Raw genomic sequence first — 57,671 nt, forward strand, 5'->3', positions numbered from 1 at the left:
CTTTTATATCTTCTTTTAATGTTTCTGTATTTGTATCTTTGTTTTCTTCAACTTCTATATCTTTTTTTAAAGTTTTTACATTTATACTTTCGTTTTCTTCAACTTCTATATCTTCTTCTAAAATTTCTACATTTCTACTTTCATCTTCTCTTAAAGTTTCTACATCTGTATTTTCATTTTCTTCAATCTGTATTTCGCTAACTTTATTATATTTTTGAGTAGCTCTTTCTTCTTTTTTCAATAAATTATCAGCTACTTCTTTATTTATCCTTGGTATTACATGAGTTGCTCTTAATACTCCAACTTTATTCGCAGCTACTTCTCCAGCTTCTATAGCTGATTTAACTGCTCCCACATCTCCAACTATCGTTAATGTAACTATTCCCGCTCCTACTTTGTCAATACTAAGTATATTTACACTAGCAGACTTTACACATGCATCACATGCCTCTATTGCAGCAACATATCCTATTACTTCTATTAAACCTACAGCATTCATTTATCTTTAAAACCTTGTTGGGTCATCAGCTACAGATTTAACAGCTTCAGCAAAAGCATCACAAGCTGCTTTACAAGCTGATTGAGAACCTGTAAGCAATGCTCCACCAAAGTTTGTTTCAGTTGGAGGTGCAAATAATTCACATAGACTTACATCTGCTGCTTTTAATGCTGCATCTAGTGCATACATAGCTTCTAAAGGTGGTGCTACTAAATAAGCTATGGCTTCTCCTTCTTTGATTCCTGCCACTTTAGAAAGATATGTTCCTGTTCTAGATACACAGTGAGCATAATATACTATTGAATCATCATCATTTGCACTTATAAAAGTTGCTCCGTATTCCATAAAATCAACTACTGCATTTAATCCACTTCTTACTTCAGCTGGGCTTGGTCCTGCTATTATACCTAATACCTCACCAGCAAGTTTTGTTGAAGCATTTGTAGCACCTGCATACATTGACTTTGCATATACAACATCAACTTCTGAAGCTTTAGTTGCTTCATCAAGGGCAGTATATGTCACATCATCACAATCAGCAGTTATAAACCCTAAACTTTTATGGTCAGAATTTAATTCTAGCTTTTGTGCCATTTCTGGACTTATGTTTGAAATCATTTTAATTCCCAGTATTTTAGGACGAATTACATCATTTTTCATAACTTGTACTCCTTTAAGTTATTATTTTAAATCAATTCCAGAAGCTTTCTTATCTAAAATTGTTTTTATAAGTTCAGCTATATGTGCACCTGCTTCAACAGCAGTAGTTCCACCTTTATGGATGTTTGATACCACTGTTCTCTTAGCTTCTGCTATACCAACTCTAGGCTTATATGTAAGATATGCTGACATAGATTCTGCAGTAACAAGACCTGGTCTTTCTCCAATTAACACACATACAACTTCACAGCCTAACTCTTCACCTAAATGGTCCATAGCCCCAACTCTACAATGTTTAACAAATACAACATCTCCCACTTCAATTCCATACATCTTTAAACCTTGCTTTATAGCCATAATACAGTCATTTGAGTTCGCTTCTATAGCAGCTGAACTTAGTCCATCACCTGCCATTATTAATACCTTTTGATTTATACCTATTTGTGTTTTTATAAAATCTATAGTTTCACTTGAAAATTTTCTTCCAAGGTCTGGTCTAGTTAAAAATTCATCTTTATCCTTACATAAAGTTTCTATTTTTATTAAGTTGCTATTTTCCACAAAATCCTCATCTACATAAGAGAAAACAGCATCTTGTGCAGCAGCATGGTCTGCTCTAAATCTTAAAACTGTTTCTGTTTTATATCTAGCTCCACATCTACCTATACCTATTCTTGCAGGAGTTTTAGATTTCATATCTAAATATGCTTCTGCATCCTTAGGATTTTTTACTAATAATTGCTTTTTCAAATCTATTTCCGTTATATCTTCTATACAAGCATCATCGTCTACTGTACTTTTATTTACTTTATCTACTGCATTTTCAACAACTTCATTTATAACACTAGAATCAACACTAGAATCTATTTGACCAGCCATTTGATTTACTAACTGCTCTACTAATGCTTTTAAATCTTTTTCATTCATACTTAAGACCTCCTACCCTAATAATATTGATGCATCTCCAGCTTTTTCTGTTAATTTACCACCTTTAGAGAAGCCCATTTGTTCCATCCAAGCATCAAATTCTTTTATTCCTGTAAGTCCAAACATTTCTCTAAGTGATGCTGTCTCGTGGTATCCTGTAGTTTGGTAGTTAAGCATTACATCATCTCCATGAGGTATTCCCATAAAATATGTACATCCAGCTGTAGTTAATAATATTGCTAAATTTTCCATATCATTTTGGTCTGCTTTCATATGGTTTGTATAGCAAACATCAACACCCATTGGTAATCCATGTAATTTACCCATAAAGTGGTCTTCTAGTCCTGCCCTCATTACTTCCTTTGCATCATATAGATATTCTGGTCCTATAAATCCAACTACTGTGTTTACTAAAAATGGCTCAAACTTTTTAGCAAATCCATAACATCTAGCCTCCATAGTAACTTGGTCTATTCCATGATGTGCTTCTGAAGAAAGTTCCGAACCTTGACCTGTTTCAAAATACATTACATTTGGACCAGTCGCTGTTCCATGCTTTAAAGCTAAATTTCTTGCTTCTTCAATAGTTGCTGAATTAAATCCAAAAGCTTCATTTCCTTTTTCAGAACCAGCTATTGATTGGAATATTAAATCTGTTGGAGCTCCATTTCTTATAGCTTCCATTTGTGTTGTAACATGAGCTAACACACAAGTTTGAGTAGGTATTTTATATTTTTGTTTTACTTCCTCAAATCTCTTTAATACTTTAGTTACACTTTCAACTGAATCATCAACTGGGTTTAATCCAAGTACTGCATCACCTATTCCAAAAGTTAATCCTTCCAGAAGTGATGCAAGTATCCCATCTGGGTCATCTGTCGGATGGTTTGGTTGAAGTCTAGCTGATAAAGTACCTTCTTCACCTATTGTTGTATTACAATGAGCTGTAACTTTAATTTTTTTGGCTGCATAAACTAAATCCATATTTGACATTAGCTTTGCAACTGCTGCTGTCATTTCTGAAGTTAATCCTCTTGATATTCTTTTTATATCTAAACTACTTGTTTCACTATCTAATAGCCACTCTCTAAGTTCTGAAACAGTCCAGTCTTTTATTTCACTATAAACTTTTTCATTTACTCCATCTTGAATTATTCTTGTGACTTCATCTTCATCATAAGGAACTGCGGGATTGTTTCTTATGTCCTCTAATTTTATATGAGATAAAACTACTTTTGCTGCAACTCTCTCTTCGGCACTTTGAGCTGCAAGACCAGCTAACTTATCACCAGACTTTTCTTCATTTGCTTTTGCCATTACATCATATAGCCCTTTGAACTGATAAGTACGCCCAAATAATTTTGTCTTTAAAATCATCTCCTTACCCCCTTTTTTAATTAAAAACTAGTGTCTTTATTACTACAGGCAACACTTTACCTTCAGCTATTGGCTTTCCAATATCTATGTAGTCTCCATTTTCAACCTTAATACTATCTATACAAATAATATCTTTCTTGTAGTCTAAAACTGCACAAATAGATTGTCCTAATACTTTTGCCATGTCATTTTCTATAATTACTACAAATGGCAAGTCATTTTCTATAATTTCTTTCATACCACTTACTAATCCACGTGCATACTCTTGTATTTCTAAAAAACTTGGATTTTTGCTTCCTTCTATAGCTATAACAATTTTTTGTAAGTCGTTTTCTAACTTAAACCAATTTAACTTATTTTTTATACTTTCACTTAATGCCTTTTCATTGCTAGTTTCTTCTTCTCTTGATAGTTTTAAAACAGGTAGATTTTTAAGTGGAAAATCTTCACTTGTATAAGTTATAGTACTTCCACTTACTTCAGTCGTATGAGAACCAGCACCCACTACTGTGGCTCTAATAGTTTCTAATGGAGTTATTACATTTATTTGTTTTAGTTCCTCACAATTTTTTATCGCTTGACCTAATAAAATACCCAAGTCTCCATATTTAAAATATTCATCTATTTTTTTATCATGGTAAATGTAATCAGCAACCCCACCAGAAAAAGATATATTCTCTATCTTTTCATTTAAATTTATAGATTTATTAGTTACTATAAACTCAAATAGACTTGTTTTCTTTTTTATTCCTATACTTTGTAATATTAAATCGACCATTATATCTATTATTGGCTTTGTATTTTCTATAGTTGCTATAGTTCCTATTTGAAGTCCTAAATTATAATCTTCTATAATTTTTTCTATTTTAGGTGATATATAAGTTATTTTTTTGCTATGCTTATCTATTTTTATAAGTCTACCACCTATATCTAGACAGCCAGTATCTAAGACTTCACCTCTTTTAAATAAAGCTAAATTACTAGTTCCGCCACCTATATCTAGATTTACAACATTAGTTGAATGATTTTTAGAATAAATATGAGCCCCTGCTCCTTTGCCAGATATGATACTTTCTAAATCTGGCCCTGCTGTTGCCACCACAAAATCTCCTGCAAATCCACTTAAATTATGAAGTACATAATTTGCATTTTCTTTTCTTGCAGTTTCTCCAGTTATAATAACTGCACCTGTATGTATGTCTTCTTTAGATATATTGGCTTTTTTATATTCACTATCAACTATGTTTTTTATTTCATTTCCATTTATCTCATTGTTGGAGATAAGAGGTGTAAAGTATATTTCACTCTTATATACGATTTCTTTGTCTATTATACTTATCCTAGGTACTGAAAAACTAGATGCAGTGTTTTCAACTATCAATTTAGAAAATATTAGTTGAGTAGTACTTGTCCCAATATCTATCCCAACACTTAATAACTCTTCTCTCATTTTCTCACCTCATAATTTAAAAGCATTTCTTAAACAAAGAAGTTAGATTGTTCTATAGACTATCAATATTTTTCTTCCAATGACCTTATCTCATTTAAATATTCGAATAATTCATCTATACCTACATCATCTATTGTGTCTACTTTAAATATTTTATTGACTCCTGCTAATGTTAATCTTTCTATTCCTAAATCTATTTGATTTTTATCTAATTTATTTATCTTAGTCATAATGCCTATAGTTTCTTTACAAAATATACTTGCAAAGCCTGGTGCCATATAATTTTCTTCTTGAGTTGCATCATAAACTATAGCCACTACTTTAGCATCTACAGCTGTAGTTATTAAAGCATTATACAATGCTCTATTTTCCATATATTCACCTGGGGTATCTATTGCATTTTTATAAATTTCTATTGACTGTGTTTTCTTATATTGAATCTCTAGCTCATCTAGTTTTTGGCAAAGAGTAGTCTTTCCACTACTTGTTTTTCCCATAAAAATTATATTTTTCATTTTATGTCCTCGTTATCTTAGTTGATGAAAAATTCAACATCTCACCTAACACTTCTAATACTTCATTTAATGCAGATTCTACAGAACTTACATCTCCAGATATTACTAAAGACCCACTAAATCTATCTATAAATCCAAGCGATATATCTGATGATTTAGTTGCCACATCTGCTGCTATTATTGAAGCTTCACTCGGCGTTATTGTAAGAATACCGATTGCATCTTTTCTATCTAGTATTAATCCTAACTTTTTGTATATATCCTCATTTGGATTAGCTATTATATGAGCAAGTGTTACTTGCTTTCCTGGAACATATTCTTGTATAATTCTTTGTTTAGTTTCTTCGCTCAATTTTGCCCCCTAATTTTTATCACATTTTTACTTAATTTTATTTAGTATTTCTATTATGTCTTCTTCTATGGGAACTTTAGGATTTGCACTAGTACATCCATCTTGAATAGCCAAAACTGCTATTTCACTCTGTAAATTACTTAGTTCTTCCAAATTTACATTGCATTCTCTCAATTTAATTGGCATGTTTAATTCTTTTTGTAGTTTTTTTATTTCATTAATTAAACTCTTCACACCACTTCTTGTATTTGAGCTACTAAGACCTATTAACTTTGATATTTGTGCATATTTTTTTGCTGATAATGAGTAGTCTGTATTTGAATATCCTGTGATATTAGCATTATATTCTATTACATGTGGCAATAATATTGCATTTGCTCTTCCATGTGGTATATGAAACTTTCCACCTAGAACATGTGCTATTGAGTGATTTATTCCTAATGATGCTTGATTAAATGCCATTCCAGCTATACAAGATGCATTATGCATTTTTTCTCTAGCCTCTAAATCATTTCCATCCTTATATGCTTTCAATAAATATTCAAATACTAGTTTTATTGCCTTTTCAGCAAGTGCATCAGAAAAATCATTAGCATTTACTGATACATATGCTTCTAATGCGTGTGTCAAAACATCCATCCCAGTATCTGCTGTTATAAAATCTGGCACTGTTTTAACCAACTCTGGGTCTAGTATTGCTATGTCTGGAATTAATTCATCTGACACTAGAGGATACTTTGCACCTTTTTGCTTATCTGTTATTACAGAAAATGATGTTACTTCTGAGCCAGTTCCACTTGTTGTTGGTATAGCAATAAATTCGATTTCATTAGTTTTTAAAATTTGCTTTGAAAAGTCCTTTATAGCTTTAGCTGCATCTATTGCAGAACCTCCACCTAAAGCTATTACTGTATCTGGCTTTATATTTTTTAATACTTCGATGCCTTGTACTATTGTATCTATAGGTGGGTCTGGTACTATATCACTAAACACTTCATATGTACTGTGTTTTAAATTTACTAAGATTCTATCTATGGTTTTTGATTTAACCATAAAAGGGTCTGTTATAATCAATACTTTTTTATCTTTTATCTCTTGTAAGTATTCTAAAGAACCTACTCCAAATTTTACTTTGGTTTTTATTTCAAAATTATTCAATCTAATCTCCTCTTTTATAAAAACTTATTTAAAATTAAATAGTTGTTAAGCAAAAGCTCCACAGAACAACCTATGGAGCTTTTATTAAGCTTTCAATATTTCGTTATGACATTACTTCAGTAAATATCGGATTTTAGTAAAGTCAAGAATCTTGTATATTAATACTTTATGTTATGCTTTTTCTTATAAGCTATATGAGATATAAATTCATACATTATACCTGCAGCTGTAAGTGAAGTAACATCTCCAGCATCATATTGTGGTGCAACTTCAACAAGGTCATAGCCTACTATATTTAACTCCTTTAATCCTCTTATGATTTCTAATGTTTGAGCAGATGAGAATCCACCTATAACAGGAGTTCCTGTTCCTGGTGCATATGCTGGGTCAACAAAATCTATATCAAATGTAAGGAATGCTTTTGAATCACCAACACGTTGTTTAATTTTTTCTATTATTTCTTCTGTAGTCATCTTATGACATTCAACAGCTTTTAAAACTTCATATCCTAAATCAGTTGAATGGTACTTATCTTCTTCACCATAATAACCTTCTCTTATTCCAACTTGAATTGATTTAGATGTATCAACAAGGTTTTCTTTAGCAGCATGGTAGAAAGGTGTTCCATGGCTATAAGGCTTTCCAAAATATTCTGCTATTGTATCATAATGAGAGTCAAAGTGTATTAAAGCAACTGGTCCATGAACCTTATGACAAGCTCTTAATTCTGGTAATGTTACACTATGGTCTCCTCCCATAGCTATTGGAACTACACCATTTTCAAAGATAGGTAACATCCCCTCTGTAATTACATCAAATGTATCTTCTACATATCCTGGCACAGAACCTAAATCACCATAGTCTACCCCAGAACAATAGTCAAATATACCAACATCAAGAACTGGATTATATGGTTTACAACCAAGAACTGACATTTCTCTTATTGATGATGGACCAAATCTAGAACCAACTCTAAATGTAGCACATGAATCAAATGGTATACCAACAACAGCAAAATCCACATCTTCTGTTGTAACTACATTTTGTAATCTCATGAATGTTTTAATTCCTGAAAATCTAGGTGATTTTAAAGAATTTATTGTTTTATATTTAATCATAACTACTCCCCCTAATTTTTATTGTTTTTTGTTATTTTTTTATCATTTTTGCACTAAGCTTCAACTACACCATCTTCTTTTTCCATCTTAAGAACGTATGGAACTGCAATTAACTTTGCAAATATTATACCTATTACTCCACCTACTATTTGACCAACAAGTATTGCAATAACCAAGTTTGGTTGGAAATTGACATTAAAAGCTATAAAATCTCCTAAAGAATATCCTGCACAAACTAAAAACGACATAGATATTACTTTGCTTGTTGGTTTCATATCTTTAACTAATCCAAAAATTGCGATACCATTTGCCATACATGCAACTAATCCAGCACTCCCTGCACTATCTAATCCAGCTACTGAACCAAGCTTTTCCAGAGGCTTTTTAAAATACTTACGTATAAGGTAAACCATTGGAAATGCTCCACAAAGCATCATTGCAATACTTCCTAGAAGCTCAATAGACCTAAACATCTCTTTCTCATCTGCAAACATCGGGTCAAATCCCCAACTTCCAAATACTTTAGTAAAAATACCTGTATAGTGTTCAACAATAGATGATACTACGACTATTATTAATATGCTTGTAAGACCTTTTCCAAAATACATGAATCCTTTTATCATTCCATTAGGGAACAACTTTAGACCTAATGCAAGCAACACACACACCACAACAATAGGAATTAGATTTTGGAAAATCATTAGCATACTTAAATTTAATGCATAATCAGAAGTTCCTACTGTAGAAAGTGTCGTACGTATTGTAGGATTTGTAAGTAGTGCAACCATATATGATGTGAATACTCCAAAAGGTACTGATAAAAATCCAGACATAGCTCCTAAAGCTAAGTACTTGTAATCTTTTTTATCTAAAATTGAAAGCCCTATTGGAATATTAAATGCCACTGTGGATGCACACATAAATCCAACTGCTAATACTATCACTAGTATTTCACTTGTTTTCCCAATTTCTATAGCTAAAGCATATGAGCCACAATCTGGTGGCATAATCATAGCAGCAGCTACCACTGGGTCCGCACCAAACATACTAAACAACTTTCCAAATATTTTCTCTACCCCGACTTTTAGATACGGAACAGATACCATAAGACCTACTATTGGTATAAACATCGTTGCCATAGTATGTAAGCCTTCATCAAAAGATTTAGCTAGTTCTGATTCTTCTTTGAAAATCTTTGCTAAACCTCCAGCTACACAACAAGCCATGATGATATACAGTACTGAGTCTCCTAATAATTCCATACAGTATACCCCCTATGTACTAAAAACATTAATCAGCTCTTTATTACTTAATTTTTATTTAATATTTCTTATACTAATAAATACGTCTTATGCTAGTGGTTCTACAGATTCTGTAAAGTTAGGGTCATTTATTATATCTAAGTAATGGTCAAAATTTTCATCCTTCATAAATTCTATACAATCAGCTGCACGAGTTCTTCCATATTCCCAATAGAAGTCATGGTCTTTACCATATGTTATTTGAACTAATGACCATAAAGACCAATGTGCATTAACTAAAAACTTACTTGTAAGTAATCTTGCTCTTTGCTCTTCTGTTGGTTCTCCACCAAAGTATGTTCTTACATAAAGTTCTTCTTTATCTTTTGGAAGAGGATTTTCTACGCACACACATGCCATATCGTAAAATCTATCATTTGTTCCACCGTATTCCCAGTCTATTACACGCATAACTTTTCCATCATACATAAAGTTTTCTGCTAGTGTATCATTGTGACAAGGAACTAATTTTTGTGGGTTATTTTGATAAGCAACTTCTATTACATCTACTTTTTCTGTTATGATATCCCATCCATCATATCTCTTATCAAAACCATTTTCTTTAAGTATTTGTATGTACTCTTTCATCTTAGCTATTGGGTTAAATACACTTTTAAACTCCATTCCACTATCGTGGTATTTTCTCATAATTTCTGCTGCTCTCATAACTACATCTGAATTATTTATAAAATCCTCTGCATGCATTGTATCTGATTTTATAAACTCACAAAGTTGTGAACCTGTTTTTGGGTCATAGTAATATATTTCTGGAGCTATTCCAAGGCATGACATTAAAGAAGCATTGTGCTTTTCTGCTGGACGATTTATATATCCTGCTGTTCCTACTCCTGCTACACGCATTGCTATTTGAGTGCCATCTTCAATCTCAAGCTTAAAGTTTTTATTTGTAAGTCCACCTGGCATTATTTCTATTTTGCTAAGTTCTTGGCTAAATGCTGTTTTTGTTAAATTAATTAGCCTAAGGAAATCTTGAATTTCATAAGGTTGTATTACCTCTCCAAATACTGACATATTTTCTCTTATACTTTCATTTTTCATAATAATTTCTCCTTTGTATGATTTGTTTTTAGTTAAAACTTTTTCTATTAAAAACCATTTTCCTTTGATTAGAATTCTATATCTTTGTGCAACACAAAGGTCAATACTATTTTTGTTTAATTTTTTGTTATAATGGATTTTTTTATATATTCTTTAGGTTTTTCCTCTATTTGTGGAAATAAAAAATGGGTTATCTAAATATTGATTTTGAAAGTTTTGCAAAAAATAATGATTTTGGAATTAGAATAGCAGAAGGGCTATGAACATCTAAATAAATAAAGGAAAATTCAAAATCTAAAATAAGAAAAGATATGTTAAAATATATTATAAAGTTTTGAATTTTCAGAGAAACAAATAGAATATAGAACAATAAATAGAATAATGTGACATACTTACGTCGCATTCTTTATGATAAAATTGAGCTATGTTAAGGGGGAATTTAATATGCCATTTACTGAAATATGTATTTATCAAGTCAAGCCACAAAAGGTGAACGAGTTTGAAACGCTTATGCTTGAAATTAAGAGTTTTTTAGAAAAGCAAGAGGGGTTACTTTTGCTTCGATTTACCAAAAGAGAGTATCATATAGACTTAGAACAAATTAAAGAGGGGCTTCCTCCTCCCAAACTTACTCGCATTGTAAAAAGCGTTAAGTACATGCTTTATTGGGAGTTTGATACGAAAGAAAATTATGGAATTGCACAAAAAAACCTTTACAATAGTTATTGGAAGTCTATCGAAAAGTGCTTAATAGTGCCACATGACAAATATTTAGGAGAGGTATTGTTTTGATAGAATTAGCATATTGTGATTTGAATTGTGGTGAATGTCTTATTTATCACAGTTCAATTTTTACTTATTAAACTTATTACACTAAAAAAGAAACCACATTCTGTTTCATATAGAATATAGTTTCTTGAATTTTAAATCATTAAAAGCAATCTTTTATTTTTTGAATTTTCCAATTTCATAGTAGACAACTTTATCAATTAACTCTTAAATTTTTATCTTCTCTACAAAACTTTCTTCTTATTAAGAAATATGCAGAGATTACAACAAGTTCTATCACTAAAAATACACCATAAGTAGCTATAGAATCTATACTGTCTATACCATTTCTAAAGAAAATTAATGCTACTCCTGCTGCTATAATTCCTATAGCATTTTTACCCACAGCATTCTGACCAAAACCATAAAAAGAAGGGAAATTTCCTTTTATCTCAACAACTGTCAAAATTAATCCAATTACTATAAATAATACTCCTACAACTTCCATAATCATACTAGCCATTTTACACCCTCCTCATTAGAGAATTAACCACTACTATAAAAATATCTTGCTTTTATAATTACATTATATATGCAATTGGACGTTTTTGGAAGCATTATTCAAAAATAATTTTACATTCTATTTAAATATATTTTTTATATTAAAATTATCCCAAATTTTATGTAAATATTAATCTAACCTTTATAATTTTATAAAAATCTATTCACAACCTCTTATATAATTAGAAAAAAATAACAACTAAGTAACCAATACTTTTTAGTTATTAATTTTGATTATAAATTTCTTCAACTTCACTCCTGCTCAAATCAACTAATTCACAAATTTCACTTAGATTATATCCTTTGTTTTTCAACTTTATGACAAAGTTACGATTTATTTGCAAAGTTGTTTCACTTTTTCCTATTTCTTTACCTATCTCTATTCCTCTCTCTTCCCCTATCTCTATTCCCTCTCTTAGAACTTCTTCTCTAAAACTTCTGCTTCTATCCATAATGTAAGCACCTCTTTTCAGATTTAATAAATATTCTTCATTACTACCTAATTCCTTTAACCTGTCTAATGCCTTCTTAACAATAGAATCATTCTTAGCTATAACCCTGACATCCAAGTTAGAAGGATTATTGATAAGTTTTCCCCATAATATAATTCTATTTACTATGTTATCATGTCTATTAATCTTAGGAAGTTCTACAAAATACAGCACTGTTTTCTTTAAATAAATCTCTGGATGACCATCCATAGTTAATCTCATACAATTTACATAATCGTCTATTTGCCTATATTTTACATGGTTTAATATATGTATTCCAATAGTTTTTCCAATATCTTTATATTTCCTGCCTTCTTCTAGTTTCTTTCCATGTACAAGATTTAAGTAATACTCAGCTCTTTCTTCATAGTCATCTTCAAAAGCTCTTTGCATTTCAATATTTATATGATTCTTTTCTTCATCCTCAGCTAAAATGTCTAATCTAGGTCTTTTCTCGCCAATATAATTAATGGTTGGGTCAGTTTCAACTCTGATTATCTTCTTGATTTGTGTAAATGGCTTAATGTTTTTATTTGCATTCGGAGCATATTTTATAATGTCATTTATAAAATTTGATAGTAAGTCATAGTCATTATGTAAGGTAAATAATGATTTAAATACTTCATCATATTCAGGTTTAGCATAACCATCTTTTGTTATTACTTGACCTACATTTTCATCTGTTAATATTTCTTTTGGAATTAGATTTCTAAGTTTGTCTAGCTCCTCATTAGAAAAAATATCTTTTTTTAATATATCATTTATTTTACTTGTCCATTCTCTATCTTTTTCGTCAACTATGGTTCTTCTATACTCTTTTGCAGTTTTTTTAATTTCTAAGCCATATTTCATCCCAACACCACTTTCTTTTATTATATCAATTATTTATTGATTAATCTTGATTTTCACATCCTTACCTCCTATTTTTTATATTATTTACAAATCTAATTTAAGGTTTTATTGGTTAAAATTAGCTTTATTTTTCTCTTATATTTATTATTGTGCATATTTATATTTTTTAAAATAAAATAGAGTATCTTACTCATGATTTTTAAGAATCACAAATAAGACACTCTATTAATAATATTTTATGTTAAAGCTTATTTACAACATATTATAATAAAATTATCTACAACATATTATAGTAAGATTATTTTATACATTCTTTCCTATATTCAGTAGGAGACATATCATAATATTTTTTAAACAGTCTACTAAAATAATTGATGCTATCAAATCCACATTTCATTGCTATTTCAGTCACATTTAGATTTGTTTGTTTTAAATAATAAATAGATTTATTAAGCCTAACTCCATTGATATAGTCAGTTGTTGTTTTTCCTGTTATTTGCTTAAATGTTCTACAAAAGTGATGTATACTCAAATTCACAGAATCTGCAAGTTCTTTTAAGTTAATCTTTTCAGTATATTTTTCTTCAATTATATTGAAAACACATTCAAATCTTTCTAAGGCAAATTTTCTTTCTTCAAATTCATTTTCCGATAATATTTTTTCCACATGACCTCTTAATAACGATACGATAAATTGATATATAGATGCTTTAATAGAAAGTTCATATCCTATTTCTTTATGAGAATATTCTTTAAGTATATTTTTAATACACTCTAAAGCAGGTGTATCATTTTGAATTATATTATCAAAAAAGATACGATTTAATGCTAATGGAGAAAAATATTTAGTCTGTAATAAATCAACTTGATTGCTAAAAAGAAATGTAGGTTCAACACGGATAGTATAGAATTTCAATTCATCTGATAGACTCTCTAAATAGTGAAGTTCATTACTATTAACTATTGCCAAATTTTTAGCTCCTACTTTAAATTTTTTTGAATCACACTCGAGATGTGCTTCTCCGTCTACAAAATAATATATTTGTAAATGCTCATGCCAGTGTCTTTTAAAATTTTCTCCGTTTTTTATGTCATTTTTAAAAAATATATCTATAAAACTTTCTTTGCCTTTTCTGTCAAAATACATATTCTTATCATTCATTATTATCCCTCTTATCAATATTATGCTAACTTCAAGCAATACCGTTATTGTTTATCTAAATGCATATAGCTATTATATAAAAGGTGATTAGTATTGTAAATAACAAAATACTATCAATCATTAAAGATAAGGAGGTACTTAAAATGGCAAAAAACTTTACAGAAAGTGAAGATAAAAAAAGAATGGTAGTTTTACTTGTTGTTGTTGCAATGACCTTTATGGCAACTTTAGATTCTAGCATTGTAAATGTCGCATTGCCTGTTCTATCCAGTAAATTAGATATATCTTTATCATCTGTTGAATGGGTAGTAGCAAGTTATTCGATTGTTATATGCTCAACATTACTCTTTTTTGGTAGACTTGGAGATATTATAGGAAAATCAAAAGTATTTCAAACAGGAACTATTATTTTTACAGTTGCATCCATGCTATGTGGAATTAGCAACTCTTTTACTTCACTTATTATTTACCGTTTCATTCAAGGTGTTGGTGCTTCAGCTTATATGGCAAACAATCATGGAATTATTACAGAATTATTTCCAAGGGAAAGTAGAGGTAAAGCACTAGGAATTTTAGTTACTGCTGTTGCTATAGGAAATATGCTTGGTCCATCTGTTGGTGGATTTATTCTATCAATATTTAATTGGAGTGCAATCTTTTTTATAAACATTCCCATAGGCATTATTGTTTTTCTTTTAGGAATTAAGTTCCTTCCAGAAAACAAAAAAAATCCAGAAAAAATGGACAAAACAGGAGCATTACTTCAGTTTTTAGGAACAACATTATTTTTTGGTTCTCTGATTACAGCACAACAAGTAGGATTATCAAATCCCTATATATTAACATCAATTTTATTATCATTTATTTTTATTGTATTATTCTTGGTATTAGAAAAGAAGCAAGCACAGCCACTACTCGACCTTGAAATTTTTAAAAATATGCAGTTTTCATTAAATTTAGTTTGTGCACTTACTTCGTTTGTTTGCATTGCAGCTTCAAGTATTTTAATTCCTTTTTATTTACAAAATACATTAAAACTTTCTCCAATTCAAGCAGGTATGTTTATGATGTTATCTCCCCTAATTTTAGCTGTTTGTTCTCCAATTTTCGGAGGTATTTCAGATAAAATCGAGTCAGAAAAAATTATTTTAGTTGGTCTGTTTACTATGAGTGTAGGATTCTTCCTAATGTCCAGACTTTCACAACATTCTATAATTATTTTCTTTGCTATGTTTATTTCAACTATAGCAGTAGGACAGGCATTATTCCAACCTGCTAATAATGCTTTAATTATGTCGACCTGTCCTAAAAGTAAGCTTGGAGTTGTAGGAAGCATTAATTCACTTGTACGAAATTTAGGACAAATTATAGGAATTACTATCTCAACTACATTGCTATATAGCTTTATGAGTTATAAGGCAGGGTATAGAGTTTATGATTATGTAAGCAATAATGATGAAATTTTTGTATATGGAATGAGAAATGTTTATCTTATCCTTGTAGTTATTTGTTTGCTTGGTGCAATATTGACAGCTTGTAGAATATTTAAACAAAAAAAGTAAAAAAGCAATTAACAAACTTTTATTAATCTAATTATTATAATTATAGCTATCAATAGAATTTAAATAAGATAGTTCCTACATTAGAATTTAAACAAGATGATTCCTATACCAGAGATGATTCCTACATCATACAGGAATCATCTTGTTAATTAATCATATCCTTTTTAACCTAATCTTTGATTTTTAACCTAATCTTTGAATAAATTCTGAAATAAACTCAGCAGTATGATTTATCAGCGTTAAATCAACAGTGTCTAATGTATCCTTTGGAGTATGTGTAAACTCAAGTGCTCCCGTAAAAAGATTAGAAGATGTAACAGCTATACAAGGAATGCCCCTAAATGCAAATGCACAGTGGTCACCAGCATACCACTCATCTCCCTTCACTACTCTATCGTATTTTATTATCATACTGTCAACATGAGATTCCATATTTTCACTTAGATTGTAGCATGATATAGCAGTCTGTGAATTGATATGACATGGTGAATCAATATTTATAACTAATTTAATTTTATCCTGCTGATTATCTATATAATCTAAATACTTAAGCTCTCCATCAACTCCAAAATATTCTTCACCATTAAAAGGAACAAAGTCTATATCAAACTCACCAGAGGCCTTTTTTAAAATATACATAACCTTCATTAAAACAGCAATTCCAGTAGCATTATCAAGGGCTCCAACTGTATTATATTTTGTATCCATATGTGCACATACTATAATTTTACCTTTTGATTTTGGAACCTTTTTGTACCCCACTATCTGTCTACTTTTCGAGTCTATATTTTGAGAATTTATTGCAACTGATACAACAGTATTTTTATTTTCACAATCAACGAGTTGTGATAAGACATCATCACTTACATATGCAGATGGTATTGAAAAATTTCCATCTTCAAACATTGGAAAAGGACTTCTTCCACACATCTGACTTTTTCCAGTAGCAGATATAATCGCCTTTGGACTTTGCTCTTCTAAACACGATATTATTTTTTTATCTTCATCAGGATAGTAAAAAGGAAAGTCTTTAGGCTGTAGTTGACGCTGTGCTATTTCTTTACACAAGACAACGATTTTGTCGCTTAGATTTTTTTCCTGTAAGTCTTTTATGGATTTAATCATAACTACTTTTCCGTCTCCATAAAATTGTTTTGAAAATGGACTTGCAAATATACTTATTTCATCATTTCCCATTTTCAACTTAGATTCACCATTTTCCCAAACAATACAGTCAAATGGCAGAGATTTGATTACATACTCTGAAGTTAAAAACTCTTTTTCAAGATAATTTACAATCATCTCATTGTTTTCTGTCCCAACTGGACGCTCTTTTATAATTTGCTTTAGTATTTCGTTATCTTCAATAATATTTTTAGTCATATCACTAATCCTCCCCTATCATACTATTAAACTTACTCATCTTACTGCTAAACTTATCCATTTTACTATTAATCTAGCTCATTTTACTGCTAAACTTATTTATCCTCCTATTATACTTATTCTTCTTATTACTAATTACTAAGAGTAAATATCTTTTCGTTAATACCACTTAAATAAATTTCGCAATAAAAATACCACCTTTAATCCTAATAATAACATCAGAAATAATGGTGGTGTACAACTGTAAGGTTTAATAATCTATAGCATTTAATTCTTCAAATATAGATGGAATTTTTTTAGCAACATTTTCGGTTTTCTCTAACTCAAATAACCAACAATCACCAGCAGATAATAGCTCTTCTTGAGTAGGATTATTGAGCTTGTCTAACAATAAGTTTTTGTAGCCGTTGTCGTATGCAGATAAACAACGATGAATTGCAGATATACTATATCCTGTTTGACGCAACATATATACTATACGTATTCTCTCTAAATCAATGTCATCAAACAATCTTTCATTTTTACTACCTACTTTATTTGATTTAATCAAATCATTTCGTTCCCAATTACGCACAGATTCTTTGGTTGTACCCAGTAAATTAGCTATATCATTGCGAGTATAGTTTTTATCAGTATCATTAACTACTTTAGGTGTTAAATTAGTCCAAAGGTGTAGAGTACTAGCTGTTTCTTTTGCAATTTTAATTTCATTTTGTATTACATGAATATAGTCAAAAGCATACTGTTTTCCAACTGTCAATTCCCTACTAACTGCTGATTTGATAACAAGATTTCCTGTATTTCGTATAATACTATTTGTAAATTGATAACCAAATATGTATCTACAAATTTTCAACTGCAATACATGATGTTCTTCAAACTCACGATAATTATTTGCTTTTCGCTTAGCTTTTGAAATATAGCCAATCTCTTCATAAAATCTAATGCTGTTTGGATGAAGAGTAAACATTCGTGCTAACTCAATAGGTTTGTATTTTTTCAATTTAAACCTCCTAAAAATTTTACTACTCCTAAAATATCTACAATATTATGATAGACCCTAACAAGCATAAATAAATACTTGAAAAATATGTAAGACAAATACTATTGATATTATTCTTTATTATACAATGGGCAACCCGTTTTCTTAGTAAAAAGCTGAGCCCAGCCTTCTGTACAGTAAAAAACAATACACTCCTGATAACCATCTCCCATGAAAAATAACTGTTTGAGATTTTTTTCTTTTTCAAAAACTTCATTCATAAAATATAATATTTTTTCATTAAACCAGTCGTGATTAACTTCTACTTCACACATATACGGATTACCATTGTAGTAAAAACTTATTGTCTGCATGCCAGTCCCCTGATTGTAATCTACTTGGCTTGTATCTTCTAGAATTTGTGTAATTTCAAATTCATTGTTACTAATAGACAAAATTCCTTGTAAAAATATAGTATACCTATCATGTCCTTCTACATCAAAACTGTATACTTGAGAAGATTTAGGTGTCCATATACCAGTATTGTAATCGTAAGAACCTCTGCCAAGAATGGTTAAAAGCATGGCCGTTTTATTCATTGAATCTAATACTTCTGGTGGCATAATGTTCCAAGTATCTTCAAGATGTCTAATTGCTTCATCTGTAATGCCATGAATACCCAATTCTTTAAGAATATTAGCTACTTCCTGAAAAGTCATTTGATTAGAATCTACCATAATATTTTCCTCCTTAGATAAACTACTATTACCTTTTTAGTTATTATTGCAATTACTTAAGTAATAAAAAATATTGTGCATAATGTAATTATAATTTTATTTTCTATCAAATCTGATTGATTTGCAAGCTAATAGTATTAAGTTTACTATGCACCCTGATTTTCTAAACATACAAGCAACTTATTTGCTGATACTGATGCTGCTAAACTTGCAACTATGTGACTGATTAAAACGCCTACCCATATACCTTCCAGACCAAATCCTAAAATTGAAAATATATATGCTAAAGGCATCCTTACAATCATATAGTAAAATACCATAAGTAACATGCTCTTTGAAGGCTTTCCCAAACCATTAATAGCTCCCAAAAAACAATTTGTGATTGTATTTAGCACATATCCAATACCTACAATTAAAAAATAATTGGCAACAATATTTCCTACCCCTACACTACTGATAAACACATCTGAAAGTTGTCTAGCAAAGACAACAACAAGTACTGACAACACAATCAATATACCACTTCCATATAGCATTGCACACTTTAAATAATCCTTTGCTCTATCATAACGTTTTGCTCCTACACACTGACCAACAATAGTAGTTATAACCATGTTAAGTGCCATTGCTGGATAGAATAAAATTGTCTCTAACTTTCCAGTAATTCCATAAGCTGCAATTGCTGTTACACCATACCCACTCACAATAGCTGTCAAAAAACTAGTACTTATAGCTGGTATACTCTGTTGTACAATTGATGGAACTGCCTTTTGTATAAGTGGATAAATTTCTTTTCTATCAAACAAAGATAGATGAAAAGAAAATAGTTTTTTTTGCCACAAATATATCAACATAAAAATAAGACAAGTACTTTGAGAAATCAAAGTAGCAATAGCTGCACCCTTAAATCCAATCATATTTATAAAAATAGGGTCAAGTATAGCATTTAATAATGTACATACAAGCATAGCAATTGCTTGAAATATAGTATTTCCAAAGCTACGCAACACAGCTGTAAAATAACAGTAAAGATATACTGCAATATACCCAAGTAGATATATAGATAAATAATTATATGCCATAGAGTAAGTTTCTGCTGGAGTATTCAATATTTTTAAGATGGATGGTAACAATAGTTCAATAGTTCCAGTAATAATCAATGAAAATATTACTGATACTAAAAATGAAGTAGAAATCAAACTTTCTATTTTTTTATGCTCTTTTGCCCCAATTGCTTGCGAAAGTAAAATAGATATACCATTTGTAGCCCCCATAGCTATAGATGTTAGAATTAAAATAATTGGCGTGGAAGTTGTAAGTGCTGCCATAGCAGTCTCTCCCAATAAATTACCAATCCATATACTGTCTACTAAATTGTATGCCATGTTTAAAAACATAGCTACTATTAATGGCAAAGACATCTTTGTTAGACATTTTTTTGTGTCCTCTGTAATAAAATCCATTTTTGTACTCATGTGTCCTCCTTTTTATGAATGAATTTCATTCATTAATTGATTTTAAAAAATATCTGAAATTTAAACAGGTTTGAGTTAAAAATTTACAAAATTATAAAGTATCATATGTTTTATTTTCTATATTTTATTTTGTATGTATTTTTTTATATTTTATTTTTTATTTTATGTATTTTTCTTTATCTGTTTTTCTTTTATACTTTCTTATTTTATGCTAGTCACAATATATGAAGTATGATTCACGCTCTTCCATACAATGTTTCTAAAATCTACAGCTAACAATTTACATATTTCTTTTTCTGAGTACATTTTTACATCTCCATCTTTGCTGTACTTCATGAAAACATTCATTATATGTCTAAATAAAAATGGTTGCCAACAGTCACAAATTATTAGGGTTCCTTTTGGCTTTAATACTCTACACACCTCTGACAATACCTTATCAGGTTTAGGATAATGATGAAAAGAATCATTACAATATACAACATCAAAAAATTCATTTTCAAATGGCAAATACTCTGAATCTCCCAAAACTAAGGTAGCATTCTCTTTTAGTTTATTTCTTGCTATATCTAGCATATTTTCAGAAATATCAATTCCATAAGCTTTTTTCCTACAATCTTCATTTAAAATAGCTTGTAATACTGCTCCTGTCCCACATCCTAAATCTAAAATAGTATCATATGAAATATCTGAAAGTGTTTTAAGTAAAACTGGATAAAGATTTCTTGCATGTTGTCCTTTTATATCTTGGTCATAGGTATCCGCTTGATTATTAAATGTTTTTCTTGATTTTTCTTTTATATTTGTCATATCTAAACTCCACTTTTCTTGTATTGTTCACAGTATATCATGGGTAGTTCTTTATGTTAATGAATGATATTCATTCACTTAGAATGTTAATATAACTATATCAAGTTATCTATAGTTATATTAACATTCATTTGTAATATGCATACTATGATTAAGTTATATTATGTGTATTACATCTAAGCGCTATTATTCATGTTATTCTTAAGTTATACTATATATATTATATTTTTGGTCAATTTGACCTTTTAATATTTTTTCTTTCTCTCTTCTAATTTTTATAAAATAATCCTAAAATAAAGTATCATAATAATTACTCATACTTATCATACATTTTGCTATTTTATCGAGACCTTTTATCCTGTCTCTGTAAATTTCATAATTAATATCTTGCTCTAACTAGCTCCTACCTTTAAAAAGTTACTTTTAGAACCTATCAATTTTATTCTTTAATTTTCTCTTTACTTTAAAGATAAATCGGTCACAATACTGTTCGTTTTTTACCAACAACTCATATGCATCCATAATCCCAATGGATTGTACGAAACCAAAAATACCAACTGCCAATCCCAAAAATACAAGTGAATGATATTCAGTCCATTCAATGTACCCTCTAACTGTTACCGCGATAGTAAGAATCCCAACCACAAACAAAAATGTACTTGAGATAGCAACTAACTTATATTTTTTCTTGATTAAAATATATTCCTTTGATAATTCTTTCAAAAATTCATAATCAAATAACAGTGGCTCTTTTCTCAAGATTTTATAATCTTCTTGTTCTGTAAACATTCCAATTATAACAGCACCAATACCTAAAGCAACACACACTGCAATTCCTAAAATACGCCAACTTGTATGAGTTGGAAACATTACATAAGGAATACCTGCTAATGCCCAAAACAAAAAACCTAACCCCAAATATTTGCATTCTCTTTTCTCATTGATAAGATAACCCCTTGCCACTTCCTTGCTTACATAATATCCCTTTTCATTTGCTCCTTTTATTGACTTCTCATCTTTTAATAAAAAATCAGTTGATACTTCAAAAATATTAGATAGTAGTAAAAGTTTTTCTGTTTCTGGAAATCCCTGATTGTTTTCCCACTTACTAACCGCCTGTCTTGTTGTTCCAACTTGCTCTGCAAGTGCTTCCTGTGATAGTCCTTTTTCTTTTCTTAACTTAAATAATTTTTCACCAAAGTTCATATATTATTACCTCCTATGATTTGATATCCAAATATTATCAAACTATATTGTTAAATTCTATATTTTAAGAAATGCACATTGTCAACTTTAAGTTGCATCAATGTAATTTGTTGCTAAAAAATGATTTTATAATAATTTTTGCTTCTCTTTTTGTATTATAGCATCAATGGAAATCTAAATTCTTTCCTTTATATTCTGGAAGTAATATTTATCAAAATATGATTTTATTAAGTGTACAAACATTTGATTAAGAATAGGTTTTTGACAAACTATTCTCTGATATACTGTTTTATAGTAATAGAAAAGCACACCTTTTCAGATGTGCTTTCTGCAAAACTTTATCTACTTTATCACGATTCTTTATTTTATCTATAACATTTTATCTTACTTATCACGATTCTTTATTTTATCTATAACACTTTATCTTACTTATTGTAATTCTTTATTTCATCTGTAACTTTTTATCTTCTCGTTAGCATCTAGAATTTATGTTCTAAATACAACATGTCAACACATTGAGATTCCCCTTCAAAAATTGGCTCTGGATAATTATCTACAAAAAAGTTTTTAATCTTATGCGAATAAACAAATCCAAATTTCTCATAAAACGGGATTCCACTTTCAGCTGTACCCACAATCATTGATGAATACTTTTTACTATAAACATCTAAAATATGATTTATCATCTTTGCTGCATAGCCCCTATTTTGAAAATGCTCATATGTAGCAATATTTTTTAATTCACATGTTTCTTTAGAAATTTCATTTACAACTGCTATACAAGTAAGTTCATCATTATCGTATAAAGCGTACATAATGCCTTTATCAAGATACTTATCAATCATTACCTCATATGGGTCAGCCAACGACAAAAGGTCAATATGACCTTTTTTATTTTCATTTATAGTTTTTATTTCTATCATATATATCCCCCTTCCTTTTAACATATATTTCCTTTACGTATTTAATACACTTCACTACCCTTTACATATTTGATGCACTTCACTAAATGATAATACAATTAGAATATTGAATAATTATTACTATCTAATTTCATTGTATTTATTGTTTTTTAGTTTTTACTTTTTAGTTTTTGCTATTTAACTTATAATAGAATACATTTTTAGAAGAATCAAGAAAAAAATAATCTATTGATTCAGCTTAAATCCGCCTCTATCTCCTACTGTGATGAAGAGTAATTACAACTTATACGTTAAAAAAACTTTAGTTGTGTATCTGATTTTTTATACGCTTCTATAATATCTTTCATCTCTGTCAAAATACCATAACGAGCACATTCTTTTTTTAGCACTTGTTCACATCTCTTTCCATTCAAGCTAGGACATACATAATTTAAACCATACGTTTTTTGATACTGAAATACTAGTTTTGGCGATATATTCTTTAAATGCTTATAAAAAAATTCTCTCTGGCCATTACGCATTGTCATTCCATACATACAATAGATAAACTTCGCATTAGCCTTATGTGCCTTTTCAACAATTGCTCTTATCTCATTCTCATTGTCAGTCAAAAATGGTATCAAAGGTGTCAATAATATCCCACAAAATATTCCAGCATCATTGAGTTGTTTTACCGCTTCAAATCGTTCAGAACTTAGACTCACATTAGGTTCTATTTTCTTTGCTAATTCATCATTTGCAGTGGTTATAGTTACTTTGACAATGGCAGAATTATTTCTTGTTATTTCTTTCAAAATTGGTATATCTCTAACTACCAAACTGCTTTTTGTATCAATAGATACTCCAAAATGATTTTCTGAAATTAAATTCAATGCTCGCTGAGTAATGCAAAGGTCTTTTTCAAAAGGATTGTATGTGTCAGACATAGCTCCAATACCGACAACCCCTTTTTTTCGCTTTGAACGTAACTCCTTTTTTAGAGTTTCTATCACATTTTCCTTATATCTCACTTGGTCAAAATTTTCTATGTTGTATACTGTGCTACGACTGTCACAATAAATACAACCATGAGGACAACCACGATAGAGATTCATATTATAATCAATCCCAAACCATCTTGAGTTGTCAAATTTAACTTTCTGTAAAATTTGTTTTGCTGGTATGCTTTTAATCATTCTCTTATCCTTTGTTTTACTGGTATACTTTTAATCATTCTCTTTATCCCTAATTCCATCATATAATTTTTTGCTATCCATTGGGATGCTTTATCTTTTTTCTGTAAAATATGTTCAGCTATCAAATTTGTTTCTATATTTAAAATATCATTTCGTTTTCCAATTATCAAGTGTATCACTACTCCCCATTATAGATAATTGATTAATGATTAAGTTAATTTCTTTCATTTTTAATTGTTAACCTCTTTTACTGTCATCATCTATAATATCTTTTAGAGAATTTACCCACGTTTCTAACGTTTGAGTTAACACTAATTGCTGGTCTAGAATAGCCTTCCCTGTTTCTGGTACATTCGATTTTGTATTTATATTTTCCTCAATATACGACTTTAATACTTGTATGTTTTCTTCAATACTACTCAAGCACAACTTTTGCTTTTCTGGTGTAAGGCTATATAAATTTACTATTACAGCATTGAAGTCCAGAAAAATATTTACTGGCTTTGAAGCTGTATCAAACATTAAGTCTAAAAAATGCTTTTCACCTAATTCTGTTAAAGAGTAAATTGCCTTTTCTGGCATTCTCCCCTCTCTTACAACTGTACTTTGAATATAACCTTTTTCTTCTAACTGAATTACCTTTTTGTAAATTGATGGTGTACTGATTTTAACCCAACGTGATATATTTCTATATTCCACTACTTTCTGAATATCATAAGCACTCTGAGGCTGTTGTTTTACTATACCTAGTACAATTAAATCTATTGTTGCCATAAAAATTCTCCTCTCGTTTTCTTTCTATTGACAAATACTATAATTTATAGTAGCATTTTCTTTATTACTATAATTTATAGTATTATATTTTAGAGCTAATGTCAATAGAAAGGGAGTGTTTAGCATGAAAGAAAGCAACAAAAAAATTGAATTATTAGGGTCTGCCCCAATACCAAAAGCATTGTTATCTATGGGATTACCCACTATGATAGGTATGATGATAACTGCATTGTACAATTTAGTAGATGCATACTTTGTAGGCGGACTTGGAACAAGTCAAATGGGTGCTATATCCGTTGCATTTCCACTAGGTCAGATTATTGTGGGATTAGGATTATTGTTTGGAAATGGAGCTGCTTCCTATATTGCCAGACTTTTAGGTCATAATGATAAGGAAAAAGCAGGTAAAGTAGCTAGTACAGCCATTTACAGTAGTATAATAGTCGGTATATTATTTATTATTGTCATTATGATTCTTCTCAATCCCGTTTTAAAATTATTAGGAGCTACAAAAAGTATCATGCCTTATGCAATGTCTTATGCTAGTATCTATGTCGTGTCATCTGTTTTTAATGTATTTAATGTCACTATGACTAATATTGTCACAAGTGAAGGAGCTGCTAAAACAACTATGTGTGCCATGTTATTAGGTGCATTACTTAATATAGTTTTAGACCCAATATTCATTTATACTTTGGGAATGGGTGTAAAGGGTGCCGCTCTTGCAACTGCTCTTTCTCAGATGGTTTCAACACTTGTTTATATAGGATACATTTTTAGCAAGAAAAGTATGTTTAGTTTTAGAATTAAAGAATGTTGCTTTTCAAGTGAAATCATATCAGAAATATTAAAAATTGGTGTACCCACTTTAATATTTCAGTTATTGACTAGTCTTGCTATCACATTAACTAATATGGAAGCTACAAAATATGGTGATTCTGTGATAGCTGGAATGGGTGCAGTAACACGAATAATGTCTTTGGGTAGTCTTATCGTATTTGGGTTTATAAAAGGATTCCAACCAATTGCTGGCTATAATTTTGGTTCAAAGAACTATGATAGATTACATCAAGCAATAAAAACATCTATAGAATGGACTACTATATTTTGTGTAGTACTTGGTCTTATAATGGTGTTTTTTCCGACAGCTATAATTTCACAATTTACAAGTGGTGATGTGTTATTGATTGAAAATGGTAGTAAGGCTCTTAGGGCAAATGGTTTTTCATTTATGTTATTTGGTTTTTATACAGTGTATTCTACATTATTCCTTGCACTAGGAAAAGCAAAGGAAGGTGGATTACTTGGTATGTGTAGACAAGGGATATGTTTTATTCCTATAATTTTAATTATTCCTATGTTTTGTGGATTAAATGGTATTTTGTATGCACAACCAATAGCTGATTTTATAGCTGCCATAATCGCAGGCTTTATGGCTATAAAACTACATAAAGAGCTTCATATTTTAAAAATAAATTCCATTTCTTCTAAATAAATATAATTTAAGATATGTCTAGTTATATGAATCTATTATTATTAAAGATATGTTCTAGTTACACAAACCTATTATTATTAAAGACATGTTATTGTTGAACACATACTATTATACATGGATTATATGAACCTGCTACCATAATAAATATTCCATTTACATCCATAATAGGTATCTTTATTTGGTAAAACAAAAAAAATCCACTATTTCGGATTTAGTCCAAAACATCAGATTTTATATTGGAAATGGCATATTTAATTGTAGGTTGTCACTCAGTAGAGCACCTATCAACTTTTATAGTCAACAGGTGCTCTTGTATAAGCTATCCAGAATTTACTCAGTTGTGCTGTTTAAGTTCGTTATAAGGGTATAATCATAATCTTTGTTGTAAAGTCTTTAATTCCTCAAGGCGTTTATTGCCTTCAGGATATGTTTTTTCAATCGAATTTATAAGCCAATCCATGCTTTCTTTTGATAATAAATGTGCAGTAGTGTCAAAATCAATGTTGTTTTTTTCTCTATGATAATCAGATTCAAGATATGCCGGATTAGCAATAATAAATAGTATCACTTCTGGTGCTAAGAATGGTATATTATTACGATATAGTATTGCTTTATCAAGCTCTCTAAGTATGTTTTTTTCACTATTACAAATAAATTTTTCGTCTTTTTGTGTATTAAAGATAATATCAATAAAATCAAAGTTTTTTTGTTCTTTATCTAGGATTTCAAAATTAAAGATATTCTCTTCACAAGGTTTTGGCTCAATTTTGAAAAATGAACATTTGGGTTTTATCGCCCATATATATAAACAATTTAGTGCGTTTTTATCACTTGAATCAGTAATTTTCCTTAAAGAATTTTCTGAATGCAGATGCTCATAGACATCCCAACCTTTGCTTAAAATATAGTCAATTATGGCTTTTCTATCTTCATTAAATAGAGTTATATCAACATCTGAGTGAATGCGTTTCTTTATATTTGTAAATAATTCGAGTGCATAACCACCACAAAAAGCATAAGTCAAATTACAATCCTTTATAAAATCATAACATTCGGTTATAAGGCGTTCCATAATTTCAACCTCCCAGTATATAAAATTCTTGGTATTTTACTATTTTTTTTACTTTAAGATTATCAAAATAATATTTATGCTATTCATTTTATCACATTCGCAAACAGAAATAAAATGCTTGTTTGTAAACATCGTAGAGCACTCTAGTATAATTTAAGAAAATATAATATAGGAAAAAGCAAAGAAAGTGATGCTATGCTAACTCTAGAGTTAAGTGATAAAACAATGGTCTTTTAAAAGAATAGAAAATCAATCCCCTCTTGCTGAAGGTGATTAACTTACCTATTTATATTGCTTAATCTACTTGCTAACAGGCAATAATATATATTAACATATATTTTCTGCACAAATCATACTATTAATATACAATTAAATAATCCTTTTTTACAAACTACTTGTTATTTTATCTATTCACTTGTATCATGGGATTATAATTATTTTAGGAAAGGAGCCATTATATGCTTTCACAAAACGATATTGATATACTTACACAAAGTTTATCTTTTTGGGATAAACTAACTGACTCACAAAAAAGCTTATTAATCTCTTCAGCTAATATATCTCACTTTAAAAAAGGAAACTCAATTCATTGTGGTGATAGTGATTGCATTGGCGTTTTGATTATAAAGTCTGGAACAATACGTACATACATACTTTCAGATGAGGGTCGTGAAGTGACACTTTTCCGTCTTGATAATGGTGATGTATGTATCTTATCGGCATCATGCATTCTAAACACGATAACTTTTGATGTATATGTGGATGCTGAGACAGATTGTGATATTATACAAATTAGTTCTCCTGTTTTCTCAAAATTATCTACAGAAAATATTCACGCAGAATTATTCTCGTATAAACTAGCTACTGAACGTTTTTCTGATGTTATGTGGGCAATGCAACAAATTCTTTTTATGAGTTTTGATAAGCGTTTGGCATCTTTTTTAGTTGATGAAATAACTAAGCAAAGTAATACTACTGTAAATATGACTCATGAGCAAATTGCTAAGTATATGGGAAGTGCCAGAGAAGTTGTGTCTAGAATGTTGAAATATTTTGCTAGAGAAGGTCTTGTGTCTCTGTCTCGTGGTGGTATAAAAGTGTTGGATAAAGATAGACTTCGTTCTTTAACATTATAAGCACAAGAGGTTCTATTTGAATACCTTGTGCTTATTTTATGTTTGTATCTAACTTTATATTGATAGAGTTTTATATTTGTAGTCTTTTGAGTCTTCACAAATATAAATTTAAGTCAACGATACTGATATAAGTCACTCATTCCAGTAATGTTGAGAATATACTTAGGTTTATGTAATTATATATACATATTATAAACCTCAAAGAATTCTTCAGTTGTAACTGCATCTAACCATTCTTTAGAAGGATATAAAAACTTATACTGATTGTTTTTAATAAGACTATCATCCATAGTCTCATAAATACAAGATAGCAATGATGCAGACTTCACAAAAGAATTGCAAAACTCCCTAGATACAAGAGATTCCAATATCTCTAACATAGTTTTTTCGTCTAATGATTTACTTGCAGTAATATAAGATGGCAATGCTATAGCCCCATCATCAGGATATGACATAAATAAATCTTTATTATTAGCACGCTTTGCATATATACTAGGAGTTATAGCTAATCTATCCGAACCATTTTTTACATCATTAAATGATTGTATTGGCATATCTAGTATAGTTGAATTAGATAAAAATCTCTCCACATACTCTTTTCCATACCTACTCCATATGGCTTTAACAACAGATTTCGCACCAGAGTTATTTATACCACCAATGACAGTTTTTGTATCAGTGTCAATTATGTTTTTTATAGAATCTGTCAAACCCTTGTAATTCTGGTTATAAGAAAATACTAATGGTATAACCAAAAATGGAAGTAATCTTTCATCAAAATATATAGATGATGATTTAATCTCACTTTTAATATTGAAGTACTTTGATAATGGGTACAAGTTACTTGAAAACTTTGAATAGATATTCTTGTCTTCATATACTTCTAAATCTGTAGAAACTATAATATCAGGAATTAAAGCATCTGTTTTTTTTAGATACTCATTGAGTTTGTAAGGATAACCTATACCAAAATAAGTTACCTCTAAATTAATCTCCTTCTCTTTCAAAGACATAATTAAATTATCTAAATAGTTCTTCTCATACTTATGAAGTATACAAATATTGCTCCAATACAGCCTAACATTTCTCATAAAGAGTCTCTCCTTTTCTTAATTTATATTGACATTCTAGTTGAAATTCATATATATCCTTAAGTTTCCCTAAGATTTCTTTTTCTTCTTTAGTCTTGTTGATTACTTTGAAGATTGAACCATTTTTCATTATTATACGCTTCTCTGCTATAAGTGCTGTATGAGGGTCATGAGTAACTATAAAAATCAGCTTATCACTTTTCAATAAGATGTCTAAAGCAACATTTTTATTTATTCCAGCATTCTCTATTTCATCTATCAAAACAATAGGATTATTTGAGATGAGAGCAACATCTGCAATCATCAAGGCACGTGTCTGTCCTCCACTCAATGATGTAAGGTCTTGAGATAGGGAAATAGGTTCTGCTGTTATGGAATTTGCTACATCTAATACTTCTTTTATTGAGACAGAAGTATTGTTTTTACATTCTTTATGTATAACTAAAAATTCTTCAACTGTAGAATCAAGAACAAACCTCATGTTTTGGCTAAGATGAGAAATGAGATTTGTAGAAAATTTATTTCTTTCCTCAATAGCAACTTCCATATTATCAATGACTACTTTTCTATTCGTCAAAGAATCTTTATTGACAAACTGCTCTATATCTTTGATTAGCCTGCTTTTACCAGAACCAGTATTGCCTACAATAGAATAAATATGACCTCTATAAAAAGTTAGAGATTCAAAGTCCTCTGTAACACCAAATTTATTTTTTCCAGAATATATGGTTATACTTTTCATTAAAATTCACCTCTAAAATTCATTTTAGAAACTATGCCTTGTTGGAATTCATCACCAATTCTACATTCCCCAATACAATAAGAACATACTCCACTTGGCATTGTATGTCTTAATAAATGTTCATCGTTATTTGAAATATTAGCACTGTTTATATAGTTTGAAATTAGCTCTACACCAAAACCAACTAATCCATCTATAAAAAATATATTAGAATTAGGATTTATTTTTTTTATATTAAATGATATTATCTCTCTTTCTGCTTGTGATACCATGTCTATTTTACTTAGAACTATAGCATCACTTTCACTTAACATAGGACCTAGTTTTTGAGGAGTCTTAAAGCTAGATGTACAATCACATACACATATGTGTAGTGTTTTATTTGTTGCAGGTGAACATCTATTGCAAAGCCCAGCAGTTTCTATTAGCAAAATATCACTACTTTTATTTTTAGCCCAAAGTATAAGTTCGTTTATGTTTGAGATAAGAAAATGGTCTGGACATATATCTTTACTAAGCCCAACAATATAAGGTATATTCAATTTTTTATATATCAAATCATCATCAGTAGCTAGACAATCTATCTTACATATTGAAGGGTTAAGCCCATTAGATTTCAAGTAAGGAATTAAATGTTTTATTAAAGCAGTCTTCCCTACAGAAGATGAACCAGAAATTAATATAGTTTTCATGGCTTATGTAAAATCTCCTTTCGTATTTTGTTAAGAGATATGATAGCATTAAAAACTACTAAAAACTGTATCAAATGAGACAATTAATAAATAAACTTGATTGAAAATAATTATCAATATTATTGAATTTTGGTAAATACTATGATATTATTGCAATCAAAGTGAATATTTATCAGAAAAGGTGATGACTTTGAATGAGAAGGAAGTACTAATAAATAGTAAATTATTTTCTGAAAGATACATTGTAGAAGATAAGATAAAAGCAAAGAGTTATAAAAAGGGTCAATTTATAAGCGATTTTTTTGATAAAGAATATTATGTAGGTGTAGTTAAAACAGGGAAAGTATCCATCTATTGTATATCAAGTGATGGAACTGAAGTTAACATGTCTATTCTAAAGGAAGGAGATGTTTTTGGAGTTTCTAATATATTTGATGAAGAATCCTTAGATACTGTACTAAAATGCAAAAGTGATGTTTACGTAGTTTTTTATCCAAAAAAATGCTTTATAGATATGATGAAGTTGGATATTGCTGTTGCTTTGGAGTATTCAAGATATTGTAATAGAAAAATACAATTTTTACTGAGAAAGGTAGAGTTTTTAAATATACAATCTAGTAAAAAGAAAGTTATTGAATACTTACTAGAAAAAGCTAGTAAAAATGATACTATATTATTAGAGTGTTCTAAAGATGAATTAAGCAAAAGGATTAGTGTAAGTCGAGCATCTTTATATAGGGAATTACAATCATTACAAAATGAAAATTGTTTAGAACTTGGTAAAAAGTGTATAAAAATATTGAATAAAGAAAAGTTAACACAAATTCTATATGAAATATAAGCTTAAATAACAGATTCTATATAAAATATAAAATTAAATAATAGGAGGAAAATTTTATGAAAAAGAAATTATCAATATTATTACTGGCATCATTAATAATAATTTCATTGGTAGGATGTGCATCAAACCCACCAGAAAAACAAACAAAAGAAGAAGCTAAAGTAGTTGCAAAGGTGACAGCACTAAAGGGGCCTACAGGAATGGGAATGGTTAAGATGATTGGTGATGAAAATGATAAAAAAGAAAAAGATTATGAATTTTCAATAGCAAATTCTGTTGACGAAATTACACCTAAACTTGTTAACAAAGAGCTAGACATTGCTGCTATCTCAGCAAATCTGTCATCTGTTTTATATAATAATAGCAATGGTGAAATAGAAACACTAGCTATTAATACTTTAGGAGTTTTATACATAATTGAGAATGGAAATTCTATAAACAGTGTAAATGATTTAAAAGGAAAAACGATTTATTCTAGTGGCAAAGGCTCTACTCCTGAATATGCTTTGAATTACATATTGAAAGAAAATGGAATTGACCCGAATAAAGACGTCAACATAGAGTACAAATCAGAACATACAGAATGTTTGGCGGCATTATTAAACGATAAAGAAGGAATAGCACTACTTCCCCAACCTTTTGTAACAACAGCATTGACTAAGAGTGATAACTTAAGAGTAGCTTTGGATTTGACAAAAGAATGGGATACTTTGAATAAAGATAAAAATAATGAAAGTGCTTTAGTGACAGGAGTTGTTGTTGCACGAAAAGAGTTTATTGATAAGTACCCTGAAAAGGTTAAAAGTTTCTTAGAGGAATATAAGAAATCAGTTGATTTTACAAACAATAATATAGAAGAAGCTTCAAAACTTATTGAGGAAAATGAAATAGTTCCAGCACAAATAGCAAAACAAGCAATACCAAAATGTAATATAACATTTATAGAAGGTAATACAATGAAAGATAAATTAAGTGGATACTTGCAAGTACTTTATGATGCTAATCCAAAGTCAATAGGAGGAAAGATGCCAGGTGAAGATTTCTACTACACTCAAGAAAATTAGTAAAGCTCATATACTAGCAATAATCTTTTGGCTTATAGTTTGGCAAATAAGTAGTATGATAATTGGTCAGGAGATACTTTTAGTATCTCCTTTTTCATCTTTAAAAAGATTGTTCGAATTATCTATGAAGTTTGAGTTTTGGCAATCTATACTCTTTTCTTTTATAAAAATAACAACAGGGTTTATATTAGCTTTTATCATTGGAATAATATCTGCCATAATAGCATCTAATAAAAAAAATTTTAGGATACTTATTGAACCCTTAATACTTACAATACAATCTATACCAGTAGCTTCTTTCATCATATTGTCTCTAATATGGATATCTTCAAAGAACCTGTCTATTTTTATATCCTTCTTGATGGTATTGCCAGTAGTATATAGAAATATTTTAGATGGAATAAATAGTATATCTAGAGAGTTAAATGATATGGCAAAAGTATTTAAAGTCAGTAGGATAAAAAAAATAAGGTACATATATTTGTCTGAGGTAGCACCATATCTAAGAGCAGCATGTAGTGTTTCTTTAGGTCTATGTTGGAAATCTGGAATAGCAGCAGAAATAATAGGAATGCCTGCTAATTCTATAGGTGAAAACTTATACAAAGCTAAGGTATACTTAAATACACCAGATTTATTTGCATGGACTATAGTTATCATTATAATAAGTATTTGCTTTCAAAAGGGCTTTTTATCATTGATAGACTATTTATTAAAAAGATTGGAGATAAACTAAATGGATATAGTAATTGAGAATCTAAGTAAAAAATATAATGATAAGGTTGTTTTGGATAATTTTAATAATGTATTTAAAGATAATGCTATCTCATTTATAACAGGAACATCTGGCATTGGTAAGACAACATTGATAAGAATATTAATGGGATTGGAGAAAGCAGATAGTGGGAAAATTGTAGGTCTTAGTAATAAAAAGATTAGTGCAGTATTCCAAGATGATAGTTTGTGTGAGAATTTAAGTGTGTTATTGAATATAAAGCTGGTCTGTGAAAGTCTGGGTAATTCAGAAATTGAAGATGCTTTGGAAGTGTTGGACTTAAAAGGTTGTATGAATAAAAGAGTAAGGGAATTAAGTGGTGGTATGAAAAGAAGGGTTGCGATATTAAGAGCCTTATTGTATGATTTTGACTTGCTTATAATGGATGAGCCATTTAAGGGTCTGGATACTGAAACTAAATATAAGGTTATGGATTTTGTAATAAGAAGGATGGAAAACAAGAGTGCTATAATAATTACTCATGATATGGATGATATAAAATACTTTAAAAATCATGAGAAGTTAATAATTGAGTTTAAAATGCCTTCGATAGATTGATTTCATATTGATTTCAAAATACCTTTGATATATTGATTTCATATTGAATTTAGAATGTCCTCAATAGATTGATTTTAAAATGACCTAAAGTTTTTATATAGATATTATTTTAAAACTTACTAATTCTATATACCAAAAAGGCTGTAGGTAAATTTATTTTTACACAAAAAAGTACCTGCGATTAAAACAAGTACTTTACATGTTTTTTCTAATTTTTGATATAATAAAAGCAAGAAGAACTACAATCTATTTGCAGTAGAGTGGAGTTCGTAAATTAGTGTTTCTTTTTGAACTTAATCTTTAGTTCAAAACTAAAGTCACTCCTGCCAGAGTGGCTTTTTAATTTTTCTACTTAATTAAAACTCCTACACATAAAAAAGAAGCATAAACAAGTTTATTTTATACAAACTCTATCTATACTCCTCACAAATTCACATAAATTCTCTCTATACAGACTTGCTCTTCGCCTTACATATCATCTGAGTCATAGTCCCCATAGGACAATAAACACACCATGAACGAGGCTTAAATAGTATCATCGTAATCAATCCAAGAACAGTCGACGTAAGCATAACACTATAAAAACCAAACGCAAACTGTACCACCCAAGGTGAAACTAAAGTCCCATGATATGCCCATTGCCAAGGCATTTTTATAGTCCAAAGCAAAGTCACTATCTCTTTAAAATTTCTACTACCCTCAAACACTAAATAAGTTGAAAAAAGCATATTAGCAAACATCACCATAAAAAATGTCAAAAACCCATATCTAAACCATTTACTTCTAATAAATTTAGGAATATCTTTATTTCTTGACAGATTTAATTTATTTCCAAGCAAATTAAACAGCTGTCCTCTTCCACAATACTTATTGCAGTACGCTTTATTTCCTTTAATAATAGAAATAAATAATGGCACAAAGAAACAAATTAACCCAAGCCAAGCGAAAATAATATTTACAAATCCCAATATCAAATATATAGAAGAAAAAATCCATAAATAGTCATACCAATGTTTTTTATTATTCATAACACTTACCTTCTTCCTCTTTTAATATTGTTATAATCTCAATCACAGATGCTGGACATATTTTTTCACAAATACCACATCCAACACATAAGTCTCTATCAATTTTTGCGCTAATACCATGTGGCACTGAGATAGCACCCCTTGGACAGACTTTTATACAGCTACCACAAGCTACACACTCATTTTCTAAAATATTTGCATACTTCTTTTTTTTGATAGACATAATAACCTCCCTGTATTATTAATCTATAAGAATTATATCAATATATTTGCTTTTTATCTGTGACTTAATCACATAAGATATCTAGATTAGAAATTATACTCTAATTGTAGAAGGATTTTAAGTAAATAAGCGACATTGAGTTGTTAAAATAATCCTAACTTTATACACAGTCTTACTCTATTATTCACAGTTTAAACTTATTTATAGTCGTAACTTTATACACATCACACTTACCTTATCCACAATATATCTATTTTTTTCTAACAATGTACCTGACATTAATGACACTCATGTCAAACATTCTCGCTAATTCCATATAATTTTTTCCATTAAACAATTTAATCATAAGCTCATTTCTAGCCTCTTTTAAAGCACCTTCCACTGTCTTAATATAAAAATATGTACCCCCACTTTGTTTACACAATTTAAGATACTCCAATAAATTATACTTATGTAACTCCTTTGGAATACTAACTTCTATATTGTGTTCTTCAAGTAATTCTATAATCTCTTCTAATTCTAACATCTTTTCACCTCATATTTTATATTATTTTTCGACTTTCAATAAGCTTGTTATAGCTATCTCATTACTCTAATAATTTAGTTCTTGAAAATGCAACCTATCCCCATAGTAACAAAAATGCTTATGCCTAGTCTGTCCATCCCTACACTTCGCAACTATTAAATCAACAATCTTAATTCCCCTGTACTCTGATTCCCTAACTAATTCCTCACTTTCTCCTATATCTTTTACTGCTTCTTCATAATCACTCCCTTTTAATTGATGTATATAAACCACATTGTTGCTATCGTGGTAGATGGCTTTACTATCCCTCATAGGTCTATCTCCATAAGGTCTAAAATCTTTCATTTCATCATTTAATTGGCTTAACTGAATTATTGGTATATCAAAATCTAGAGTCATACTTTTTAATTCTCTAGAAAATGTGGCTACTTCTCTTTCTCTTTTTTCCATACTTTTTTGAGATGTAAGAAGTTGCACATAATCCACAATTAATAAGTCGGGCTTTATTTGCCTTATCCTCTTTCTAATTGCACTGATTGTGTCTATCTTGTCATTTATATAAATTAAGTTATTTTCGCGTAAATCTCCTATTGCATTTACAATTAGTTTCCAATCACTTTCATTTATCTCTTTAGATTTCATATTTCTTGTACTTACCCCTGTTATCTTGCATATATTTCTCATAAATACTTGCTCACTTGTCATTTCTCTACTTATAAATAGAGTCTTTTTCCCTTGTTTGGCCGAATTTAACATTATTTGAAGAGCTAAAGCAGTCTTTCCAACCCCTGATTTAGCTGCTATTGTCGTTAGCTCTCCTTTAAAAAGACCGCCTATAGTCGAATCAAGTAAACTTATCCCAAACTTAAATCCAACATCCTTTTTACTTTCTAAAAAATCAAGGACTTTTTCTGCTATGCTATGTACATCATCATTTTCATAAGTATCTTTGTCCAAGATTTTTCTTATGTTATTTTCAAATTTATAGATACAAGTATCGATATTTTCTCCAAAGTTTATACCTTCCAAGAGTCTTTGACAATTTTGATTTATGCTTCTTCTTGCTAAATTTTCTTTTAAAATTTTTATATAACCATCAATGCCAAAAGTTCGACCCCAAGTGATTACACTAGTTAAACTGCTCATTTTAATTGCTAAAGACTTCTCATCTATCTTTGATTTTACAGTTGCTACATCGATTATTATATTTTCTTTTCTAAGTTCTTTCATGATTTTAAATATTTCAATGCATGTAGAATTCATAAACATATTTTCATTTAATTCATCCAGTTTGTAGTTTAATTTATTGTCTAAAATAATTGTGCCTAAAATAGCCTGCTCTATTTCAACAGCTTTTGATTTAACCATATAAATTAATCTCACTTTCCTCTTAAGTTTTATATTGTAATATTATTAAGTCTTTTATTTTTATATTAAATTGCAACGATATTGTCAGTTAGAAACATACTTTTAATTGTAAAAGATATAAATATATTGCCAGTTAGAAATGCATTATCATCTATAAAAAGGTATAAATATATGTTAGTTATAAATGTATTGTCAGCTATAAAATATATAAATTCATGTTAGTTATAAACGCATTATCAGCTATAAAATATATAAATTCATGTTAGTTATAAACGCATTATCAGCTATAAAATATATAAATTCATGTTAATTATAAATGTATTATCAGACTAATTAAAATTCACAGATTGGATTCCAATACCTTGCATTTTCATGTTTTTTTCTTTCACGCTTGCTGTCATCATACGTTGTATAGTCAGAATATATATAATTATTATTGTTATGATTGTCGCTCTTTTTCCACTGGTAAACACTACTTTGATTTTTTACAGATATGTTTTCATTAACATAGGATTCAAATTTATGACTAAATAAGGTTTCTGGTCTTATATACATTTCCATTATGGTATCTTTCCACTTAGCTACTTTTACCTCAATAACTTTGTAGAAATCTTCTAAGACATAACCTTCCTTTAGTCTTTCGTTGATAAGTTTTATGCTCGTTGGAGAATTGATTTTAAAATTTTTTCCTGTTTTTTTATTTAGCATATTTATAATGCTTTGCTGTATATTTTTTTTATTAAATTTATTTAAGGATTCTTTTTTATTTGTTACAAGCTTATCTTCTTTTTGTGCATCATGAGTATTACTAAAATAACTCTTTTTACTATATCTACTCATACTACTAGATGCTTTGCTAACACTTGATTTTATAGCATTTTTACTTTGATTATTTTCTATGTCATTTTTAGTTATTTTATGTATGCCATTATATGTTTCGTTAAAGTTAATATTTGAAGACCTCGATTTTAAATTAGCGTTTTCTATTTTAAATTCTTCTCCAATAAATGGTTTGTTGGTGTAATCTTTAATTTTATTAGTTACATTAGTAAAATTAATAACAGATTTTTCAGAGTTGATATTTTCATTGTTGATATTTTCATTATTAGAAATAGTATTTTTACCATAATTTTTTATTCCACTAGAAACTAAGTCATTACTTTTTTTATTAGCAGAATTATTCTTACCACTTAATATACCACAGTTATCACAACTACTACATTCTGTATTTTCATCAATACTACTATCGTATTTTGACATTCCACCACCATAAATACAATCTTTATCAATACAACCCTTATTTTCTATGTTTCCATAAGCATACTCTAAATTATTGAACTCATAATTCTCTACACTATCATAGTTAAAATCTATAGTTTCATCACCATCAAATAAATTCTCACTAGTACTATCAAATAAATCTTCACTAATTTCTGAACTAATATAACTATATATAGAATGCATCTTCCCTTTTGCTCCCTTAGACACAAGCCTTATTACTCCTAAATCTGAAAACTCTCTTACAAGCCTACTTATAGTAGAAATAGAAAGTTGTAAATCTGTAGCAGTTCTTCTTACTGTCATATAAAATTGACCTCTTGGTAAAGTACCTTGCAATCTCTGTATATTTTCTTTTCTCATTATATAATGATTAAATCTTATTTTATTAATATCACTTGCTATATCAAAGCCTAATACTACTGAATTCAATTTATAAAATCCATTATTCATCTCTACTAACCCCTTTTCTACTAATAAGTACTCTCTTCTCAATAATTATTACTTTATATAAATAACGTAAAGTTTAAATTTAAATATACATTTATTTTAATATATTTTAAATATACTTATTAATCCCTTAAAATCCCTATTTATATTCTTAAATATGCAAATATATTATGTCATATTTATTTATATTTTTTTATTTATATAGCTTATTTATTGTTTTTTCCCCTTTATACAAGCAATTGTACCATTTTGTTTATTTTTTATCCAACAAATATTTTCGACTATTTTTTTTGGATTCTCAATATATCTCCATTATTTAACAAAATATTTTATAGAATATACAATCTATTTAAATTAATAGGCAATAAATTTAGTGAATTTGTCTAAAAAAACTTTATAAAATGTCTTTTACCTACTTCATACTTAATCTTTACAAAATACTTTGTATAACAATTTATATATTGTTTTCACTTATTATTCGCTTAATGTTACTTACACACATGTTGTGTTTAATAGCTAGTTCCCCATAATTAACTCCATTAAATTGTCTCACTATCTCCCTATTTCTTGCATATCTAAAAATCCCTTTACATGTAGGTATATAAGTGTTTGTACCTCCATACAGTTTAGCAATCTCTACAAACTTATCAATCCCCACTATTTCCACCATTGCATGAAACTGAACTGGTATATCTTCTAATTTTACTTTCATAAACTACACTCTCCTTTAAAATATTTTTAATAACTTTAGTAGCTTTAATAAAGATTTTAATGGTTTAAGAGTAAAATGTTAATATTGGACTTTTAACTTTTTTATTTACAGATTAAATTTAATAATTTTTTTAACATAAATCTTAGACTAAAACGAACACTTTTAAAGTATTTTTCCATAAGGAGCATATAACTATATATCCCTTTTAAATTCAACAATAAAAAAAGCAGTAAACCTTAATCGATTTACTGCTTTGGTAATTTAAAATTTAAAAATACAAGTTAAAGCACTTTAAGTTTACAACTTAATAGCACACTCCATTGCAAGCTCAAAGGTATGTACTTTTTGTGAAATCGGACGTATAGCTAGCCCTCGTTGTTCCCATACATTTGAATCTAAATTATCACAGGCATAAACAAACTGTGAAAATATAACATTTCTAAATTGTGCTGCGGCAGCTACAGCAGCACATTCCATATCAACTGCAATACACCCCTGTTTCTTTCGTGTAAGCATTTTATTACGTGTTTCACGATATGGAGCATCAGTAGTCCATATTTTACCTTTTATGTATGATAATCCCTTACTTTTAAATACAGATTCAATCACTTTGACTCCATGTGGGTTAAGTATGATTTCATCAGAGGCTGGTTGATAATGATAACTTGTACCCTCATCACGAATAGCTGATGTTGGAATGATTAAATATGCATCATCAATAGAATTATCTAGCACACCACATTCTCCACATATAAATATCTTCTTTGCTCCTAACGCAACTAATTCTTCAAAGTTGGTTACACATGCTGGTGCACCTACCATAACCTGACAAATCCCAATCCTTACATTCTTGAAAAATACTTCATAAATTGGTATATCTCCAGCAACACTAATTAAACGACCTATTTTTTTGCCATTATACTTTTCAACAATTGTTTGTATCATAGATTTTGAAAATTCACATACGATAGTTTCAGGAAAATTACAGTCAGGTTTTTCTATTACATATTCTGGCTTCAAAATTCCCCAAAAATCAGAGTCAAACTGTTCCAACAGAATTTCACTCATAATATAACCTCCACTCAAAATTTAGTATAGCGTGTTCCTGTTCAATATATGGAGTATATTATATCACTATGAACTAGCTAAAACAATTAAAAGTATATACTTAAAATCTAGCTACTGGACATAGATACTTGATACATCTAGATAGTTCATTTCTAGCTACTAGATACATCTATATAATTCATTCTAAACAAACATGTTAAATATTTTCTGCTCATATAGTAAATATTCTAAACAAAATCAATAAAAAACTATTTCATATAGCACATACAAACATTAAATCAAACATCAAATCAAACACTAAAACTATATATACTTATAAAATTTTTTATAAAAGTTTAACAAAAAATCTTAAGAAATTACTGTTTAACTCCGATATTATCTAATATGATACTATAGATTTAACAAAGAAAGTCGACAAATCTTTGAAATTAAATTTTTAGGAGGTAGTTTTATGGCAGTTGTTTCAACAAAAAATTTATCTAGTATAAAACTAAAATTGGATGCTGGTTTTGATGATAAGGGTAAGGCAGTTATTAAAAGTAAATCTTTCGCAAATGTAAAGGCAGAGGCATCAAACGATGATGTTTATGCTGTTGCAGAGGCAATCGCAAGTCTTCAAGAAAATCCTATTGTAGATATTTTAAAACTAGATAGTACATCACTATCTAAATAGTAACTTCAAATATAGTCTACACTAAAGATTATAGTTTCCATTAAAATTCATCAACTATTTATATATCATGTTCAATATATAATACACTCGATATTATATAGATTTAACAAATTATACACTTAATATATTGATACCTTAAGCAGGTTAATATCTTAAGTAATTTAAACGTGTTCATAACTTAAATATGTTAGTTATTCTAAATACTGTTGTGCTTTAAGCATAACAATGTCAAAGTATTTTCTACGCTAACAATAATTGAAATACTTAAAGCAATTAAAAAAACAAATTATTATCGTGGAGGTAACTGTATGGAGATTAAGAAAAAATTAGTCATGAGTTTCAAGAATATAAAGGATAAACAAGTTTCTTTTTCTATAGAAAATCCAAAGGAGGACTTAACTGAAGAAAATATAAAATCAGTTATGGATTTGATAGTATCTAAAAATGTTTTTTCAGTTGGAGGATTTGACCTTGCTTCTGCTGTTGAAGCTAAGATTGTAGAAACTAATACTACCCCTTATGACCTAGTTATAGGATAGGAGGTAATTTTATGGATGATAGTTTACAATTGTTAATAACTAATGTTGGTTTTCCTATAGCTCTATCCATGTATTTATTGGTTAGAATCGAAGGTAAATTGAACACACTATCCAACAGCATTGATGCACTATCTAAAAATATTTTGACATTTAAGAAGTAATTTGACAATATATGTAAGTCATAAGATAGGTCTATTTGTAAAATAATTAGAGATATTCTATGAAAAGTACTACGATATTTGGATAATATTCCCAAATGGTCGTAGTATTTTTTCGAATTTTACCGCCTTAAATTTGAATTTCACTATTTAAAATTTGAATTTAACTGTACTTAATTTGAAATTTAGCACTCATCTAGTTGGACTCAATAAAATATAATGCTATTCTAATGACAGTAATAAAATGAGGTGATAATTAATGAAAATCCATGTCGAACAATCCACTAATTTTGATGATATTGAAATAATTATAAAATGCTCTGCCATTGACAATAATATTGAAAAAATAATTTCATTACTAAATACACCATTACTAGATATAAATGGTAAAAAATCAGGAGAAATTTATAAGCTTAATATTTGCAATATTTTATACTTTGAGACAGTTGGCAATAAGACATTTGCTTACTATAAAGATGATGTATTTGAAATTGACCTAAAAATATATGAATTATCAAATCGATTACACAATACATCTTTTTTACGGATATCTAAATCCATGATTTTGAATATGGATTACCTAGAAAGTATAAAAGTAATATCACACAATCGCATGCAAGCTACTTTATCAAATAATGAAAAAGTTATTATAAATCGCCGTTACATAAAAAATATTAGAGATAGGCTAAATATTTAATAAAAATTACAAAAATCTAAAATATTTTATTAATATCACTAATTATCTACTTATTAATCCACTTTATAGTCAAAATAAAATAAATATAATTAAACCACTATTAACAAAATGAAAGGATAGTGAACATAATATGCAATTATATAACCCCCATTTTAATTCAGATAAAAATTTAATTTTTTTCTTTGCAATCACTCTATTATGGACTTGGGTATTCAGCTTTACACCTGTATTGCTAGGAGTTACAAATACCATGCTTGGAAAACTTCTTTTTTACTCTGCATGTACTGCCCCTTCCATCATAGGGCTACTTTTTGTTTTCACAATATATCCAAATAGCGCAAGAAAAGATTTTCTTTACAGGAGTTTTAGTTTCAAAGAAATAGGAATAAAATGGCCATTATTAACAGTACTCTTTTTTGCTTTAATTGTGATTTTTTCTTTACTAATAGGAAAATATTTTCATTTAGAAATTAATGATGTAGATTGGATGCACATAGCTATTTATAAACCTTATAAAATACCACTTATGCTATTTATAAGCTTTATACTAAGTATGCTTAGTCAAGAATTTGGATGGAGGGGGTATTCTCTTGATAAATTACTAGTCAGGTTTGGATTTACAGGTGCTTCAATTATTTTAGGGACTATTTGTGGAATTTGGTATCTGGGATGGTATCTTACACCTGGTCAAATTCCATATAATCTACTGCAATACTCTTTATTTGATGCACTTTTATTTATACCATCTACTATACTTCTAAGCTTTGTCATTACATTTGTATATATTAATACACATAGAAGTATTTTAGCAGGTGGATTTGTACATATGATGTGTAACTTCTTTACCATTCAACTATGTTCTTACTACTCTATTGAAGTGTATGTAATAACTCAATATGTAAAAATAATATTTTGCCTCATACTAATTATCTACATAATTTCTTCTACTAAATTTAAACAGAAAATTAATTCTGAAATTGAGCAGATAAAATCAGACGAATTTGAATTCGAGTTAGACTGGGGATTATAGACTAAGCTATAGATTAAGCTGGAAATTAAATGCATTTTCCTAAACACTTGAAGTATACAATAACAAAATATATACTGATTATAAGTGAGAAGGAGGTCATATTTTCATGTTTAAAATTGGAGAATTTTCAAAACTAACACAAGTCTCTATTCGAATGTTACGTTATTATGATGAACTTGGTATTCTAAAACCAGCAAAAATAGATAAATACACAGGTTATCGCCTATACTCTGCTGACCAGATTTCAACATTACAAAGAATTGTTTTACTAAGAGATTCAAAATTTACTGTTTCAGAGATATCAAACATTATTCATAACTGGAATGACGAACTTGTGATTAAAGAATTGAATCGAAAAAAATTTGAAATACAAGATGAAGTTAAAAAAGAGCAGCAAAGAATAAATAATATTGATAAATTGATTGAGGCTATAGATGACAATAAAGACGAGATTCATTACAATGTTATCTTTAAGGAAATTCCCAGTTATAAGATTATCTCGCTTAGAGAAATAATTCCAGACTATCACTATGAAGGTATATTGTGGGAAAAATTATATGAATTTATTAAAGAAGAGCATATAGAAATATCCCATCAAGCAAACAACAATATGGCACTTTATCATGATGAAGAGCTCAAAGATTGTGGTGTAGATATAGAGGTTGGAATGGTTGTAAAAAAATTAGGGAAAAATAAATCTGGATTTATATATCGTGAGACAGAAGCAGTTGCTATGATGGCATGTAGTATGGTATATGGTCCATATGAAAATATAGCTGGTGGGTATGAGTCATTCGCTTACTGGCTGGATAAAAATAGTGATTATAAAATGTCTGGTATAAATAGACAAATTAGTCATAAAGGAGTTTACAATGAGGAAAATCCTGAAAACTATCTTACAGAAATTCAGATACCAGTCATAAAAGTTAAATAGATTTCAATATAAATATTTACATATTAATGTTAAAGGTCTTATTATACGTCTTAATAAGGCCTTTGAATATTCTGTTATAGCCTGCTCACTTATGTATAACTGTTACAGCTCAAACTTTGAAGTCAAAATCTCTCTCTAGACCTTTTTAATTTAGATATTTCAAAGTAATATCTTTTTTTTGAATACGACTAATTCTCGAGTTAAATAAGAACTTAATTATGGTATATATTAAATTTAGCAAAATAAAAATAAACAAAATTACAAATATATTACATTGAAAAGGGATATAGTCATTTGTTGATAAAGATAAACTTTTATGAATGAACTTACAGATTTCAATACTTGGTATAAGTAAAATGATAAAAGCAATGTTTAATATTGGACGGTACACACTTATGAACATCTTGTTGATTTTCTTGGCAGTATATCCCATCATATCTAAAATAAAAATGTTCTTGGTATCTTCTTGGAACTTTAAAAGAATAGTCAAATATAAAAGCAAACACCCAATAACGCAGCCTAATATTTGGCATATTACAGCACTGGTACGATTTGAAACATTATTCTCTTCAAGTTTAGCTATTCGTTCTGATATATTTTGTATATGGGCTGTTCCTATCTCTGGTATCTCTGTTATATTGTTCGTATAAATACCATTGTAAGAGTTTTGTGATAGATTTAATAATTTTTCCAAATTACTTTTTGATGTGTATATAGAATCATTATCTGCATTTTGTGCAATATCGTAAACATGAAGTGATATTTCTATATTATTTAATCTCACAGTTATATCAGTTCCCTTTTGAATGTCATACAAAACTGCCAATGCCTCACTTACAACAACATTATTAGTTGGGATATTCTCTATTTGCCTTCCCTTCTTATCAGTTAGAAAAAATAAACTCTTACTGTTTTCTATTCCCATAATAGAACCATTGATTTTTTTGTCATTACTTTCTATCTTTATATTTTCCTTTATGTAATACTCAAATTTTTCATAATCTTGATGTGCAGTCTGATAGACAGGATAAGATACATCATATTGATAGTTTCTTCCATGAGATTGTGTATCAAAACTATATTGACTACTTAAATTTAAAGAAAAACTCATAATAAAAAGTATCGCAAATATCCCTACAGAAAGAATAGAAATAAATATCTGGAATGGTTTTCTCAGTGCAAGTCTCATTGAGAAACTTGGAATTTTACTTAAAATCCGACTAAACATTCCTATATGAAATGTATTCATATTGTTATTTGCATTTAAAAAATTAATAGTATCCTCTTTATTCATTTTTTCAAAAATCATCACAACTGAAATTGCAGGTAAAAAAGAACTTAGTAAGGCTATACTATAATTTTGTATATATATCCCTTTAACCAAATAATCCAAAGAATATACATCCTTATATAAACCTAACATTACTTCAGAGCCTATCCACCCTAAATACAATCCGCAAATATTAGCAATAAAATTTAAAATTATGCTAATCAAAAGAATTATTAAAGCCATCTTTTTTGTAGAATATCCTAATGAAATATAACACCCTAATTCTTTTTTGTGCAAAGAGCAATACTTCTTGTAAAACATAAAATATACAAAAGCAGTAATCAATGTAAGCATTACTAAAAATGTAATAGCTAAAGTTTGATTTGATTGTAGAGATACAAGAAATTCTTTTTCTACATTTGTTAATACTGGTTTACTATTCAAATATTCTAAATTACCATCAATGGAAATCTGAACAAAAAAATACATAAATGACGATAGTAAACTCAACAAAAAGAGAATTATAACATTAGATTTCATGGATAACGCACTCTTACAAAAGTATTTTGCAAAAAGTTTCATTATTCAATCCCCCAATCTATATCTCGAACAGCTAGTGGTGTATGATTTTGTATATCATTTATGACTACACCATCTTTCATTGTAATAATACGGTCTGCCATTTTTGATATTTTAACATTATGGGTAGAAAATATAACCGTTGTACCATATTTGTAGTTAAGTTCTTTCAAATATGAAACTACTTTTTTGCTGTTTTCTTCATCTAAAGCTCCAGTTGCTTCATCACAAAAAAGAATATCTGGATTTTTTATAATTGCTCTTGCAATAGCCGTTCTTTGTCTTTGCCCTCCTGATAACTCAAAAGGAAATCTATCCTCTAAATCTTCTATATCTAATTGTTGCATAATTTCTTTATATGGAATATTATTACTTTTAGACGATTTTCCTAATTCTATATTTTCTTTTACAGTCAATTCTGGCAAGAGAAAATACTCTTGAAAAATATTACTGAATTTCTCATGACGTAAATTAAGTTGCTCTTTCTTTGATATATTTGTAATTGCTTTATTACGATAATATACTTTTCCATTAGTCGGATGTAGTAAACTGGACATAATATTTATTAATGTTGATTTTCCAGAGCCACTCTGACCTAAAATAACAGTAAATGTTCCAGAAATAAAATTCAAAGTTACTTCTTTTATTGCACTCTCAAAAGAATTAAATTGTTTAGTAATGTCGACTACACTTAAAATTTCTTGCATCATATAACCTCCATAGTAATAAAATCAAAAAACGCAATATACTTTTCTGTTCCCAATGATTTGTTTACTAATTCTTCCAAAGCTTTAATTTTATTTTTCATACTATTTGCTTCCCATTGAAAAAGTACATTATCAAGGTAAAAATTAGATAGTGTCAATAACATTTCAGCAACTTCCAAAGGAAAAGATGTCTCAAACTCTTTACTTATTACTCCATCCTTTATGATAGATGCATAGAAAGGTGACATATACTTTGTAAATGCAATCATTAGTTTTTGATGAAAAATAGCATTCTCAGGTTCATTTATTACTTTTGACTGTTCAATGTTATCATGGAATAGTGAAATTCCATTCTTGATTGCCTGTTGTAACCTAATGACAGCACATTCTGAATAGTTATCCATATTTCGTAAAATAGTTACTGACTGGCTCACATACTCACCGATTGCTAAATCGACACATTCTTCTTTAGATTGAAAATAGTGATAAAAAGCACCTCTTGAAATAGATAACTCTTTAATAATTATAGAAATCGACATTTGCTCATATCCATATTTCAATAATACCTGCCATATAGAAGTAAGAAGTTCTTGTTTTTTACTATCAAAATTAACGTTAGTTCTTGCCATATTTACCTCCTCATAAATAAACCGACTATCGGTTTATTTATATATTATCAAATCTACTTTACACTGTCAATGAAATATAGCTTATAAAATTTTACCTAAATATTATAAGCTCATAAAAACCTTAGAGATAATGGAGTTATTTAATCATCATCCTACTGTAAATCTTATTTAATTATTCTTATTTAGTTGTTCTCATCCAATAATATTATTTATATATTGTCTACTTTTATCAATTAAGATACAATATATATTACCACTGGTAATTAAAATTCATATTATCAATATCTAATATTGAACATTAGATTTTTTAATCTACACTATTAAATTCATACATTACTAATTTAATTATATGATACATCTAAATCACTTTACCTGAGCGTTACATCTAATAGCTACTATTTTCGTCGCATAAATTGAAAGGATAAAACCATGAGAAAAAATATAACTAAAGAACAAATACTAGAAAAAACACTAGAACTAATGAAAGATAAAAATGACATTCAAAGTATAAACCTACGTGAAATAGCTCGTTGTGTAGGATGTGCTCATACCAATTTATATAATTACTTCACTTCACTTGATGATTTACTTTGGGAAGCACATAGCTTAATTCAAAAAAAATTTATAGAAATACTACTCAAGACACTTTCAACACACGAAACTTCGTCAAGTAGTACAACTGCATCAAGCACATACTATAAGGAAATTTATACTACTAAACTAGAGTGTTTTTTTAACACATTTTTGGAGTTTTATTTATACAATACTGGGTGGTTTTGCCTTAGTTGGATACATCATATAAAAGGAAATCGTCCAGAAATAAATAAATCAACCCATAAAGAAACGATGGATATTTTAATTGATACTTTAATAAACATCTGGAATAAAATTTATAATACAACTCCTAGTAAAGAGGATGCATATGCTATTCTTCATAATACACATTGTTATATAATCGGCGAAGTTTCCAACTATATCAACAATCGAGCTATAATAGAAGACATAAATATGCTAAAAAAATATATTCTAAAAGAGAGCATAACTATCTTCACCTTAGGATTACAAGAAAGGATAAAAAATAGAATATGAATAATATAAACCCTACATTAAATGAATTAATAGAAATTGCAAAACAACAATTTCAATCTAATTCCTATAAAAATATATACTGTACAACCTGTAACCAACTTTATTTTAATAAAAATACGTATTCTTCTATAAAACACTTGCATAAAAAATTAATTTCATTATCTAAAGAAGAAAGAGATATTTTAGTAAATTTTCATGTGGAAGAATTTCTAAATTCTCTATATACAGTTGACCAATATTTGTATTTTAAAAACAAAGATTATATTACAATTAAAAAAATATACAAATTATTACTACAAGACATAGTGGATGCAAAGCTACCTTCTAGAGACATTGAATATAGACATTACTCTAGAATAAGAAGCTTCATAAAAAAGACTAATCCATCAGTATATAAAATAAATCTTAATAACAATAAAACCGCACAACATTTTGTTTGTTCTGAATATACACCAGAATTTCAGCTAAACTTATTGAGTTTAGATATAAAAAAATTAAAAGGTAGTGTGCTTGATATAGGATGTGGTAAACATGGTAACTTAGTTAATTATTTACGTTTACACAATATTAAAGCTTATGGTATTGATAGGTCTACTAAAAATTCTAAATACCTCAAATCTGCAAATTGGTTAGAAATTAACTATGGTCAAAATAGATGGAACACAATTATTTCTAACCTTTCATTTAGCAGCCACTTTTTGCATCATTTTGTACAAAAGGATGGTATTGATATAGTTTTTGCAAAGGTATATATGAAGATTTTAAGTTCATTAAAATATGGAGGAGAATGGATTTATGCTCCCTCTATACCTTTTATGGAGGATTTATTATCTACAGAAGAATATCAAGTTAAACGAACTCCTGTAAATCATGAATTTAACAAGACAATTATTAAAAAACTGACACCTTCTACCCTGCTTAAAAACTAGCACGCCATTGACATATAAACGCTTTCGTGATAGTATCTAAACGTGTATTAAACACGTTTAATTTTTTTATGAGGAATTCTTAAGGGGAAAAATATGAAAATAGATTCAAAAAAAGAGCAACTAATTAACACAACAGTCCATCTATTAACTTCAAATAGGGATATTTCAAGTATTACAGCTAGAGAAATCATCACTAAAGCAAATGTCAATTTGGCTATGATTAATTATTATTTTAAATCTAAAGAGGCACTAATTAATACTGCTATTAAGAGAATTTTAAAATGCCATATGGATGAATATAAAGCTACACATGATAAGCAAAATCTAACACCTAAGCAAGAGTTAAAAGAAATGTTAATGACATTTTGTGATGTTATAATTTTATATAGTCACTTTATAGAGATTTCTGTACCTTACATATTAGTACAGGAAGATATTATTTATCCATTTGAAATGTTGCCTTTGATTAGGGCTCATTATAAAAATCACTACAACAACAAAACTGAGGAAGATTACAAGGTTATTGCATATCAAATAACTTCATTTATACAGTTAGTTCTTCTTCGCTCTAACGCTTTTTTAAGGTACAGCGGTATTGATATTATGGATGCAGAGAAAAGAAGTGCTTTAATTGACTCTCAATTAGATTTATTTTTAGTAGACCTCATAAAATAGTACTATTTAAGTTTAGTATTATGTCTATTTAGTACTATATCTATTTGGTACTATTTCGGTTTAATTATATGTCTACTTAATACTATATTATTTTAATACTATTTCAGTTTAATTATATATCTATTTAGTTTTGATACATAGCTCTGCCATACTCTGACATAACTTAAAGATATTCTCATGGACTCAAATACTTGCATTAAATAAAGGGGGAATTTTAATGTTTTTTACATTTATAGGGATAATATCAGCAGTTTTATTAGCATGTACAATTATATGTGGACTTTGGATAAAACTTAATAATCGCAATAATGACTCAAATTCTCACTTTACTTTTTCAATACTCTCAATTGTATTTTCATTGTTGATTGTTGTATCCTTTTTAGTAAAAAAATAGTGTTTTTACATCATAAGATAAAAACGTATAATTATTTTATGTTGTCTTCAGGTTATATGATAGAACCTTTTTAGGCAACTAGTTTTTGTCCTGTATCAATAATACTCTTTTCTATTGATTAAAATAAGTACAACAGAATCTTTTCGCAAATAATTACTATTCCTAAACAACTAAATAATTGTAAAAGTCTACAGTTTACACATAAACATATCTTTTATCTAAATAATTATAATACTCTACCATTTGCACATCAACATACCTTTTATCTAAATAACCATAACAATACCCTTTCAACAATTTTTCTAATTCAAACATTACAAAAAAACATCCAATTCTTACAACGAGACTTATATTCCCATACCCCTTTCAAATGCTATCATTGACTTACAAGATAAACGAAAGCGAGGATGATATATATGCTTAAAGTAAACAATTTATGTAAATCATACAAAACAGGTAATAAAACGTACCCTGTATTAAAAAATATTTCTTTTGAAATCAACAAAGGAGAATTCGTTGCCATCATGGGTGCATCTGGAAGCGGAAAAACAACTCTCTTAAACTGCATTTCATGCTTTATACCAATTGATGAAGGTGAAATAACTCTTGGAAACAGTAATATAAGAAACCTACAAGAAAAAGAACTTTCCGAAGTTAGAAATCAGCAGTTGGGATTTGTATTCCAAGATTTTATGTTATTTGATGGTCTTAGCGTCTTTGAAAATATCTGTGTTCCACAAATTATCAAAGGTGGTCAAGTTATACAAATGGAAAACCGTGCTACTAGCCTATGCAAGTTATTTGGTATTGAACATATACGCAAAAAATACCCTGCTGAAATATCTGGTGGAGAAAAACAACGTACAGCAGTAGCAAGAGCTCTTATGAATAATCCAGATTTGATATTAGCAGATGAACCAACTGGTAATCTTGATAGCAAATCTTGTCGTACAGTAATTGACTCATTCCTAAAAGCCAAACAAGAACTAGATGCTACTATATTCATGGTTACACATGATAGTTTTGCTGCTAGCTTTTGTGACCGTGTTATTGTCCTTAAAGATGGAATGGTCTACAAAGAAGTCACAAAATCAAATTCAAGACGTGAATTCCTAGACGAATTGTTGGAACTTTTAAAAGAAATGGGAGGCGGTCAAGATGACAATTAATAAATTATATGGAAAACTTCGAGCCTACAATTGGAAAAACTATACAACATTATTCTTTTGTATAATACTTTCTGTAGTCTTAGTAACTTCATATGCTTTAATTTATTTTAGTCCTACAGTACAAACAATCCTTCCAACTGGTGGAGATAGTAGAAAGCAAGCCATAATGATATTTGCAGTTGCTATATTAGGATGTGCTGTTTTTACTACTTACGCCTCTTCCCTATTTTTAAAATTTAAAAGTAGAGAAATTGGGATTTTTATGGCTCTGGGAACAGATAGGAAAAAATTGAAAAAGATTCTATTTTCAGAAATACTACTTATTTCAATAGTCTGTTCTCTTTTAGGTCTTGTATTAAGTATCCCTGTATCTTTTGGCATATGGAAGATATTCCAATTAGTAATTATTGATACAAGAGAAATGGCGTATCAGTTTGGAACTCAAGGATTTATATATGGTTTTCTATTTTGTATATTTGTAACTCTATGTATTTTCTCACTTTCAGTGAAATTCATCAATCGTACAAATATAATTGATATATTAAATGACCAAAGAATCTCTGAACCAGTGCATGAAGTAAAAAGTTGGTATGGCATATTGGGAACATTTTTTATGGTATTAGGACTTCTTCTAGGTTATGTAGTACCTTCAATAGTCATAAGTGAGTTTAATTACAGATTACCATCTATATGGAGCGTTACTTATATATTCTCTGCTATTGGAATTTACATGATTATGACATATGTAGTGGTACATGCAAAAAGAGGAAAACATCCAGAAAAATACTATAAAAATATTATATCTACTAGTATGATGCGATTTATGGGTAAGCAAACAGTAAAAAATATGTGTGTTATTGCATTTTTAATTGCAGGAGCATTATTTGCTGTATTCTATGTGCCTAATATGGTTACAGGAATCAACGAAAATATTAAAAAGAATCCTATCGATTACACATTCACTTATAATCAAAGAGTGAATCAAATATCTAAAAAAGAAATTGAACAATTAGCAGATAAGCACAAAGTAAAAATCCAAAACTATATGGAACTTCCTTCTATTGAATTAATTGTAGATGGTACAGACTCAATATTTAATGAAGATAGAACTATTGATGATGTATATATGAAAAAACATTCTTTAGCCATGTTCTTTAATTCTAAGGATTTCTCTAAGTTAATTGGTAAACCTATCACTATAAAAAATGGCGAATATCTTGCTGTTGTAAGTAAAGGGAATGAAAATAGAGATTATGATTTTCCAAAATTTATATCAAGCCCAGTAACAGAAAAAGAAACTCCTTTTAAATATGCTGGAAACCTAATATTTAATGGTTCTTTCTTTCAGAATAATAGTATGAATGCTTATGTCCTTAGTGAAGATGACTATAACGCATTTACTAAAGGTTTATCTATAAACAATTACAATAATTCTGTCCTATTTGATGTAGATAAAGCCACAGATACCTATGCTTTTGCTAGTGATTTAAAGGCAGAGACTATAAAAAGAACACCTAAGGAAATGGGAAGGAACACTGTTTATAATGAATATGTGAAAAAACGCTATGAATCAACTGGTCAAAAATATTTTGTGGATGAAGAATATCCAAATGGAGAAGGTTCTTTAAAATTAACTCCAGATAATAATCAATTATATCTCCAATGGAAGTACTATCCTAATTTTAAAACTTTACAGAGCCAAGATATGATAAAAAATATGGCAGTATTCTTGATGTTATTTATCTATGTAGGTATAATCTGTTTTACGGCTGTGGGAATCATTGCATATACAAGAGGTGTTACAATAGCAGTAAATCACAAACAGATTTTTATAGATTTGAGTCGATTAGGTGCTAACAACGACTATATAAAATTCTGTATTCGCAACCAATTAAAGAAAGTCTTCTCGTACCCTCTTATTACTGGAAGTTTTGTAATATATCTTTTTAACTTTATGATTATGGTAAACAATGATGGTAGAATTGTTCATAGTGAAGTCAATGCTCTTCTGATAAATCTAGGTTTATTAGTGGTTTGTGGGGTTTATATGTACCTGATATATCTGTTGACTTACAAAAAATTCAAAGAAATTGTTGGAATTTCAAAATAAGTTTGCTTAAATAATTCTAGATAAGACTTATCTAAGTAAGTCTATATAATTTTTATCTGTACGATTTTAGTCAAAACTTATTTAAGTAAGACTCTACTTTGCTATCTAGATATATTTTCTCTTTTATATATCTAGGTAGCTCAATTTATTATATACTTAATTATATAAATATAAAATTTGATTATATAAATATAAAACTTGAAAGGAGAATAATCATTGATTTCAATTTGTATTTGTGATGACGAAAAACAACAAAGAAGTATGCTAAATAAAATCATCACAAGAGAAATGGATTTGTGGGGCTATCCCTGCCAGATAAAAGAACACTCAAATGGCGAAAGTCTAATATACAGCCTAGAACATGAAAATTATTATATGGACATCATTTTTTTAGATATTGAACTTGGAGAAATTAATGGAGTTGATATAGCAAAAATCATTCGAAAATACTCAAAAGATACTATAATTATCTTTGTCACAGGTTTTTCTGACTATGTATTTCATGGATACGATGTAGGAGCTTTAAACTATATCTTAAAACCTTATAAAAGTGAAAAAATATGTGAAGTTTTAAAAGAAGCACTAAAAAAATTAGAACAATGGAAAGAACACTTCATTACAGTTCAGATTGGAACTAACCTTTGTAAAATCAATACAAAAGACATTCTCTACTTTAAAAGTGAATTAAGAAAGTTGACTGTAGTAACCCCTGACAAATCTTTAGAGTATTATGGAAAACTAAATGACATGGAAGATATTCTTCCATCTAATTTTATACGTACACATCAGAGATACATTGTCAATCTAAACTATGTAGATAGTGTAAATCAGACGTATGCTAAAGTACAAAATGAAAAAATTCCTATAAGTCGTCAAAAATATCAAGAAGTTGTAGGAAAATTTACAAGACATATGCTAGAATCTTAAATTTTAGAGAGGTTTTCAAATGGATGCTTATTCAATAATATCAAAAGCTACAATTTATATTACAGTTTTACTTAGCATTTTTATGGCTTTTTTTCTTTATAAACTAACATCTTATTTTATAGATTTTAGGAAACATTGGATTTTTAAAATAATATTGATTTTGGGTTATTCTATTATCACTCAAATGATAATATGGCTTTCTGACCCTGTAAATATCCTTTTTACACTACTTGGATATTTTATACTCCTTATAGTCTGTAGTAAAAGTAGGCTGCTTCCTATAATATCAGTTATAATGATACTCTACCCTATTATAGTTGGTATTAATTTTCTTTTTATAAACAATCCTCTATATAGAGAACTTGTAAGCTCAATTGAGTATACTGCAATACTTTCAATTGTTAAGATAGTTTCTGCCATAATTAAAGCATTTTTATGGTTTTTGATACATTTTTTCTTAAAAAATAGATTAGTTAATATAAAACAGTACCTTACAAATCACATATGGATTTTTATTGATGTGGTATGTATGTCCTCATTTTTATCAATATTAATTGCCATTATTTTGCCACCCACTAATTTAATTCCTATGGGTAGCGATTATAATATTATTTTAGGTAACTTACCTTATGGTACTTATCTAATTATTTTATCTGCAATCATAGCTAATATTGGTGTAATACTTCTTTTAAATCCACTAATTGAAAATGTAAAAATGAAGTTAGAAAATCAATCGAATCATATAAAAGAAGAATATTACGACTTACTAGAGAATCAACAGGTTCAGATACGCAAAATACGACATGACATAAATAACCACTTCCAAATGATTGAATCTTATTTAGAAGTTGAAGATATTGATGGAGCTAAAGATTATTTTACACAATTAAAACTTAGTTTCGGGACTTTAAGTGGTAAGCAGTTTTGTAAAAATCCTGCCCTTAATTCAATTTTAAATCTTCGTCATACAAAATTAGAAGAAAGTGTTGTTGATGTTCATTTTAATATAGATATAGACAATCACTTTGGTATAGAGCCAATGGATTTATGTACTATTTTTTCAAACTCTTTGGATAATGCTATTGAAGCATCCTTAAAGATTCCCAACTTATCCAATAGAAAAGTCGTACTAAAGGCACGTTGTGAAAATGAGTATTTTAGTTATTTATTGACAAATAACAAGGTAAATCCTATCACTAAAAAACAGGGCTTATTTATTTCAGATAAAGATAATAGTAAATCTCATGGATATGGTATTGAAAATATCAAGGAAATTGTTGATAAGTACAATGGAGAGTTGAATATTTCTTATACTGATACAGATTTTTCTTTATTTCTTTATATTAGGTTATGTTAGTAGAGAATTGAGAATTATACTATAATTAAGTCATGTTAGTATTAAACCTAAAATCATACTATTTTTGATTTATTATTGCAATCTCTATATTACACTATGTTAATACAAGACTGTTTTAAGTTTTTATACTCTTTCTCAGAATAAAATTGACAATATCTCAATAAATAAGGAAAGCCAGAAATGACTTTCCTTATTTTTAGATTATTTTTCCATTTTTTATATATGTAAATTCAACATGTTTTGTATATGTAAATTCAAATAGAAGCAAATAGAAGCAAAATGAATATAACAGCAAACCAATCAGGGAAATGTTGCATACTCTATCCTCTTCAACTATATAAGATTGAATACTGCAACTATAAAAAATACCGCCGAAATTAAAACTCCTACAACAATTCTTGTCATTGAA

At 28.8% G+C, this 57,671-nt stretch carries 61 protein-coding genes (1 of these 61 running past the window's edge); 22 read left to right on the forward strand and 39 right to left on the reverse strand.

All coding sequences use genetic code 11. The features are described 5' to 3' along the window. From KGF50_RS22465 to KGF50_RS01935, 11 genes are all read right to left on the reverse strand, one after another. A partial coding sequence (locus tag KGF50_RS22465) for a BMC domain-containing protein (RefSeq protein WP_285894661.1) occupies positions 1 to 499 on the reverse strand: 499 nt, incomplete at its 3' end. Between the two features lie 6 nt (positions 500 to 505). Beyond that, positions 506 to 1,159, reverse strand: coding sequence for an ethanolamine utilization microcompartment protein EutL (gene eutL, locus KGF50_RS01890; protein WP_227831324.1), 654 nt, complete (start codon positions 1,157 to 1,159; stop codon positions 506 to 508). A gap of 21 nt (positions 1,160 to 1,180) precedes the next feature. Further along, positions 1,181 to 2,086: an ethanolamine ammonia-lyase subunit EutC gene (eutC, locus tag KGF50_RS01895; RefSeq protein WP_227846554.1), complete on the reverse strand. Its 906-nt coding sequence runs from the start codon at positions 2,084 to 2,086 to the stop codon at positions 1,181 to 1,183. A gap of 12 nt (positions 2,087 to 2,098) precedes the next feature. Further along, positions 2,099 to 3,463 (reverse strand): ethanolamine ammonia-lyase subunit EutB, encoded by a 1,365-nt coding sequence (locus tag KGF50_RS01900; RefSeq protein WP_227846555.1) that lies wholly within the window; start codon positions 3,461 to 3,463, stop codon positions 2,099 to 2,101. A 16-nt stretch (positions 3,464 to 3,479) separates the two neighbouring features. After that, a complete protein-coding gene (gene eutA, locus KGF50_RS01905; protein ID WP_227846556.1) occupies positions 3,480 to 4,913 on the reverse strand; it encodes an ethanolamine ammonia-lyase reactivating factor EutA in 1,434 nt (477 codons plus the stop codon). Between the two features lie 62 nt (positions 4,914 to 4,975). Next, complete coding sequence (locus KGF50_RS01910; RefSeq protein ID WP_227846557.1) at positions 4,976 to 5,428, reverse strand: EutP/PduV family microcompartment system protein; 453 nt, start codon at positions 5,426 to 5,428, stop codon at positions 4,976 to 4,978. A 1-nt stretch (position 5,429) separates the two neighbouring features. Further along, positions 5,430 to 5,780, reverse strand: coding sequence for an ethanolamine utilization microcompartment protein EutS (eutS, locus tag KGF50_RS01915; protein ID WP_227828731.1), 351 nt, complete (start codon positions 5,778 to 5,780; stop codon positions 5,430 to 5,432). Positions 5,781 to 5,807: 27 nt separating this feature from the next. Next, on the reverse strand, positions 5,808 to 6,938 hold the full coding sequence (locus KGF50_RS01920) for a 1-propanol dehydrogenase PduQ (protein ID WP_227846558.1): 1,131 nt from the start codon (positions 6,936 to 6,938) through the stop codon (positions 5,808 to 5,810). 158 nt (positions 6,939 to 7,096) lie between these two features. Beyond that, positions 7,097 to 8,056: an agmatinase gene (gene speB, locus KGF50_RS01925; RefSeq protein ID WP_227846559.1), complete on the reverse strand. Its 960-nt coding sequence runs from the start codon at positions 8,054 to 8,056 to the stop codon at positions 7,097 to 7,099. Between the two features lie 53 nt (positions 8,057 to 8,109). After that, positions 8,110 to 9,318: an ethanolamine utilization protein EutH gene (locus KGF50_RS01930; protein ID WP_227846560.1), complete on the reverse strand. Its 1,209-nt coding sequence runs from the start codon at positions 9,316 to 9,318 to the stop codon at positions 8,110 to 8,112. Positions 9,319 to 9,405: 87 nt separating this feature from the next. Beyond that, positions 9,406 to 10,416 (reverse strand): choline/ethanolamine kinase family protein, encoded by a 1,011-nt coding sequence (locus KGF50_RS01935; RefSeq protein ID WP_227846561.1) that lies wholly within the window; start codon positions 10,414 to 10,416, stop codon positions 9,406 to 9,408. A 444-nt stretch (positions 10,417 to 10,860) separates the two neighbouring features. Between KGF50_RS01935 and KGF50_RS01940 the strand changes: the two genes are divergently transcribed. Further along, positions 10,861 to 11,208, forward strand: coding sequence for a hypothetical protein (locus tag KGF50_RS01940; protein ID WP_227846562.1), 348 nt, complete (start codon positions 10,861 to 10,863; stop codon positions 11,206 to 11,208). A gap of 193 nt (positions 11,209 to 11,401) precedes the next feature. Here the strand turns inward: KGF50_RS01940 and KGF50_RS01945 are convergent, their stop codons facing one another. The 3 genes from KGF50_RS01945 to KGF50_RS01955 all read right to left on the reverse strand — a co-directional run bounded on the left by KGF50_RS01945 (position 11,402) and on the right by KGF50_RS01955 (position 14,250). Then, positions 11,402 to 11,707: a hypothetical protein gene (locus KGF50_RS01945; protein WP_227846563.1), complete on the reverse strand. Its 306-nt coding sequence runs from the start codon at positions 11,705 to 11,707 to the stop codon at positions 11,402 to 11,404. 262 nt (positions 11,708 to 11,969) lie between these two features. After that, on the reverse strand, positions 11,970 to 13,088 hold the full coding sequence (locus KGF50_RS01950) for an Rpn family recombination-promoting nuclease/putative transposase (RefSeq protein WP_227846564.1): 1,119 nt from the start codon (positions 13,086 to 13,088) through the stop codon (positions 11,970 to 11,972). Between the two features lie 298 nt (positions 13,089 to 13,386). Then, positions 13,387 to 14,250, reverse strand: a complete 864-nt coding sequence (locus tag KGF50_RS01955) for an AraC family transcriptional regulator (protein WP_227846565.1) — start codon at positions 14,248 to 14,250, stop codon at positions 13,387 to 13,389. Between the two features lie 143 nt (positions 14,251 to 14,393). On the opposite strand from KGF50_RS01955, the gene KGF50_RS01960 reads away from it, so the two are divergent. Continuing rightward, positions 14,394 to 15,812, forward strand: a complete 1,419-nt coding sequence (locus KGF50_RS01960; protein ID WP_227846566.1) for an MFS transporter — start codon at positions 14,394 to 14,396, stop codon at positions 15,810 to 15,812. 183 nt (positions 15,813 to 15,995) lie between these two features. Here the strand turns inward: KGF50_RS01960 and KGF50_RS01965 are convergent, their stop codons facing one another. The 10 genes from KGF50_RS01965 to KGF50_RS02010 form a co-directional block, all read right to left on the reverse strand. Next, positions 15,996 to 17,195 carry a M28 family metallopeptidase gene (locus tag KGF50_RS01965; RefSeq protein WP_227846567.1) on the reverse strand — a complete coding sequence of 400 codons (1,200 nt, stop codon included), beginning with the start codon at positions 17,193 to 17,195 and terminating at the stop codon, positions 15,996 to 15,998. Positions 17,196 to 17,445: 250 nt separating this feature from the next. Further along, entirely contained in the window at positions 17,446 to 18,198 is a 753-nt protein-coding gene (locus KGF50_RS01970; RefSeq protein WP_227846568.1) for a MerR family transcriptional regulator, read from the reverse strand. A gap of 110 nt (positions 18,199 to 18,308) precedes the next feature. Then, positions 18,309 to 18,896: a hypothetical protein gene (locus KGF50_RS01975; RefSeq protein WP_227846569.1), complete on the reverse strand. Its 588-nt coding sequence runs from the start codon at positions 18,894 to 18,896 to the stop codon at positions 18,309 to 18,311. Between the two features lie 164 nt (positions 18,897 to 19,060). Next, the gene (locus KGF50_RS01980; protein WP_227846570.1) at positions 19,061 to 20,389 is read right to left on the reverse strand and encodes an MATE family efflux transporter; all 1,329 of its coding nucleotides are present in this window, start codon (positions 20,387 to 20,389) and stop codon (positions 19,061 to 19,063) included. A 201-nt stretch (positions 20,390 to 20,590) separates the two neighbouring features. Beyond that, positions 20,591 to 21,199, reverse strand: a complete 609-nt coding sequence (locus KGF50_RS01985; protein ID WP_227846571.1) for a class I SAM-dependent methyltransferase — start codon at positions 21,197 to 21,199, stop codon at positions 20,591 to 20,593. Between the two features lie 423 nt (positions 21,200 to 21,622). Then, positions 21,623 to 22,405: a helix-turn-helix domain-containing protein gene (locus KGF50_RS01990; protein WP_227846572.1), complete on the reverse strand. Its 783-nt coding sequence runs from the start codon at positions 22,403 to 22,405 to the stop codon at positions 21,623 to 21,625. Between the two features lie 479 nt (positions 22,406 to 22,884). Further along, a complete protein-coding gene (locus tag KGF50_RS01995; protein ID WP_227846573.1) occupies positions 22,885 to 23,328 on the reverse strand; it encodes a GNAT family N-acetyltransferase in 444 nt (147 codons plus the stop codon). 290 nt (positions 23,329 to 23,618) lie between these two features. Then, complete coding sequence (locus KGF50_RS02000) at positions 23,619 to 24,503, reverse strand: radical SAM protein (RefSeq protein WP_227846574.1); 885 nt, start codon at positions 24,501 to 24,503, stop codon at positions 23,619 to 23,621. Beyond that, positions 24,500 to 24,673 carry a hypothetical protein gene (locus KGF50_RS02005; protein WP_227846575.1) on the reverse strand — a complete coding sequence of 58 codons (174 nt, stop codon included), beginning with the start codon at positions 24,671 to 24,673 and terminating at the stop codon, positions 24,500 to 24,502. Before KGF50_RS02005 ends, KGF50_RS02000 begins: the two co-directional genes overlap by 4 nt. 67 nt (positions 24,674 to 24,740) lie before the next feature. Beyond that, complete coding sequence (locus KGF50_RS02010; protein WP_227846576.1) at positions 24,741 to 25,277, reverse strand: PadR family transcriptional regulator; 537 nt, start codon at positions 25,275 to 25,277, stop codon at positions 24,741 to 24,743. Positions 25,278 to 25,401: 124 nt separating this feature from the next. On the opposite strand from KGF50_RS02010, the gene KGF50_RS02015 reads away from it, so the two are divergent. Beyond that, on the forward strand, positions 25,402 to 26,772 hold the full coding sequence (locus KGF50_RS02015) for an MATE family efflux transporter (RefSeq protein ID WP_227846577.1): 1,371 nt from the start codon (positions 25,402 to 25,404) through the stop codon (positions 26,770 to 26,772). Positions 26,773 to 27,142: 370 nt separating this feature from the next. On the opposite strand, the gene KGF50_RS02020 is transcribed toward KGF50_RS02015, so the two are convergent. After that, the gene (locus KGF50_RS02020) at positions 27,143 to 27,844 is read right to left on the reverse strand and encodes a hypothetical protein (protein ID WP_227846578.1); all 702 of its coding nucleotides are present in this window, start codon (positions 27,842 to 27,844) and stop codon (positions 27,143 to 27,145) included. Positions 27,845 to 28,302: 458 nt separating this feature from the next. Between KGF50_RS02020 and KGF50_RS02025 the strand changes: the two genes are divergently transcribed. Then, entirely contained in the window at positions 28,303 to 28,980 is a 678-nt protein-coding gene (locus KGF50_RS02025) for a Crp/Fnr family transcriptional regulator (protein ID WP_227846579.1), read from the forward strand. Between the two features lie 176 nt (positions 28,981 to 29,156). Here KGF50_RS02025 and KGF50_RS02030 read toward each other — a convergent pair whose 3' ends face one another. Genes KGF50_RS02030 through KGF50_RS02040 form a run of 3 tightly spaced genes read right to left on the reverse strand, consistent with a single transcriptional unit; the run spans position 29,157 to position 31,505 of the window. Further along, entirely contained in the window at positions 29,157 to 30,071 is a 915-nt protein-coding gene (locus tag KGF50_RS02030; protein WP_227846580.1) for a hypothetical protein, read from the reverse strand. Beyond that, positions 30,058 to 30,813: an ATP-binding cassette domain-containing protein gene (locus KGF50_RS02035; protein WP_227846581.1), complete on the reverse strand. Its 756-nt coding sequence runs from the start codon at positions 30,811 to 30,813 to the stop codon at positions 30,058 to 30,060. The genes KGF50_RS02030 and KGF50_RS02035 overlap by 14 nt, the downstream gene beginning before the upstream one ends. Next, entirely contained in the window at positions 30,813 to 31,505 is a 693-nt protein-coding gene (locus KGF50_RS02040) for a GTP-binding protein (protein WP_227846582.1), read from the reverse strand. Before KGF50_RS02040 ends, KGF50_RS02035 begins: the two co-directional genes overlap by 1 nt. A gap of 190 nt (positions 31,506 to 31,695) precedes the next feature. Here KGF50_RS02040 and KGF50_RS02045 point away from each other — a divergent pair, with 190 nt between their 5' ends. Genes KGF50_RS02045 through KGF50_RS02060 form a run of 4 tightly spaced genes read left to right on the forward strand, consistent with a single transcriptional unit; the run spans position 31,696 to position 34,743 of the window. Next, positions 31,696 to 32,346 (forward strand): Crp/Fnr family transcriptional regulator, encoded by a 651-nt coding sequence (locus KGF50_RS02045; RefSeq protein WP_227846583.1) that lies wholly within the window; start codon positions 31,696 to 31,698, stop codon positions 32,344 to 32,346. 56 nt (positions 32,347 to 32,402) lie between these two features. After that, positions 32,403 to 33,410: an ABC transporter substrate-binding protein gene (locus tag KGF50_RS02050; protein WP_227846584.1), complete on the forward strand. Its 1,008-nt coding sequence runs from the start codon at positions 32,403 to 32,405 to the stop codon at positions 33,408 to 33,410. Beyond that, the gene (locus KGF50_RS02055) at positions 33,379 to 34,146 is read left to right on the forward strand and encodes an ABC transporter permease subunit (RefSeq protein ID WP_227846585.1); all 768 of its coding nucleotides are present in this window, start codon (positions 33,379 to 33,381) and stop codon (positions 34,144 to 34,146) included. The genes KGF50_RS02050 and KGF50_RS02055 overlap by 32 nt, the downstream gene beginning before the upstream one ends. Beyond that, positions 34,147 to 34,743, forward strand: coding sequence for an ATP-binding cassette domain-containing protein (locus KGF50_RS02060; protein WP_227846586.1), 597 nt, complete (start codon positions 34,147 to 34,149; stop codon positions 34,741 to 34,743). A 446-nt stretch (positions 34,744 to 35,189) separates the two neighbouring features. Here KGF50_RS02060 and KGF50_RS02065 read toward each other — a convergent pair whose 3' ends face one another. The 7 genes from KGF50_RS02065 to KGF50_RS02095 form a co-directional block, all read right to left on the reverse strand. Continuing rightward, positions 35,190 to 35,771 (reverse strand): 4Fe-4S binding protein, encoded by a 582-nt coding sequence (locus KGF50_RS02065; protein WP_227846587.1) that lies wholly within the window; start codon positions 35,769 to 35,771, stop codon positions 35,190 to 35,192. Next, a complete protein-coding gene (locus KGF50_RS02070; protein WP_227846588.1) occupies positions 35,764 to 35,994 on the reverse strand; it encodes a 4Fe-4S dicluster-binding protein in 231 nt (76 codons plus the stop codon). The genes KGF50_RS02065 and KGF50_RS02070 overlap by 8 nt, the downstream gene beginning before the upstream one ends. 250 nt (positions 35,995 to 36,244) lie before the next feature. Further along, the gene (locus KGF50_RS02075; protein WP_227846589.1) at positions 36,245 to 36,520 is read right to left on the reverse strand and encodes a Mor transcription activator family protein; all 276 of its coding nucleotides are present in this window, start codon (positions 36,518 to 36,520) and stop codon (positions 36,245 to 36,247) included. Between the two features lie 66 nt (positions 36,521 to 36,586). Beyond that, positions 36,587 to 37,888 carry a DnaB-like helicase C-terminal domain-containing protein gene (locus KGF50_RS02080; protein WP_227846590.1) on the reverse strand — a complete coding sequence of 434 codons (1,302 nt, stop codon included), beginning with the start codon at positions 37,886 to 37,888 and terminating at the stop codon, positions 36,587 to 36,589. A 333-nt stretch (positions 37,889 to 38,221) separates the two neighbouring features. Then, positions 38,222 to 39,619: a conserved phage C-terminal domain-containing protein gene (locus KGF50_RS02085; RefSeq protein WP_227846591.1), complete on the reverse strand. Its 1,398-nt coding sequence runs from the start codon at positions 39,617 to 39,619 to the stop codon at positions 38,222 to 38,224. A 451-nt stretch (positions 39,620 to 40,070) separates the two neighbouring features. Next, a complete protein-coding gene (locus KGF50_RS02090; RefSeq protein ID WP_227846592.1) occupies positions 40,071 to 40,328 on the reverse strand; it encodes a Mor transcription activator family protein in 258 nt (85 codons plus the stop codon). A gap of 297 nt (positions 40,329 to 40,625) precedes the next feature. Continuing rightward, entirely contained in the window at positions 40,626 to 41,396 is a 771-nt protein-coding gene (locus tag KGF50_RS02095; RefSeq protein WP_227846593.1) for a nucleoside phosphorylase, read from the reverse strand. Positions 41,397 to 41,847: 451 nt separating this feature from the next. Here KGF50_RS02095 and KGF50_RS02100 point away from each other — a divergent pair, with 451 nt between their 5' ends. The 6 genes from KGF50_RS02100 to KGF50_RS02125 all read left to right on the forward strand — a co-directional run bounded on the left by KGF50_RS02100 (position 41,848) and on the right by KGF50_RS02125 (position 45,427). Continuing rightward, a complete protein-coding gene (locus KGF50_RS02100) occupies positions 41,848 to 42,069 on the forward strand; it encodes a DUF1659 domain-containing protein (RefSeq protein WP_227828767.1) in 222 nt (73 codons plus the stop codon). Between the two features lie 308 nt (positions 42,070 to 42,377). After that, complete coding sequence (locus KGF50_RS02105) at positions 42,378 to 42,608, forward strand: DUF2922 domain-containing protein (protein WP_227846594.1); 231 nt, start codon at positions 42,378 to 42,380, stop codon at positions 42,606 to 42,608. Between the two features lie 11 nt (positions 42,609 to 42,619). Beyond that, positions 42,620 to 42,769: a YvrJ family protein gene (locus KGF50_RS02110; RefSeq protein WP_227846595.1), complete on the forward strand. Its 150-nt coding sequence runs from the start codon at positions 42,620 to 42,622 to the stop codon at positions 42,767 to 42,769. 256 nt (positions 42,770 to 43,025) lie between these two features. After that, positions 43,026 to 43,463 carry a LytTR family DNA-binding domain-containing protein gene (locus KGF50_RS02115; RefSeq protein WP_227846596.1) on the forward strand — a complete coding sequence of 146 codons (438 nt, stop codon included), beginning with the start codon at positions 43,026 to 43,028 and terminating at the stop codon, positions 43,461 to 43,463. A gap of 250 nt (positions 43,464 to 43,713) precedes the next feature. After that, positions 43,714 to 44,493 carry a CPBP family intramembrane glutamic endopeptidase gene (locus KGF50_RS02120; protein WP_227846597.1) on the forward strand — a complete coding sequence of 260 codons (780 nt, stop codon included), beginning with the start codon at positions 43,714 to 43,716 and terminating at the stop codon, positions 44,491 to 44,493. 106 nt (positions 44,494 to 44,599) lie between these two features. Further along, positions 44,600 to 45,427 carry a MerR family transcriptional regulator gene (locus tag KGF50_RS02125; protein ID WP_227846598.1) on the forward strand — a complete coding sequence of 276 codons (828 nt, stop codon included), beginning with the start codon at positions 44,600 to 44,602 and terminating at the stop codon, positions 45,425 to 45,427. A 145-nt stretch (positions 45,428 to 45,572) separates the two neighbouring features. Here KGF50_RS02125 and KGF50_RS02130 read toward each other — a convergent pair whose 3' ends face one another. Genes KGF50_RS02130 through KGF50_RS02140 form a run of 3 tightly spaced genes read right to left on the reverse strand, consistent with a single transcriptional unit; the run spans position 45,573 to position 48,612 of the window. Then, a complete protein-coding gene (locus tag KGF50_RS02130) occupies positions 45,573 to 47,279 on the reverse strand; it encodes an FtsX-like permease family protein (protein WP_227846599.1) in 1,707 nt (568 codons plus the stop codon). Next, positions 47,279 to 47,983, reverse strand: coding sequence for an ABC transporter ATP-binding protein (locus tag KGF50_RS02135; protein WP_227846600.1), 705 nt, complete (start codon positions 47,981 to 47,983; stop codon positions 47,279 to 47,281). Before KGF50_RS02135 ends, KGF50_RS02130 begins: the two co-directional genes overlap by 1 nt. Next, positions 47,983 to 48,612, reverse strand: coding sequence for a TetR/AcrR family transcriptional regulator (locus tag KGF50_RS02140; protein ID WP_227846601.1), 630 nt, complete (start codon positions 48,610 to 48,612; stop codon positions 47,983 to 47,985). The genes KGF50_RS02135 and KGF50_RS02140 overlap by 1 nt, the downstream gene beginning before the upstream one ends. A gap of 429 nt (positions 48,613 to 49,041) precedes the next feature. On the opposite strand from KGF50_RS02140, the gene KGF50_RS02145 reads away from it, so the two are divergent. The 8 genes from KGF50_RS02145 (at position 49,042) to KGF50_RS02180 (ending at position 57,262) form a co-directional block, all read left to right on the forward strand. After that, positions 49,042 to 49,701, forward strand: coding sequence for a TetR/AcrR family transcriptional regulator (locus KGF50_RS02145; protein WP_227846602.1), 660 nt, complete (start codon positions 49,042 to 49,044; stop codon positions 49,699 to 49,701). Then, positions 49,698 to 50,630 carry a class I SAM-dependent methyltransferase gene (locus KGF50_RS02150; protein WP_227846603.1) on the forward strand — a complete coding sequence of 311 codons (933 nt, stop codon included), beginning with the start codon at positions 49,698 to 49,700 and terminating at the stop codon, positions 50,628 to 50,630. The genes KGF50_RS02145 and KGF50_RS02150 overlap by 4 nt, the downstream gene beginning before the upstream one ends. 93 nt (positions 50,631 to 50,723) lie before the next feature. After that, on the forward strand, positions 50,724 to 51,305 hold the full coding sequence (locus tag KGF50_RS02155; protein WP_227846604.1) for a TetR/AcrR family transcriptional regulator: 582 nt from the start codon (positions 50,724 to 50,726) through the stop codon (positions 51,303 to 51,305). Positions 51,306 to 51,522: 217 nt separating this feature from the next. Further along, positions 51,523 to 51,699, forward strand: coding sequence for a hypothetical protein (locus KGF50_RS02160; protein WP_227846605.1), 177 nt, complete (start codon positions 51,523 to 51,525; stop codon positions 51,697 to 51,699). A gap of 416 nt (positions 51,700 to 52,115) precedes the next feature. Next, entirely contained in the window at positions 52,116 to 52,868 is a 753-nt protein-coding gene (locus KGF50_RS02165) for an ABC transporter ATP-binding protein (protein WP_227846606.1), read from the forward strand. Continuing rightward, complete coding sequence (locus tag KGF50_RS02170) at positions 52,858 to 54,978, forward strand: ABC transporter permease (protein ID WP_227846607.1); 2,121 nt, start codon at positions 52,858 to 52,860, stop codon at positions 54,976 to 54,978. Before KGF50_RS02165 ends, KGF50_RS02170 begins: the two co-directional genes overlap by 11 nt. Before the next feature lie 216 nt (positions 54,979 to 55,194). Next, the gene (locus KGF50_RS02175) at positions 55,195 to 55,905 is read left to right on the forward strand and encodes a LytR/AlgR family response regulator transcription factor (protein ID WP_227846608.1); all 711 of its coding nucleotides are present in this window, start codon (positions 55,195 to 55,197) and stop codon (positions 55,903 to 55,905) included. A gap of 19 nt (positions 55,906 to 55,924) precedes the next feature. Further along, positions 55,925 to 57,262 carry a sensor histidine kinase gene (locus KGF50_RS02180; protein WP_227846609.1) on the forward strand — a complete coding sequence of 446 codons (1,338 nt, stop codon included), beginning with the start codon at positions 55,925 to 55,927 and terminating at the stop codon, positions 57,260 to 57,262. Positions 57,263 to 57,595: 333 nt separating this feature from the next. On the opposite strand, the gene KGF50_RS02185 is transcribed toward KGF50_RS02180, so the two are convergent. Further along, a protein-coding gene (locus KGF50_RS02185; RefSeq protein ID WP_227846610.1) for a hypothetical protein crosses the window boundary here: on the reverse strand, positions 57,596 to 57,671 show its end. 308 nt of this gene lie beyond the right edge of the window; only the last 76 of its 384 coding nucleotides appear in the window; the start codon falls outside the window, past its right edge; it ends in the stop codon at positions 57,596 to 57,598.

This window comes from Clostridioides sp. ZZV15-6598, assembly GCF_020657705.1.
Classification (GTDB): Bacteria; Bacillota; Clostridia; order Peptostreptococcales; family Peptostreptococcaceae; genus Clostridioides; species Clostridioides difficile_F.

Excerpts from the sequence above, each read along its gene's own strand:
- KGF50_RS01990 (WP_227846572.1), bottom strand. The coding sequence starts at position 22,405 with ATGAACTTTGGTGAAAAATTATTTAAGTTAAGAAAAGAAAAAGGACTA.
- KGF50_RS02085 (WP_227846591.1), bottom strand. The coding sequence starts at position 39,619 with ATGAATAATGGATTTTATAAATTGAATTCAGTAGTATTAGGCTTTGAT.
- KGF50_RS01950 (WP_227846564.1), bottom strand. The coding sequence starts at position 13,088 with ATGAAATATGGCTTAGAAATTAAAAAAACTGCAAAAGAGTATAGAAGA.
- KGF50_RS02155 (WP_227846604.1), top strand. The coding sequence starts at position 50,724 with ATGAAAATAGATTCAAAAAAAGAGCAACTAATTAACACAACAGTCCAT.
- KGF50_RS02010 (WP_227846576.1), bottom strand. The coding sequence starts at position 25,277 with ATGGCAACAATAGATTTAATTGTACTAGGTATAGTAAAACAACAGCCT.
- KGF50_RS02165 (WP_227846606.1), top strand. The coding sequence starts at position 52,116 with ATGCTTAAAGTAAACAATTTATGTAAATCATACAAAACAGGTAATAAA.
- KGF50_RS02150 (WP_227846603.1), top strand. The coding sequence starts at position 49,698 with ATGAATAATATAAACCCTACATTAAATGAATTAATAGAAATTGCAAAA.
- KGF50_RS02125 (WP_227846598.1), top strand. The coding sequence starts at position 44,600 with ATGTTTAAAATTGGAGAATTTTCAAAACTAACACAAGTCTCTATTCGA.
- KGF50_RS01955 (WP_227846565.1), bottom strand. The coding sequence starts at position 14,250 with ATGAATGATAAGAATATGTATTTTGACAGAAAAGGCAAAGAAAGTTTT.
- eutL (WP_227831324.1), bottom strand. The coding sequence starts at position 1,159 with ATGAAAAATGATGTAATTCGTCCTAAAATACTGGGAATTAAAATGATT.
- speB (WP_227846559.1), bottom strand. The coding sequence starts at position 8,056 with ATGATTAAATATAAAACAATAAATTCTTTAAAATCACCTAGATTTTCA.
- KGF50_RS01930 (WP_227846560.1), bottom strand. The coding sequence starts at position 9,318 with ATGGAATTATTAGGAGACTCAGTACTGTATATCATCATGGCTTGTTGT.
- KGF50_RS01910 (WP_227846557.1), bottom strand. The coding sequence starts at position 5,428 with ATGAAAAATATAATTTTTATGGGAAAAACAAGTAGTGGAAAGACTACT.
- KGF50_RS02090 (WP_227846592.1), bottom strand. The coding sequence starts at position 40,328 with ATGAAAGTAAAATTAGAAGATATACCAGTTCAGTTTCATGCAATGGTG.
- eutC (WP_227846554.1), bottom strand. The coding sequence starts at position 2,086 with ATGAATGAAAAAGATTTAAAAGCATTAGTAGAGCAGTTAGTAAATCAA.
- KGF50_RS02015 (WP_227846577.1), top strand. The coding sequence starts at position 25,402 with ATGAAAGAAAGCAACAAAAAAATTGAATTATTAGGGTCTGCCCCAATA.
- KGF50_RS02130 (WP_227846599.1), bottom strand. The coding sequence starts at position 47,279 with ATGAAACTTTTTGCAAAATACTTTTGTAAGAGTGCGTTATCCATGAAA.
- KGF50_RS02105 (WP_227846594.1), top strand. The coding sequence starts at position 42,378 with ATGGAGATTAAGAAAAAATTAGTCATGAGTTTCAAGAATATAAAGGAT.
- KGF50_RS01945 (WP_227846563.1), bottom strand. The coding sequence starts at position 11,707 with ATGGCTAGTATGATTATGGAAGTTGTAGGAGTATTATTTATAGTAATT.
- KGF50_RS02000 (WP_227846574.1), bottom strand. The coding sequence starts at position 24,503 with ATGATTAAAAGCATACCAGCAAAACAAATTTTACAGAAAGTTAAATTT.
- KGF50_RS02140 (WP_227846601.1), bottom strand. The coding sequence starts at position 48,612 with ATGGCAAGAACTAACGTTAATTTTGATAGTAAAAAACAAGAACTTCTT.
- KGF50_RS02030 (WP_227846580.1), bottom strand. The coding sequence starts at position 30,071 with ATGAGAAATGTTAGGCTGTATTGGAGCAATATTTGTATACTTCATAAG.
- KGF50_RS01980 (WP_227846570.1), bottom strand. The coding sequence starts at position 20,389 with ATGAGTACAAAAATGGATTTTATTACAGAGGACACAAAAAAATGTCTA.
- KGF50_RS02110 (WP_227846595.1), top strand. The coding sequence starts at position 42,620 with ATGGATGATAGTTTACAATTGTTAATAACTAATGTTGGTTTTCCTATA.
- KGF50_RS02060 (WP_227846586.1), top strand. The coding sequence starts at position 34,147 with ATGGATATAGTAATTGAGAATCTAAGTAAAAAATATAATGATAAGGTT.
- KGF50_RS02120 (WP_227846597.1), top strand. The coding sequence starts at position 43,714 with ATGCTTGGAAAACTTCTTTTTTACTCTGCATGTACTGCCCCTTCCATC.
- KGF50_RS02050 (WP_227846584.1), top strand. The coding sequence starts at position 32,403 with ATGAAAAAGAAATTATCAATATTATTACTGGCATCATTAATAATAATT.
- KGF50_RS02145 (WP_227846602.1), top strand. The coding sequence starts at position 49,042 with ATGAGAAAAAATATAACTAAAGAACAAATACTAGAAAAAACACTAGAA.
- KGF50_RS02180 (WP_227846609.1), top strand. The coding sequence starts at position 55,925 with ATGGATGCTTATTCAATAATATCAAAAGCTACAATTTATATTACAGTT.
- KGF50_RS01940 (WP_227846562.1), top strand. The coding sequence starts at position 10,861 with ATGCCATTTACTGAAATATGTATTTATCAAGTCAAGCCACAAAAGGTG.
- KGF50_RS02095 (WP_227846593.1), bottom strand. The coding sequence starts at position 41,396 with ATGAGTGAAATTCTGTTGGAACAGTTTGACTCTGATTTTTGGGGAATT.
- KGF50_RS01975 (WP_227846569.1), bottom strand. The coding sequence starts at position 18,896 with ATGACTTTTCAGGAAGTAGCTAATATTCTTAAAGAATTGGGTATTCAT.
- KGF50_RS01935 (WP_227846561.1), bottom strand. The coding sequence starts at position 10,416 with ATGAAAAATGAAAGTATAAGAGAAAATATGTCAGTATTTGGAGAGGTA.
- KGF50_RS02135 (WP_227846600.1), bottom strand. The coding sequence starts at position 47,983 with ATGCAAGAAATTTTAAGTGTAGTCGACATTACTAAACAATTTAATTCT.
- KGF50_RS01985 (WP_227846571.1), bottom strand. The coding sequence starts at position 21,199 with ATGACAAATATAAAAGAAAAATCAAGAAAAACATTTAATAATCAAGCG.
- KGF50_RS02100 (WP_227828767.1), top strand. The coding sequence starts at position 41,848 with ATGGCAGTTGTTTCAACAAAAAATTTATCTAGTATAAAACTAAAATTG.
- eutA (WP_227846556.1), bottom strand. The coding sequence starts at position 4,913 with ATGAGAGAAGAGTTATTAAGTGTTGGGATAGATATTGGGACAAGTACT.
- KGF50_RS02025 (WP_227846579.1), top strand. The coding sequence starts at position 28,303 with ATGCTTTCACAAAACGATATTGATATACTTACACAAAGTTTATCTTTT.
- KGF50_RS01995 (WP_227846573.1), bottom strand. The coding sequence starts at position 23,328 with ATGATAGAAATAAAAACTATAAATGAAAATAAAAAAGGTCATATTGAC.
- KGF50_RS02080 (WP_227846590.1), bottom strand. The coding sequence starts at position 37,888 with ATGGTTAAATCAAAAGCTGTTGAAATAGAGCAGGCTATTTTAGGCACA.
- KGF50_RS02160 (WP_227846605.1), top strand. The coding sequence starts at position 51,523 with ATGTTTTTTACATTTATAGGGATAATATCAGCAGTTTTATTAGCATGT.
- KGF50_RS02035 (WP_227846581.1), bottom strand. The coding sequence starts at position 30,813 with ATGAAAAGTATAACCATATATTCTGGAAAAAATAAATTTGGTGTTACA.
- KGF50_RS01900 (WP_227846555.1), bottom strand. The coding sequence starts at position 3,463 with ATGATTTTAAAGACAAAATTATTTGGGCGTACTTATCAGTTCAAAGGG.
- KGF50_RS02170 (WP_227846607.1), top strand. The coding sequence starts at position 52,858 with ATGACAATTAATAAATTATATGGAAAACTTCGAGCCTACAATTGGAAA.
- KGF50_RS02075 (WP_227846589.1), bottom strand. The coding sequence starts at position 36,520 with ATGTTAGAATTAGAAGAGATTATAGAATTACTTGAAGAACACAATATA.
- KGF50_RS02115 (WP_227846596.1), top strand. The coding sequence starts at position 43,026 with ATGAAAATCCATGTCGAACAATCCACTAATTTTGATGATATTGAAATA.
- KGF50_RS02020 (WP_227846578.1), bottom strand. The coding sequence starts at position 27,844 with ATGGAACGCCTTATAACCGAATGTTATGATTTTATAAAGGATTGTAAT.
- KGF50_RS01960 (WP_227846566.1), top strand. The coding sequence starts at position 14,394 with ATGGCAAAAAACTTTACAGAAAGTGAAGATAAAAAAAGAATGGTAGTT.
- KGF50_RS01965 (WP_227846567.1), bottom strand. The coding sequence starts at position 17,195 with ATGACTAAAAATATTATTGAAGATAACGAAATACTAAAGCAAATTATA.
- KGF50_RS02070 (WP_227846588.1), bottom strand. The coding sequence starts at position 35,994 with ATGTCTATCAAAAAAAAGAAGTATGCAAATATTTTAGAAAATGAGTGT.
- KGF50_RS02065 (WP_227846587.1), bottom strand. The coding sequence starts at position 35,771 with ATGAATAATAAAAAACATTGGTATGACTATTTATGGATTTTTTCTTCT.
- KGF50_RS02040 (WP_227846582.1), bottom strand. The coding sequence starts at position 31,505 with ATGAAAACTATATTAATTTCTGGTTCATCTTCTGTAGGGAAGACTGCT.